This window comes from Aquimarina callyspongiae (assembly GCF_034322225.1).
Taxonomy (GTDB): domain Bacteria; phylum Bacteroidota; class Bacteroidia; order Flavobacteriales; family Flavobacteriaceae; genus Aquimarina.
Genome location: NZ_JAXLPA010000004.1, coordinates 692,058 through 749,728 on the forward strand (window position 1 = coordinate 692,058; position 57,671 = coordinate 749,728).

At 31.5% G+C, this 57,671-nt stretch carries 33 protein-coding genes (2 of these 33 cut by a window edge); 12 read left to right on the forward strand and 21 right to left on the reverse strand.

The window, feature by feature from the left end; all coding sequences use genetic code 11:
* The 5 genes from U0D62_RS19680 to U0D62_RS19700 form a co-directional block, all read right to left on the reverse strand.
* Window positions 1-1,791, reverse strand: partial view of a S8 family serine peptidase gene (locus U0D62_RS19680; protein WP_322289045.1) — the start only. The gene continues 1,896 nt to the left of window position 1, outside the view; only the first 1,791 of its 3,687 coding nucleotides appear in the window; its start codon is at window positions 1,789-1,791; its stop codon lies beyond the left edge, outside the window.
* A gap of 619 nt (window positions 1,792-2,410) precedes the next feature.
* Window positions 2,411-4,144, reverse strand: coding sequence for a helix-turn-helix domain-containing protein (locus tag U0D62_RS19685; RefSeq protein ID WP_322289046.1), 1,734 nt, complete (start codon window positions 4,142-4,144; stop codon window positions 2,411-2,413).
* 676 nt (window positions 4,145-4,820) lie between these two features.
* Window positions 4,821-9,188 (reverse strand): leucine-rich repeat domain-containing protein, encoded by a 4,368-nt coding sequence (locus tag U0D62_RS19690; RefSeq protein WP_322289047.1) that lies wholly within the window; start codon window positions 9,186-9,188, stop codon window positions 4,821-4,823.
* A gap of 460 nt (window positions 9,189-9,648) precedes the next feature.
* On the reverse strand, window positions 9,649-10,968 hold the full coding sequence (locus U0D62_RS19695; protein ID WP_322289048.1) for a hypothetical protein: 1,320 nt from the start codon (window positions 10,966-10,968) through the stop codon (window positions 9,649-9,651).
* A gap of 111 nt (window positions 10,969-11,079) precedes the next feature.
* Window positions 11,080-12,096: a hypothetical protein gene (locus U0D62_RS19700; RefSeq protein ID WP_322289049.1), complete on the reverse strand. Its 1,017-nt coding sequence runs from the start codon at window positions 12,094-12,096 to the stop codon at window positions 11,080-11,082.
* A gap of 235 nt (window positions 12,097-12,331) precedes the next feature.
* On the opposite strand from U0D62_RS19700, the gene U0D62_RS19705 reads away from it, so the two are divergent.
* Complete coding sequence (locus tag U0D62_RS19705; protein ID WP_322289050.1) at window positions 12,332-12,514, forward strand: hypothetical protein; 183 nt, start codon at window positions 12,332-12,334, stop codon at window positions 12,512-12,514.
* Window positions 12,515-12,762: 248 nt separating this feature from the next.
* On the opposite strand, the gene U0D62_RS19710 is transcribed toward U0D62_RS19705, so the two are convergent.
* The 8 genes from U0D62_RS19710 to U0D62_RS19745 all read right to left on the reverse strand — a co-directional run bounded on the left by U0D62_RS19710 (window position 12,763) and on the right by U0D62_RS19745 (window position 30,654).
* The gene (locus tag U0D62_RS19710; RefSeq protein ID WP_322289051.1) at window positions 12,763-13,515 is read right to left on the reverse strand and encodes a LytR/AlgR family response regulator transcription factor; all 753 of its coding nucleotides are present in this window, start codon (window positions 13,513-13,515) and stop codon (window positions 12,763-12,765) included.
* A gap of 29 nt (window positions 13,516-13,544) precedes the next feature.
* Entirely contained in the window at window positions 13,545-16,481 is a 2,937-nt protein-coding gene (locus U0D62_RS19715; protein WP_322289052.1) for a sensor histidine kinase, read from the reverse strand.
* A gap of 320 nt (window positions 16,482-16,801) precedes the next feature.
* Window positions 16,802-19,111, reverse strand: coding sequence for an InlB B-repeat-containing protein (locus U0D62_RS19720; RefSeq protein WP_322289053.1), 2,310 nt, complete (start codon window positions 19,109-19,111; stop codon window positions 16,802-16,804).
* A gap of 100 nt (window positions 19,112-19,211) precedes the next feature.
* Window positions 19,212-19,964 carry a LytR/AlgR family response regulator transcription factor gene (locus U0D62_RS19725; protein WP_322289054.1) on the reverse strand — a complete coding sequence of 251 codons (753 nt, stop codon included), beginning with the start codon at window positions 19,962-19,964 and terminating at the stop codon, window positions 19,212-19,214.
* A gap of 87 nt (window positions 19,965-20,051) precedes the next feature.
* Entirely contained in the window at window positions 20,052-22,955 is a 2,904-nt protein-coding gene (locus U0D62_RS19730) for a sensor histidine kinase (RefSeq protein ID WP_322289055.1), read from the reverse strand.
* A gap of 343 nt (window positions 22,956-23,298) precedes the next feature.
* The gene (locus tag U0D62_RS19735) at window positions 23,299-26,856 is read right to left on the reverse strand and encodes an InlB B-repeat-containing protein (protein ID WP_322289056.1); all 3,558 of its coding nucleotides are present in this window, start codon (window positions 26,854-26,856) and stop codon (window positions 23,299-23,301) included.
* An 87-nt stretch (window positions 26,857-26,943) separates the two neighbouring features.
* Entirely contained in the window at window positions 26,944-27,696 is a 753-nt protein-coding gene (locus tag U0D62_RS19740; RefSeq protein ID WP_322289057.1) for a LytR/AlgR family response regulator transcription factor, read from the reverse strand.
* Between the two features lie 12 nt (window positions 27,697-27,708).
* Window positions 27,709-30,654: a sensor histidine kinase gene (locus U0D62_RS19745; RefSeq protein ID WP_322289058.1), complete on the reverse strand. Its 2,946-nt coding sequence runs from the start codon at window positions 30,652-30,654 to the stop codon at window positions 27,709-27,711.
* A 184-nt stretch (window positions 30,655-30,838) separates the two neighbouring features.
* On the opposite strand from U0D62_RS19745, the gene U0D62_RS19750 reads away from it, so the two are divergent.
* Window positions 30,839-32,278, forward strand: a complete 1,440-nt coding sequence (locus U0D62_RS19750) for a sodium:solute symporter (RefSeq protein WP_322289059.1) — start codon at window positions 30,839-30,841, stop codon at window positions 32,276-32,278.
* Here the strand turns inward: U0D62_RS19750 and U0D62_RS19755 are convergent.
* The gene (locus tag U0D62_RS19755) at window positions 32,255-32,617 is read right to left on the reverse strand and encodes a CoA-binding protein (RefSeq protein WP_322289060.1); all 363 of its coding nucleotides are present in this window, start codon (window positions 32,615-32,617) and stop codon (window positions 32,255-32,257) included. The two genes, U0D62_RS19750 and U0D62_RS19755, sit on opposite strands and share 24 nt — an antisense overlap.
* A gap of 352 nt (window positions 32,618-32,969) precedes the next feature.
* Window positions 32,970-35,162 (reverse strand): ATP-binding response regulator, encoded by a 2,193-nt coding sequence (locus tag U0D62_RS19760; protein WP_322289061.1) that lies wholly within the window; start codon window positions 35,160-35,162, stop codon window positions 32,970-32,972.
* Window positions 35,163-35,626: 464 nt separating this feature from the next.
* Between U0D62_RS19760 and U0D62_RS19765 the strand changes: the two genes are divergently transcribed.
* Window positions 35,627-37,990: a TonB-dependent receptor gene (locus tag U0D62_RS19765; RefSeq protein ID WP_322289062.1), complete on the forward strand. Its 2,364-nt coding sequence runs from the start codon at window positions 35,627-35,629 to the stop codon at window positions 37,988-37,990.
* A gap of 283 nt (window positions 37,991-38,273) precedes the next feature.
* Here the strand turns inward: U0D62_RS19765 and U0D62_RS19770 are convergent, their stop codons facing one another.
* The 3 genes from U0D62_RS19770 to U0D62_RS19780 all read right to left on the reverse strand — a co-directional run bounded on the left by U0D62_RS19770 (window position 38,274) and on the right by U0D62_RS19780 (window position 41,587).
* Window positions 38,274-39,281, reverse strand: coding sequence for a 3-oxoacyl-ACP synthase III family protein (locus U0D62_RS19770; protein WP_322289063.1), 1,008 nt, complete (start codon window positions 39,279-39,281; stop codon window positions 38,274-38,276).
* 280 nt (window positions 39,282-39,561) lie between these two features.
* Complete coding sequence (locus tag U0D62_RS19775) at window positions 39,562-40,869, reverse strand: ABC1 kinase family protein (protein ID WP_322289064.1); 1,308 nt, start codon at window positions 40,867-40,869, stop codon at window positions 39,562-39,564.
* A gap of 52 nt (window positions 40,870-40,921) precedes the next feature.
* Window positions 40,922-41,587, reverse strand: a complete 666-nt coding sequence (locus U0D62_RS19780) for a TetR/AcrR family transcriptional regulator (RefSeq protein ID WP_322289065.1) — start codon at window positions 41,585-41,587, stop codon at window positions 40,922-40,924.
* A 263-nt stretch (window positions 41,588-41,850) separates the two neighbouring features.
* Between U0D62_RS19780 and htpG the strand changes: the two genes are divergently transcribed.
* From htpG to U0D62_RS19795, 3 genes are all read left to right on the forward strand, one after another.
* Complete coding sequence (gene htpG, locus U0D62_RS19785) at window positions 41,851-43,737, forward strand: molecular chaperone HtpG (protein ID WP_322289066.1); 1,887 nt, start codon at window positions 41,851-41,853, stop codon at window positions 43,735-43,737.
* 188 nt (window positions 43,738-43,925) lie between these two features.
* The gene (locus U0D62_RS19790; RefSeq protein ID WP_322289067.1) at window positions 43,926-44,906 is read left to right on the forward strand and encodes a response regulator transcription factor; all 981 of its coding nucleotides are present in this window, start codon (window positions 43,926-43,928) and stop codon (window positions 44,904-44,906) included.
* Window positions 44,907-44,996: 90 nt separating this feature from the next.
* Complete coding sequence (locus U0D62_RS19795; RefSeq protein WP_322289068.1) at window positions 44,997-48,248, forward strand: DUF2723 domain-containing protein; 3,252 nt, start codon at window positions 44,997-44,999, stop codon at window positions 48,246-48,248.
* A gap of 112 nt (window positions 48,249-48,360) precedes the next feature.
* Here U0D62_RS19795 and U0D62_RS19800 read toward each other — a convergent pair whose 3' ends face one another.
* Window positions 48,361-50,673 (reverse strand): S9 family peptidase, encoded by a 2,313-nt coding sequence (locus tag U0D62_RS19800; protein ID WP_416135550.1) that lies wholly within the window; start codon window positions 50,671-50,673, stop codon window positions 48,361-48,363.
* A 298-nt stretch (window positions 50,674-50,971) separates the two neighbouring features.
* Here U0D62_RS19800 and U0D62_RS19805 point away from each other — a divergent pair, with 298 nt between their 5' ends.
* Entirely contained in the window at window positions 50,972-52,606 is a 1,635-nt protein-coding gene (locus tag U0D62_RS19805) for a serine hydrolase (RefSeq protein WP_322289069.1), read from the forward strand.
* Window positions 52,607-52,766: 160 nt separating this feature from the next.
* Window positions 52,767-53,621, forward strand: a complete 855-nt coding sequence (locus tag U0D62_RS19810; protein ID WP_322289070.1) for a DUF6503 family protein — start codon at window positions 52,767-52,769, stop codon at window positions 53,619-53,621.
* 100 nt (window positions 53,622-53,721) lie between these two features.
* Here U0D62_RS19810 and U0D62_RS19815 read toward each other — a convergent pair whose 3' ends face one another.
* Complete coding sequence (locus tag U0D62_RS19815; RefSeq protein WP_322289071.1) at window positions 53,722-54,705, reverse strand: M12 family metallopeptidase; 984 nt, start codon at window positions 54,703-54,705, stop codon at window positions 53,722-53,724.
* A gap of 295 nt (window positions 54,706-55,000) precedes the next feature.
* On the opposite strand from U0D62_RS19815, the gene U0D62_RS19820 reads away from it, so the two are divergent.
* The 3 genes from U0D62_RS19820 to U0D62_RS19830 are packed head-to-tail and all read left to right on the forward strand — an operon-like array spanning window position 55,001 to window position 56,435.
* Window positions 55,001-55,462 carry a hypothetical protein gene (locus U0D62_RS19820; protein ID WP_322289072.1) on the forward strand — a complete coding sequence of 154 codons (462 nt, stop codon included), beginning with the start codon at window positions 55,001-55,003 and terminating at the stop codon, window positions 55,460-55,462.
* The gene (locus U0D62_RS19825) at window positions 55,462-55,809 is read left to right on the forward strand and encodes a DoxX family protein (RefSeq protein ID WP_322289073.1); all 348 of its coding nucleotides are present in this window, start codon (window positions 55,462-55,464) and stop codon (window positions 55,807-55,809) included. Before U0D62_RS19820 ends, U0D62_RS19825 begins: the two co-directional genes overlap by 1 nt.
* Window positions 55,810-55,829: 20 nt before the next feature.
* Complete coding sequence (locus U0D62_RS19830; RefSeq protein ID WP_322289074.1) at window positions 55,830-56,435, forward strand: alpha-ketoglutarate-dependent dioxygenase AlkB family protein; 606 nt, start codon at window positions 55,830-55,832, stop codon at window positions 56,433-56,435.
* Between the two features lie 92 nt (window positions 56,436-56,527).
* Here U0D62_RS19830 and U0D62_RS19835 read toward each other — a convergent pair whose 3' ends face one another.
* The gene (locus U0D62_RS19835; RefSeq protein ID WP_322289075.1) at window positions 56,528-56,941 is read right to left on the reverse strand and encodes a DoxX family membrane protein; all 414 of its coding nucleotides are present in this window, start codon (window positions 56,939-56,941) and stop codon (window positions 56,528-56,530) included.
* A 209-nt stretch (window positions 56,942-57,150) separates the two neighbouring features.
* Here U0D62_RS19835 and U0D62_RS19840 point away from each other — a divergent pair, with 209 nt between their 5' ends.
* Window positions 57,151-57,671 carry the 5' portion of a helix-turn-helix domain-containing protein gene (locus tag U0D62_RS19840; RefSeq protein ID WP_322289076.1) on the forward strand. It continues 340 nt past the right edge of the window, so the window shows 521 of its 861 coding nt (coding positions 1-521); it begins with the start codon at window positions 57,151-57,153; the stop codon falls past the right edge of the window.

A 57,671-nucleotide genomic window follows, 5' to 3' on the forward strand; every position in this document is an offset into this window, starting at 1 on the left:
AACATTACAGCCAGCAGTTTCAAACCTATACTCATATACTTTATTACAAGAAAGCGATATTTGTACTATATAATTAGAACAGCTATCCAGGTTATTTAAAACCAATTCACGATCAGTAAACTCAATAGATGGCCCATAACTGTTATCTGATTCTTTTTTTAATCTTGCTGAAAAACTCTCAGAAACACCATTAAGTAAGTACAATTTAATAGATGAAGCATCTCCATAATCGTAAACAACTTTAACCTCTGTTGGTAGCACACAGGTAGCTATTTGACAAGGTTCACAATTGGTACCTCCGCAATCGATACCTTCTTCATCACCATTTTGAATACCATCATTACAAGAAGGGATATTTTGTCCAAGGTGATTAAGTAATGCATCTGCTTTTATCAGTCCATGCCCATATTCATCATCTCTATCAGCTTCTCCTAAATCTTTAGTCGTGGCATATAATGCATCTGTAAGCTCTTGAGCAGTTAATTCTGGATGTTCAGAAAGTGCCAGTGCTAAAACTCCGCTTACCACAGGACAAGCTGCCGAAGTTCCTGAAAAAGTGTTGGTTGTAGCCCCTGAATCATATCCAAAATCTCCAAATCTATCTAAAGTTCTTACTTGAGCTGTTTCTTTCTTATCTCCCCCTGATGGAGCTACCACATCCAGCTTGGGTCCATAGTTAGAATAGAAAGATCTTTTACCTTGATGGTTTACAGCTCCTACAGAAATAACACTCTCTAAGTTTGATGGATAACCAACTGTTCCTCTACTATCGTTACCCGAAGCAAATACTACCAAAGCTCCTTTACCATTTCTACCATCTTTGCTTGCAGCATTAATCGCATCATTTAATACAGGAAAGTCAAAATCTGAACTTCTATAACCCCAGGAATTAGAAATGATGCCAGCTCCTTGGTTAATTGCATAGTAATATGCTGCTGCAATATCAGAAGCAGTTGTACCTGATGTAAAAATATTTATCGGAAGTATTTTTACATTAGGGGCTATTCCTGCAATATCTCTATTATTATGTGAAGCAGCTATAATTCCTGCACAAGATTGTCCGTGGTTTCCATTATCGTTAGGACGTCCATTACCTTCTCCTGTAGCGTTGTACCCTTGCAATACTCTTGTATTTCCGTTATTATCTTGTAAGTCTGGATGAGATTCTACTCCATCATCCATAACTGCTACAATGACATCACTTCCTTTTGTATAACTCCAAGCTTCTGGGGCATTAATATCAATATCAACTACTCCTTGAAAACCATCGATTTCTTGTCCTGTATTATGTAGTTGAAACTGCTCTGCATAAAGAGGATCAGTAGTATTATTAAGTACAATTTCGGCTTGAATATCTGGATGTGAATACTCAACTTTATTGGTTTCGTAAATCTCATTTGATGCTTCAAAAACTAAATCAGAAGGTAATTCTATTAAATAATAGCCATTTTGTAATCTTTCGTTTTTAGCATTGTATTTATTTAATACAGATCTTAATTCTTGTAAAGAAACATCTTTTTTTAATTTAAAAATTATTTTGTTTGTTGGATACAGTGTTGCACCACTAGCTGATTTGTAACCTGGTTGAATAAACTCTGGAGTAGAGCCAAGTTCGCTTTGCATCTGGTTTTTATCTTTATTTTTATGGATTTCTTTCTTCCCGGATCTCATTTGTACCAAAGAAGAATTAGTTTCTGTTAAATAAATCTTTTGTCCATTTGATCCGTAATAAAAGTTAGTTGTTGTTTTATCCTGTGCATATGTAGATACACAAAACAATAAAGCACTCATAACACATGCTTTTTTTAAAATGTTACTAAATAATAGCATTTTACAATTTGATTTTTTTGAATACATTTTTAGATTAGGTTTTAAAATAGTTTTCTTTTAGCCACTTTAAATTAAGCCGGCAAAAATAGAGTTGCTAAACTTTGAAAAAAGGAAGTATTGGCAATATTCAGGGAATATCGACCCAATATTCTGGGAATATTGACCAAATCATATTAAAAAACAGTATCTATCCTTAGTTAAATGAAGTCATTTTATTTTTTCAATTTCTGTATTAGGGATAAAAAAGTGTAAGCAGGAAAAAAGAGAAAAAATCTAACTAAACAGGAATCGGTAAGATTCAAATTAACGAGCTTAAATTGTAAAAAACATTTAGGTCGACTCAAAAGGTGAGATTGTTATGTTTGTAGTAAGTGTTTTAATAAATTAAGAAGAAAGAAAAAAGGTTTTCCTTATAACACCAAGAAAAAGAAGGATACTATAGAATTTAAGCTAGTTTCACCAAAGCTCTTTGCTTAATAATGATTAACAATAGAATGAAGAATTTATATAGTGCAACAACCTCTTTTTATAATTAATTATATCTTACTATAAGGACCATCAATTATGCTGTTTATTATCGTTAAAAAGAAGGTGTTTCTGCGGTATCTTTTTTTAGTTCCTTAATAAAGTATGATGGTCGTACACCTATTACTTTATTAAACGCTAGTGAAAATGATTCACGTTGATTATATCCAGACTCTACAGCAATAGCTTCGATTGTAAATTCTCTAAATTTCGTATCATTTCTAAGGCGGTTTACCGTGTAATTAATCCTTAGTTTTTGAATATACCCATAGAATGATTCTTCTTTATGTATCTTAATAATTCTTGAAAGATACTTTGAATTACTACTTACTTGTTTTGCTAATTCTTGTAGTGTTAGATTAGAGTTTAAAAAACCAAGTTCTTTTTCAAATCGATCTAATTTGGAAAGGGTAACAGTTACAATTTCACGAGAGATATATAATGTTTCGTCAGTTGAAGCATTTTTTAACCTAGGACTTTTCTTATTAAGATCTGGTTTGTTAAGTTCAGAAGTCTGTATTTTTACTTTTTGCCTATACTTAAATACACGATATGTCTGATATCCTAATAATATGAGAATCAAAACGCCAGCACCAAGATACCAGGATGATTTAGTTTTAAACTTCTTATTCTCTTTAGATAATTTGGCTATAAGTACTTTCTTTTCTTTAATAAGATCCGGAATATCAAATTTATAATGTACTTTATTATTTATATTACTAGCATATCCTCTATATATACTATCATATCTAAGTAGTTTATTAAGATACTGCAACCCTATTTCATAGTCATCATTTTTATGCATATTCATCAACTCATAAAAACTGTCTCGATGTTCAAAATTGATTTTCTTTGTTTTTTCGTACAAAGAATCGATTTTTTTTAAGTGATAATAAGATGCATCATAATCTCCTAAGTTCTTATAGATTTTCCCTAGATAATAATGTACCTCTGAATAATTTGCCGTACTTATTGTACCATATCTTATCTTAAGCTTTTCAAAAGCTTGTTTTGCTTTTTCATAATCACCCGAATAATAATCAATAATTGCATCATTTGCTTCAAGGTGTTCATAGGCGTTTAAATCTAAATCTTTAACAAAGCTCCTCCCTATTTTATTATAATATCTAGCAGAGTCGTAATTTTTACTCATCGTTAAGTAATACGATAAAATACTATAATTATACCCTTGATTAATACTATCATTTTTTGATATGGTGTTCTCTTTTGCTATTTCTACTTCTTCTTTATACAGGTTTAAAGCTTCTTCTACACTGCCAAAAGTTGCTTTAATATTTACTAAGCTGAACTTACAGACTTTTAATAATCTTTTATCATCTTGTAATGTCGCATATTTCTTAGCTATATCTAAATATTTGAGTGCTTTGATATACTCAAATTTATGAGTGTAATATATGTGTAGATCATAATAAGTCCAAGCTCGTATAGAGTCAAGATGTTTTCTGTTTTTTGTCAACGTTAGAATACTATCTAAATAATTTATATAGGTTTCATCTGCAGATAATATTCCTACATAGGTATAACTTGATAGTATCGCAATAGTATCTTTTTCTTTTTGAGCTTTTAATAACTTGGATTGTAAAGAATCAATCCCTTCGTTTTTCTCAGTACTCAAAAGTAAATCAGGAGATTCAGGATAAGAGTCTAGTGGTAAAGAGTCTCTATTTTGACTTAATAAGGAGTTTGATAAAATCGTTAAACACATAAAATAAAATAATCCTATTTTGAGTATTTTATTTACCATTTCTTTAGACAAAACATAGATCATTTTATCATATATTTTCTTAAAAAGTGATATATCATATTACGCTGATTACCAATAGTTTTTTTACACTTCTATAATAATCTTATTCAAATTATATATAAATTCTATTTTTTCTACATATTGTATTTAATCATAGACATTACATATGATTATTCTTCTTGTTTATTGCTAGATTACTGCTTAACACATTAGAAGATATACAATCAAAAACTTATAAAAATAATAGTTGGCAAAGGTATGTATATATATCATATAACAAACTGGAATTCTTAACAAAAGAGGGGCGAATCAGTTGTTTTTTAGGGTAATAAAGTCTTAAAGCAGATCCGTAATAAATTAACTAAATCTGCTTAATAGGTGTACTGTTTTATATTATTAAACAGTTAATTTTCTAAAAAAAAATAAATCAAAAAAAAAGGGTTATCTAATTAAGAACAGTTACTCTTTATTCAATATAATTTAGTAGTATTTATTACATTTTAGATTTTCATAACAAAGTTCTAATTCATAAAGCAGGTTAAAAAAACAACAATACCATTTTAACAATTGCTATATAAAGAATTAATAAAGTAATAGTCAATCTATATTTCTCAATAATTTTATTCATCATAATATATAATAGAAAGCAAAGCCTTAAAGATTTACTTTAAGGCTTTTTGTGTGCTTTAATTTGAAAAGATTATTTTTTGATCAGTCGTTGTGTTCCTTTTCCTTTATCTGTTTCTATGATAAGAAAATATACTCCTTTGCTTAGGAATGAAACATCGATTTTAGATTTATCCTGATTATTAACTTTTATTTCCTCTCCCAGGATAGAATACAGACGAACAGTTTGAATCTCTTCCTCTGATCGGATATATACCATATCGGTTACAGGATTAGGGTACAGTTTAAAATCAACTGTATTAAAATCATCTATGCCCAAAGCAGCACAGTTGTCACTAAACGATGTTTGACTATCCACACCCACAGTCCAAGTAGATGGTGGTGTAAAGCCGCTATCAATATTTACGCAGGTTAAATTAGGGTTAACAGTTGCGTTAAATCTATTAGGGCCCGTCATATTGCTATTATTTCCGTTAGCAACATTTAAGGAAGTCAATTGATTTTCTGCACAATTTAGTGTAACCAACACTGAGTTTGAAGACACATCTAAGCTGGCTAAATTGTTCTTATAACAACGTAAAAACTGTAACGCTGTATTATTGGAAACATCTAAACTTGTTAATTGATTGGTATGACAAACCAAATTAAACAAAGCTGTAGCTCCATTCGTATTTAATGTTGTTAGGGCATTATTTTCTGTAAACAAAGTACCTAAATTGATATTGGATGAAACATCCAGTGATGTTATTTGATTGTTCTGACACCAAAGTGTTGTAAGTGCTGTATTTGAAGAAATATCCAAAGCTGTCAATTGATTATCATTACAAATCAACTCGGTTAAAGCCGTAAATGCTTCTATACCCGTCATATTCGAAATAGATCGACTTGAGCAATTAATTCTTCCAGAAAATGCACTCGCTTCACTACATTGTATTTCTGTATCTCCATTGGTATTAATCGAATTATTACCTACCAAATATGCTTTAAAATTGGCATCCGGGATATTTACAATACAAGGAGGACAATTGGTACTAAAAGATGTTTGATTATCAATATTTGTCCAATTGGTAGTGCTATAATTTACATCATCTACAGTAATACAAGTTAGATTTGGGTTATTTGAAGCACGAAACAAAGCCGTAGCGATGTTACTATTGTTTCCATTCGCTACATTAAGGGAAAATAAGTTATTATTCTCAACCCAGATCCTATTTAATACAATATTAGAAGACAAATCTAAGCTTGTAATCTGATTATCATTAGCAATAAACTCCTGTAAATCCGGATTATTAGATACGTCTACTGTTGTCAATTGGTTATTATCTATTCTAAGAAAAAATAACTTAGTGTTTAAGGATATATCAAGATTTGTAAGTTGATTATTAAATGCTGTGAAATAAGTTAAATCTGGGTTGTTTGATACATCTATCGCTGTTAATGGATTATTTGAACATGCCAAGGAAGTCAATTTCGTATTAAAAGAAAGATCAAGGTTTGTAATTAAGTTATTATCACACCCGAAACCTTCAAGATTAATATTAGCCGACACATCAATGGAGGTAAATTGATTATTACTTACCCCTAATGACTTTAAAGCAGTGTTATTTGATAGATTTAGAGAAATATTAGGGTTACTAGAGCAATCGATAGCTTCAAGAGCACTATTGTTACTAGTATTCAATGTTGTTAATCGGTTTCTAGCTATTTGTAAATTCTCAAGTGCTGTATTTGAGGAAATATTCAAAGATGTCAATTGATTATCGAATGCAAACAACCGTTCTAAAGCTGTATTTGATGAAGTATCTAATGATGTTAATTGATTACTACCACATCTTAATTCTGTTAATGCTGTAAATGCCTCAATACCTGTTAAATCTGAAATACTTAAACCTGCGCAATCTAATGTACCAGTTACCGCACTTGCTTCACTACATTGTATCTCAGTATCGCCATTGGTATTGATCGCTGTATTACCTACTAATTCTGCCTTAAAATTAGCATCTGGGATCGTAACTACACAAGGTACATTACAATTAGTACTAAACGATGTCTGGCTATCAATATTGGTCCAGTTGGTAGTACTAAATGCTACGTCATCTACTTGGATACAAGTTAAATTAGGGTTGTTAATCGCTGCAAAATTACTAGTGGATATGTTAGAATTGTTACTATTGGCCACATTTAATGTTTGTAATTGATTATTAGAACAGAATATGCTAGTTAATCCTGTATTGGCAGAAACATCCAAAGCTGATATCGAATTACCATGAATATATAAAAGCGCTAACATCGTATTATTAGAAGTATCCAATGTAGTTAATGAGTTACTATGTCCTCTCAATTCTGTTAGAGCAGTATGATTAGAAATATTTATGGAGCTTATCGAATTATTACTAAAATCTAAATGAGTTAAACTCGTATTATTAGAAATATCTAATGATGTTATCTGATTTGATCTACATACTAAATGTGTTAAAGCAGTATTTGAGGAAATATCTATACTTGTTAACTGATTTGTACTACAATCCAATGATGTTATCGATGAAAAAGCTTCTATTCCTGTTAAATTTGAAATCGAACTATTATTAACATATATAGCTCCTGCGTATGCATTAGCCTCACTACATTGTATTTCGCCATCGTTATTGGTATCAATTACACTTGTGCCTCCAATATTAGGGCCATGGTTTAATAAGGTTGCCTTAAAATTAGCATCTGGGATGTTTACAATACAAGGTGGATTACAATTGGTACTAAAACTGGTTTGCGCATCTATATTGGTCCAATTGCTAGTGCTATAATTTACATCATCCACCTGTATACAGGTTAGATTTGGATTATTGTTTGCTGAAAAACTCTGTAAATTGGTATTATTACTATTAGCAATATTCAAAGAAGTTAATTGGTTATTCTCACAATCTAATCCAATTAAAGCCGTATTAGCCGAAACATCCAAACTGGTTAATTGATTATTTTTAACAACTAAGACAACTAAAGCTGTATTAGTCGAAACATCCAAATTTGTTAGCTGATTTCCGTCTAGAGAGAAACTATCCAAAGCTGTATTGTTAGAAACATCTAAACTGGTTAATTGATTATTTTTGACATCAAGTTTTTCTAAAGCTACATTATTAGAAATGTTTAAATTCGCCAATTGATTATCCCGAGCATCTAACCTAGTCAAAGCTACATTAGAAGAAACATCTATATTAGTAAGTCGATTATTTAAGCAAATTAATTGAGTCAAAGCTGTATTATTAGAAACATTTAAACTAGTTAATTGATTATATTGACATACTAAAGAAGTCAAAGCCGTGTTGGCAGAAGTATCTAAACTCGTTAATAGATTAGAGTTACAATCCAAATAGGTTAAAGCTGTATTAGAGGAAACATCTATACTGGTAAGCTGATTACCGAAGCAAACTAATCGAGTCAAAGCTGTATTAGAGGAAACATCTATACTGGTAAGTTGATTACTGAAGCAAAATAATTCAGTCAAAGCTGTAAATGCTTCTATTCCTGTTAAATCGGTAATATTCGCACCACTAACATGAAGAGTCCCTGTGAACGCACTTGCTTCACTACATTGTATTTCGGTATCGCCATTAGTATTTATTGCTGTATTACCTACTAATCTATTTTTAAAATTAGCATCTGGGATGTTTACAACACATAATTCTTGAGCTAAACTGGTTATTTCTGCAGGAGTCAGGGCTCTAGTATACTCTCTTATATTATCCATACTATCTGAGTATGGAGAAGCCGATCCAATGGTTAAATCTGGATTTCCTGCAAATAAATTGGTAGGAACTGTTGCAGAACCAACCTGGCGAGTTCCAGAGTCAGCATTTGTCACCTCAGCACCATCTAAGTATAACTTATAATTATATTTAAGCGTAAGGTTTGAAAATATTTTAGTGCCTGTTACTGCAATGTGATGCCAGCTCCCATCAGCTATAACACCTGTATCCATTGATGGATTATAGGCTTGAAAAGTATTTGAATTTATTACAAAATTCCCTCTAAAATATACCCTTCCTGTATGTATGTAAAAAGCATATCCTGCAGATTGAGAACCACTATGTCCAACCTGGCTCAAAATATCAGAATATGAAATAACTCCATTAGAAGTAAAGGTATGAGGCGCTGTATCTGTTGTTTTTATCCAAAAGCTAACAGAAAAATTTCCTGATGGATCAGCGTGTTGCCCAGCGTTAAAAGTATCTCCATTTAAATTTATGGCATTATTGCTTTGTCCGATTGCATCTGCTTCAAAAGCTGCTGCTGTTCCTGTTTGTACCAGGTCATAAGTACCAGGATTAATCGTATTCTGCAGTGTACCTCCGGCAAAAGTATATTCTTTTACCAAAGCTGTTGTTGGTATTTGTCCATACGAAAGTACCCCTAACAATATAGTTACCAGTAGTAATCTTGTTCTCATAATCTCTTCTTTTTAAGTTTATAGAACAAAATTGTGCAATAATGCTAAGGGATATATCAATGAACTTCTAAAACCGGAGTTTGAGCTTCTAAGGGAAAAAATGTTTTTTTATTGAACATAAAGACTGTACAAAAATGTCTTCAATCACAGAAATATCATCTCAAAATACTACAAAACCATCTCAAAGGGTTGTAATGTCATTTCGGAGGGCCTTTTGTGAAAACTGAATAATCAAATATATCAACATCTCCTCAAGTAATTTTATCATTAGTGATAACCATAGATAAAATTGCCCAGAGTTATCGAGATATTTTTATGATAGTTACTGTTATTGAATCGCGATACATTTTTTCTCCATTAACATTCCGAAAAAACACTCGATCAGACGGTTTTCTCCCGAGTAAGTTTATATCAGGCATCTGGGTTAGATAAAAAATCAGAAGAGAATTAAACGTACTTTCTATTTTGTGTATTCACATTCTAATTTTATTTGACCAGAAGCAACTCCAAGTGTATATACTTTAGTATAGGATGTTCCATCGTATTGCTGTGCGAATACTGCATATTGAAAACTACACAAACCATCTGGTCTCTTCATTACGATAACACCTCCTATTTCTCGTCCTGTAATAATCCCAGATAACACATGTCTAGTAATCGACCAATCTGCTCCATAGAAATAGGTTTTGGTGATGGTTTCTTTCCACCCATAATTAGTCGCCCAATTTTTTGCAGCGTTTAATGCCTGATCTTCTAGCGTTTTATTTGTCAGTCCTTTTTTAGGTAATCGTTGGTTATTTATCCTACTCTGTGCAGCTTCCTCTCGTTTTTTATCTTCCACCTCTTTTATAGTTTTGGACCAGCTTGCAATTTTATCATCAAATGCTTTTTGTTGCTGTTTACTATTAATCAAACCTCTTACTACTTGCTTATCTACTGCAAATAAATTGTAGTAATCAAGTTCTCCAAACAGCTGCTGCCCTAAACCACTACCTTTATAATTAGCCCAAAGTAACACTCCTGGTTTCTCTACAAAAATATATTCTTCCAGATGATTTCTTCTATTGGTATACATAGGTACTCCTATGAGTTTACTATATACCTCCATATACAAATAGGTTTCTTCTCCATTACAATCTTCACAAAAACTGGTTTTTATTTTTTTTATAGCACCGTCTTCAAAAACAATGTCCATTTCATTATAGTAGTTACCTGCAAATCTAACCGGGGATGCAATGGAATACTTTCCATTACCTCCTTTTGATGATGCAGAAGTAGATGATTTTAAAATTTTTTGAGATACTTCTCTAGCATACGCTTCTACTTTGGCTTTTGTCATTGTTTTTACTTTTGCCGCATCCTTGCTGTAAAAATTACTAAATACAAAGACATCAAATGGTTGTTTCCCTAACTCTTTAGTAGGCATTACGGATATAAAACTATTGTCATCGTATTGGATTACATAGAGCCCGGCGCTATTAAAATATACTTTTATCCCTAATGTAGTACTTGGTTCTTCCTGATAGGTATAGACCGCTGGTGTACAACCATTTTTACACGCTCTAATGACTAAAACTTTGGTTCCATTATGTTCTCCTTCATTTATGAGCAGAGTTTTGGTAGTTCCTCCTGCTGGTGATCGTTCTGCGGTGAAAATATGATATTCGTTTTCTAAAACTGATATTTCCTTTACGGACACTCTTTCTGTATATATACTGGATGCTGCATAAGAACCATTTGTTATTAATAGTATGCATATCGTTATCAATACTCTTTTCATAATGTAGTTCTTTAGAAGAAAAAACCTCTAATTGATTTTTCAAAAAGAGGTTTGTTTCATTGATTTTATTTTTACTTCTTTATTCAGATTACAATTAGCTTAAGGATTTGTTTAATTGGCTGTAACTGTTTGTCCACAACTTTGGTTGGCATTAGTAATTTGCGTTCCTTTAGAAGCCGAAGAATTACCACTAAAGCTATAGTATAGATTCTTTTTACAGTTAAATCTACTTTGTCCATTTGCCGAAACCCGCGATCCATTACTAGAGCCCTCTTCATAAACATAAATGTCTTTTCCTGTTTTATTTACAATCGTAACCACACTTTGAAGGTCACTTTGTGCGGCACTTTGATTACGTTCTTTAATACGTCTGTACTCATCAGAGTTTCTCCAATCATCTCTTTGTTTATTGATGACATCGATAATTAATTTTCTTTTCAATTCTGTGTTTTCAACAATGGCAGCGTTTTCTGGGTTTTTCATCCATTGTGTATATACTTCTTGTTGCTTCTTGAAAGCTGCATCTAAATAGTTTTGAAGTATTTTATGCGGCTGCATTGCTTTCATTTTTTTAGGAGATTTCATGACTTCTTTCATCTTTTTTAACCCACCCATCTTTTTGGTTTGATGTTCCATAACAGATAGCAACTCATAATTATCTTTATCTACCCATTTTTCTAACACAAAGATTTTTCCGTCTAAAAAGACTAGGCGATATTCATAAGGATTTTTGTCTGTTCTAGGAGCAAAACCTATGTCATCCTGCATTTTTTTACTACCCTCATATACTCTTTCTATATAAGTGATAGGAAAGGCTTCATTATCTGGTAAAAACATTTTTTCATTATCTTTAAATTGATCTGGACGGTCCGGATCTCCTCTAAATAACATCATAACTTCTTTATGAGCACCAGATTGGACTCTATAGTCATTAAGTTCTTTAACTTTATAAACCAATACATCTAATCCTCCTTCATAATTCTCTGATCCATCTTGCTGTGTTAAATACCCAGTATAATTGCCAATTTTAATTGACTTTAACTGCTCCGTTTGATGTTGCAGATCATTTTGAGCGGTTGCTTTTAATCCAAAAAACACTATAAATAGTAGTAATACTCTTCGTCTCATAATCTCTTCTTTTTAAGTTTATAGGACAAAATTGTAGAATAATAGTAGTAAACATGATAGTCAACTTCTAAAACCTAGTTTTGGGTTTCTAAAATATTTAACAGAGATTTCATACAACCGTAAAAAAGTTACGTTTGTATTTACCAGGCTGTTGTTGGGCGAAATTCTGAAGTTTACCTTATTGATACAAGGCATTTTACCTACCTTCAAAGCATTAATCAATAAATATATTCACATGAAAAAAAAGTTTTCTTTCGGAAAAATTTTAACCAAAACAGAACAACAACAAATCACGGCATCTGGGTCTTCAAATTGTCAAAATCAATGCGGAGTTGATTGGTTACAATGTCTTTGGCAAGGAACATCGCATAGTCAATGTTTAGCAGCCAGAAACGCATGTTTAAACAGTTGTGGTTAAACAGATAGTTTTATAGAGGTCGTTTAAAAGCTGTTTAAACGACCTTTAATTTTTGAATTTGATATATCAAAGTACAGATTCTACGGGAAGTCCAAAATGGTTATTCATAATAGAACAAATTATTTCAATCTAATAACCTGAATTTGATGTAACAATATTTACGTCTGCCAGAGTTATTTTGGATACAAAATTATATCGAAGACAAGTGAATTCTTCATCAATTCATCAAATTCACGTTAAGCAAAATATCAACCTATGTTTTGTACAATAGTCAAAAACTCTTCTTTCTTGTCATTAGAGATTGATACACTTTTTTGATTGTCCATCACAATATATCCTCCGTCTTTCTTTATGTATTCTTTGATATATTTCAGGTTGATCAAATACGATCTGTGAGGTCTATAAAATGTAGTTACTTTTTGCAACACATCTACAAAGTGTTTTAATGGTTTACTTACTAATATTTCTGGTTCATCAATAGTAGCGATTTTGGTATACATACTATCTGCTTCCATCATAATGATATCGTCAAAATTGACAAACTTAATCCCATCATTAAAAGGTAATCCGATTTTATTAAAATTAGAGGATGCCAGACTCTTTCTAAGTTCTTCGAGCTTTACATCTATTTGATGTTTTCCTATCTGACTTATCGCTTTATCTACCGCCTCTTTAATTTGAGTTGGTCTAATAGGTTTCAGTAAATAATCTATTGCTGATAATTGGAATGCTTGTATAGCATACTCACTATAGGCTGTTGTAAAAATGATTTCAAAATTAAAATCATCTTTAGCAATGAAATCAACAATTTCTAATCCCGAATGATGTGGCATTTCGATATCCAAAAATACGATCTGCGGTTGTTCTTTTTTGATCAATTCTACGCCAGCTAATAAATTGTCTGCTTCGTAAATCTCAGTGATTTTAGAGCAATTTTCTTCTATCAAAACCCGTAAGAGATTTCTTGCTTTACGCTCATCATCAATAACTATTGCCTTCATATAATTTTATTTTTTTGATCAATATATTTCTAGATTTCTACATATGGGATAAAAAGAGTAACTCGTGTTCCTGAAGGATTATTCTGATCATCAAAAAGATCCTCTATAGAAACTCTAATTTGTTCTTTTTTATCATAGTTATATAAATCCAGTCTGTCTTGTGTAGCTTTTGTAGCGAATGAGGTATGTAACTTTGTTTTAAGATGATTTATTTCTCTTGATTTTTCTCTTCCGACACCATTATCTTCTATAGTGCAGATAATAACACCATCATCTGTCGCATACTTAAAATTAATTGATAGTATTCCGTTTCCTTCTCTGGGTAGTAATCCATGTTTTAATGCATTTTCTGCATAAGGTTGGACTAGCATCGTTGGGATCTCGATATGGTTAGGTTGTATTTCTTCTGCCAGGGTAATATGATAACTTAATTTATCTTCAAATCGTAATTCTTCTAACTCCAAATACATTTCGAGACAATCTATTTCTTCTTGCAAAGTAATCTTACCCTGATTACTATGGTTTAAATACGTACGTATCAAATCAGAAAATTTACCCAAATAATCACTAGCCAGGTTTTTCTGATTTAAAATAATGTATTCTTGTATAGAATTGAGTGCATTAAAAATAAAATGAGGGTTCATCTGCGAGCGTAAATTCTCCAGTTTTAATGAAACCATTTTTTTACTTAGTTCCATTTTTTCTAACTCAATATTCTTTGCTTTCTCCTTCTTTTTTAATTGTAGCTTATAGATAAAAATAACAATCCCTCCCACTATGATTGCACACAGCAGGACAAACCACCATTTTTTCCAAAAAGGATCTTGGATAACAAAACGTATTTCTTCAACTACAGATGTATCTTCCTTATCTGTATTAGCCGATTTGACCTGAAATGTATATTCCCCAGCATCCAAACTATTATACTTAACCGAATTGATTTGAGGATCTGTGGTTACCCAATGATTATTCTCTCCCAACAATCGGTAGGTGTATCTGTTGTTTTCTTTGGACCTGAAACCATTACTATTAAAACTAAACTTAATAGCATTCTGATCATGTGATAAATTATAGGTAGAATTTACAATGGTATCTTTTTCATTAATTTGAATATTAGTGAAATACACTTTAGGAATTACAGTATTTTTAAAAACATTGTCCTTGTCTATACTAAACAAACCTTTGTCTGAAGAAAAAAACACTTTGTTTTTTAACACTTCTATACCGCTAATCTTATAAGATGGGATTCCATCGTTTTTGGTTAGTGTTCGAAAAGTTTTATTTTCTGTATTAAACCACTGTATTCCTTGATCTGTACTAATCCAAAGCGAATTTTTATCTGATTTTATGATGCTTGTTTGGTTAGAAATTAGTCCATTTTTTGTTGTATAGTTTGCTATAACAGTGTCTTTTTTTATGCCAAGTATTCCATTCTTGGGTGTAGATACCCAAATAATGCCATCAGTGGTTTCTGTAATCGATTTTGTAAATATTGAAGCTTCTCTGTTTATTATATATTTTTTATTATATGAATCATCAAAAACTACCAATGCATCTACAAACCCTATATAAGAAAGGTTCTGAAGTTTACTGTAATGAGTTGCATACGCTCTCTTGCCAACCAGCTCACTATTCTTTTTATTAAATTTTTGATCAATTTCTCCGTTTCTATTAAATCTTGCCCCATAAAAAGATACGCTTATATGCGAATCTTCATCTATCAAGGCTGCGCTTTTTACATTAAAAAAGTGTTGCTTATTAGTCAACCTAAAGTTATGATGATTCAATTCGTATCCTTTATCATCTTTACTGATATATGATGTATGCGTATATGAGTTATATATGATCTCTGATACTTGGATTGTAGAGTTGGTTTTTAAACTAATCTTCTCCTTGGTCTTAGTATCAAATTGTACAATCCCACCTTTATTGGTACCAAATAAAAGAATACTATCATTTATTTTTTCAAGGCTGCTTATGTTTTCAAGTATTGGTTCTATCTCATACTTCTGAACATAAATATTAGTAGATACAAAAATTCCTTCTCCCTTTGTAGTAAACCAATAATTAGCATTGCTATCTTTTATGATTTTGGTTATAAACTTATTTTTCAGTAATATTTTTTTAAAATTAAATACACCTTTGGTATACTCGAATACATAAACTCCCTGATGTGTAGCAAACCAAACCTGATTTCCTTCAGAATAAATATCGATTACCCATTTATCTTCAAGTTTTTTTAATTTCTGAATTCTTTCAACATTATCCTGAGTAAAATCAAAACTAAAAAATAGGCTCTTTCCTTCTGCAGAACTCTTCCAGAAATAATGATTATTCACCTTGAATATTAAAGAGTTTCCTAAATTAAAAGTTACCTCATCAAGTTTTGGCAATAAAAGACTATCTATAAGGGTTAGCTCCTTGTTTCTTACAACAATCTGTTGTTTGGTTTTATAAAGCACCCTATTTTTTTCTTCAAAAGGTTGCCCAAGTTCTGCATTATTTTCTATGAGATATTTTTTTTCTTTCGTTTCGAGATTTATCCTAAAAGCTTTATGCGAACCAAACACCACTAAATCTGTTGGTGTTACTATAAAATTAAGAAGCTCTCCTTTGAATTCTTTTCCTATATCTATGAATGTTATGAGCTTATTATCTTCTATATAAAAAAATTGCCCGGAAATATTATTGCACCAAATACGACCTTTATCATCTTCTTTTGGGCTAAAAACAGACAATCCTTTCTTTTCTGGGTTCGTATAATTTTTAAAATCCCTGCCATCGTAACGATATAGTCCTTTATCTGCTGCTAACCATATAAATCCCTTGCTGTCCTCTATAATATTATAAAACTCAATATCGGGTAATGCATCTTTTTCTGATAAATGAACGTATGTAGGATGCTGGGCATATGCAACACATGCCTTTATAAAAATAAGTAGATATAGTAGTTTATGACAATACACTCAATATTAAAATGATATTATTCAAAACTACGATTTCGTGTAGAATTTCTTCTATTTTATCTGCTGAAAGACTTATGTGAGTTTCTAAAGTATCTTAAAATATTATAAAATTATTAGTTCTTATCTAAATCATTATATAAATAATACTATCGTTTTTATAAGTAGAGTATAAAGAATTACTAAAGTAATTTCTAAACGGTATTTTTGAACTATTTTATTCATTCTAAACGATTAACAACACAATTTTTGACTTAAAAAATATTAGAAAACAAAGCCTTAAAGATTTACTTTAAGGCTTTATATGTTTTAGTTTAGAAAGATTACCTTTTAATGAATCGCTGGGTTCCTTTTCCTTTATCTGTTTCGATAATTAAGAAATAAACACCTTTGCTTAGAGATGAAACATCTATTTGAGCATTATTAGTATCTAATACTTTAATTTCATTGCCTAATATAGAATACAAGCGAATAGAACTAATCACCTCATCGGTTTTGATATACATCTTATCTACCACTGGATTTGGATACACTGTAAAGGCCACAGGAAATTCCTGATCATTTATTCCTAAGGTAGGATCACTAAAAGTGGCCATTATAGTTGTATTACCTGTTATAGTAACTTGTAATGGATTTGTGCTTCCTGAAGCATCACCACTCCATCCGTCAAATTGCCAATTTTGATTAGCAGTTGCGGTTATCGTTACTACCTGACCATTAGTGTATGTTCCTCCTGCTGGAGACAAGGTTACATTTCCGCTCCCAGTTGTGTTAACCACTAATGTATATTGAATCTGACTAAACGTAGCGGTTACTGTTTTATCAGCATCCATAGTAAGGCTTAAAGGATTTGTAGTACCAGTAGCATCACCACTCCATCCATCAAACTGATATCCAATTGCTGGAGTTGCCGTTAATGTAGCTGTAGTCCCATCATTATATGTTGATCCACTTGCTGGAGTTACATTACCATTTCCTGTTGCATTGATTGTCAACGTACGCTGAATCTGGCTAAATGTAGCTGTTACAGTTTTATCAGCATCCATCGTTACCTGTAATGGATTGGTTGTACCTGTAGCATCACCACTCCATCCATCAAATTGCCATCCCGCGGCTGGTGTTGCTGTTAACGTAGCTGTAGCCCCATCATTATATGTTGATCCACTTGCTGGAGTTACACTACCACTTCCTGTAGTATTAATTGTTAATGTGCGCTGAATTTGACTAAATGTAGCTGTAATCGTTTTATCAGCATCCATTGTTACCTGTAATGGATTGGTGGTACCAGTAGCATCACCACTCCATCCATCAAATTGCCATCCAGCGGTAGGAGTTGCTGTTAACGTAGCTGTAGCCCCATCATTATATGTTGATCCACTTGCTGGAGTTACACTACCACTTCCTGAAGTATTAATGGTTAGTGTTCTTAAAACTGGAGGTGTATATGAATACACACTAACATTTCCCGCATTAATATTATTGTTTGTACTGCCATTGTCATTAAACGGTGCACCAATGGCTATAGTTTCTCCATTTGCAGATAATTGAACTGCGTAGCCAAAATTATCATTTGAGGCTGCACCATAAATAGTTGCCCCCACCTGTGACCATGAACTACCTGCATATTTATAAACACTAGTACTACCTGATCTTACAGAAGTTGAATTATTATCATAAGGTTTACCTACAGCTAATACAGTTCCATCGTCAGAAAGGCTTATGCTTGTATTATTGTTTGTCACTAAAACCGGTCCACCGATTATCGTAGTTCCTAACTGAACCCAGCTATTTCCTGATGTGTTTTGATACACATTGGCATAACCATTTTGATTAGTTGCCGATGCCGCTCCGGCAATAATAGTTCCATCTGCTGAGATTTGTACAGAAGAACCGAACTTGTCATCTTGACCTAAACCAAAAATATCATTACCAACTTTATTCCAAACAAAAGAAGATGTTTCCTTGTAGACATGAATCGCGCCAGAATTAGAGCCATTTGTACTATCATCCAATGGGCTACCAATTACGAGAGTAGTACCATCTTTTGATAACGCAACCGCTTGCCCAAAAAGCGTACCTGTTGAACCACCGATTCTTCTAACCTCATTCCAAACTCCTGTTGTAGTATTATAATAATATACTTTTACATAATTCTGAGAGGTAGACGATCCTGGAGATCCAATAGCAATTCTGGATCCGTCTCCAGATAGAGATAGCCTTCCAAAAAAATTACCAGCAAATTCACCTAAAATGTTGCCCCCTTTTTGAGTCCAATTACCATTATTATAAGTGTACACCCGGACCAAGCCCGTTGTATTATTATGACCAGGACTACCTATTGCCAAGGTGTTTCCATCGGCAGAAAGACTTATCGTATTGCTTAGATGAATATCATCAGGGGTGCTAATGACGTCTCTTTCTATCCAGGTATTACCTGTCTTAACATAAACACGTACATCATCATCATTGTTGAAAATGTTTCCAACAGCCATTGTTGTTCCATCGGCTGACATTGTCATTACAGCGCCCAATCGAAGGCCTGTACGTCCAAAAAAGCTTCCATCTTGTGTCCATTGACTAAATCCTATTAAAGGTAGAAATAGGAATGCATAAAAGAATAATTTTTTAACCATAACATTAAATTTAATTTTCGATCGCAAATAAATGTTATAGCTAATAAAGGATGAGAATATTACTTCCGAATGGAGTTATATTATTTCCTAGTTGACTTTGCTAAGAAATAAAAATGGTCTCAAAAGATTGCTTATACCCTTTGCTTACTGGAATACTTTTATTGTCGTTGAGAAGAATCAGACGATCCTTTTTTGAATAGGATAGTATTTGATCTGTATTGATAATCCAGGAACGGTGTACTCTAATGAAGGTATTTTCTTCTGAAAATAACTCTTCATAATAATGTAGTTTTTTGGAGACTACATATTTTTTGGAATCCGAAGTATAAATTAATGAATACATGCGATCTGCCTGAATACAGATAATATCATCTACTTTAATAATCGCATAATCACTTTTATATGGAACTGCAATTTTAGATATCTTAGGTTTATTTTCTTTTAATAATTGTAACCTAACATCTTTTGTATTATTCGAAAAATATGTTTTTACTTTTTTGATTGCATTTTGTAATAGTGAAATATCCACTGGTTTAAGTAAATAATCTATCGCAGCTACCTGAAATGCTTTTATAGCATAACTATCGTAGGCAGTAATAAAGACAACTTGAAAGCTTATTTCTGTAAATGCTTCAAATAACTGAAACCCGTTTTTTTGCGGCATTTCGATATCCAAAAAAACAACCTGAGGGTTATGTTCTTTTATTAATTCTATAGCATCATCTACTGTTGAAGCTTCATCCAATATTTTTACATCTTTACAGGTTGATTCTAAAATATAACGAAGATTTTCTCTTGCATTTATTTCATCATCTACTATAATAGATGTAAGTATTTGTTTAGCCTCTGCCATTTTTATAATTATTAAAACTGATAAATAATGTACAACATTACTTTTTAAGAGTAGTATGTATGCTTCCTAATCTTATAAAAAAATTTCCTAACCAAAATTATTTTCTGATAGTGTAGGTATTTTGATCATTACACTGGTTCCTTCATCTACAGGTAAGTAATAAAAACCGATATCTGCTTTATAATACTTCTTAAAAAGAGCTAGTTTTTCTTTTATAGCTCTCGTAGAAAACGAATTTGAAGGTACTTTTTGAGAAAGGTCGATTTCTTTTGACTTCTCAATTCCCACACCATTATCAGTAATAACGCAACATAAAACTTCTTTTTCGAGACTAAAATGAATATGCATTTTTTTTACCCCTTCCTTTTTATGAAGCAATCCATGCTTTAAGGCATTTTCTGCAAAAGGTTGAATTATTGTTGAAGGAATTTTGATATCATCTATGGTTTCTTCTCCTTCAATCTCATACATAAAATCATCTCTAAAACGCAGCTTCTCTAATTCGAGATATTTTTTCAAATGAGATACTTCCTGATCAAAATACACAAAGCTTTTTTCGCTCATATGTAAATTATCTCTCATCAATGAGGCAAATTTTGTCAAGTAGGTGTACGCTGCTTGTTTGTCATTTTTTAATACCAAATTCTGAATCGAATTCATAGCATTAAACACAAAATGTGGATTCATCTGTGATTGTAGACTTTTTAACTTAGAAGAAACCATTTCCTGCTGCAATCTTTCCTTTTCAATAAGCACTTGTTGCTTTTCCTGAAGTTTCCTAATTCGATTCGTAAAATAATACCAAAATACAAAGCCCAAACAAAGGATAACACTTAGTACAAACCACCAACGTTTATAAAAAGGTGTGTTAATTTTAATTTTAACAATTTTTGGTAAGGTTTCTTCAATTCCGTTATCCATTTTAGCTTTTAATCGAAATTCATATTGATTCGGAGACAGGTTGTTAAATACTACTTCATTCACTCCTTTTGATACTGGATACCATTTATCCTCATCTTGAGATAAAGTATAAAAATAACTTACATCCTTATCAGAAAGATATCCATTTGCATGAAAACTGATCTTAATTCTATTTTCATCAGATGAAAATTCATAAGAATCACTAATAGGAACTGAAAGATCATTTACCTCTATATCGGTAAGATAAACATCTGGCAGTCTGTTTTCCTTAAAAACTTTGTTTTTATTAAACTTAAAAAGTCCTTTGTTAGATCCCAGATAAACCTCATTATCAATTACCACAATATCAGACACATTGAATGATAGAATACCATCTTTTTGAGTTAGATTCTCAAATTCTTCAGTTTGAGTATTTAATCGTTGAATCCCTTTGTCAGTAACTATCCATAAAAAAGATCCATCAGATTTGATCACACCTGTTTGATTAGACAATAACCCATCTTTTACGGTATAATTACGTATAGCTTTTCCATCTTTCACTTTAATAATCCCATCTTTGAATGTCGATATCCAGATAGTATTATCCTGAGTATTGTCTATATCCAATGCAAAAATAGGTGCATTATTAAATGTTATGACTTGAGGTTTTAAGGATTGATCATAGGACTCAACTCCATCTACATATCCCGCGTAAATCTCTTTTGTATTCTTATTATAATGTGTGGTATAGGATCTTCTAAATCCAATACGTGTATTAATCTTTTTTTTAAAATCTAATATTTCTACAGAAGCATACCCTCCAAACATTAATTTACCTTCTTCTATAAAAGATAAATCTTTGGCTCCATTATAACTTATTTTAAAATTATTCGTATAATCTCTTTTTAAAGATTTCTTATTCAAAATGAAGCCTTTTCTGTTAAGACTAATCAGCAAGTGTTTATCATCAATTGGTGCAATTTTATTTACCTTATTATTTTTAGAAACAGCAAACTTTTTTATATGTTCAGAATTCTTATCTACTAAAAACAAATTTCCTTTGGTAGTCCCTGCGATCAATGTTGAATCATTAAGTTTTTCGAATGTAGTGATATTAGAATCTTCTTTTTTAAACGGATACCTCAGTACTTCGATATTCGGTACTACAAAAACTCCGCTCCTTAACGAGGTAAACCAATAATTTTGATTCTGGTCTTTTATTATTTCTGTGATTTCTTCACCTTTAAAATAAGTAGTAATATAGGTAAATTTCTTATTTTGATAATGATATAATTCAACCCCCTGTTTTGTACAAAACCATAGCTTATCATCTTCTACAAAACATTTAACCGCTCTTGATTTTAGAGGAAATTTTTCTTTAGTTAATTGAAAAAATTGATCCCCCTTTCTTAAATAATAATCGCGTATTCCGTGTTCAATATGTATACTTTGTAATAAAAGATCATCATCAGAAATTTTAAAAATAACTACGTTACCATGTTTTCCTCTTTCAAAAGATGCTATGGTATCGATTTTTATATTATGCAATCTCCTAGCCATTAAAGTCCCTTGACTTTCGAAAAAAGTAGTATCCCCCTTTATCTGTGTTTCTGACAAATATCTTTCATTTGAAAAAAAAACTTTTTGAGTTTTATCTTCTACATCAATTTCTAATAGTGAATATCCTGTTCTAACTATTATTTTTTCATTAAAAAAATGGTATGAAAGAAGCTGACCGTTACTTTGTTTTTTTAGATCCGTAAATAATCGTAATGAATCATTTTCTACATAAAAAAACTGACCTGATATATTATTACACCATAAACGACCTTTATGGTCAAATTTTAAACCAAAAACTGATAAACCTCTTTTCTTAGAATTTGAGTAATTCTTAAAGGATTTACCATCATATCTATAGAGTCCTTTATTAGCTGCTAGCCAGATAAACCCCTCTGAATCTTCTATGATATCATAAAACTCTACATCTGGCAAACCATCTTTTTCTGTAAGATGATTATAGGACGGATGCTGACCAAATAGTATAACGGTCTTAAAAAAGAAAAAAAGAATGAATATTTTATTATAAAACACTTTGCTATAAAGTAATACTAATCAAAACTACAATTTAACTATTGTAATTCAATACTTTTTTTTCCTAATCGTAAGAATTCTCTTCCTAATCAGAATGGTTTTGAAACCTATATGTAGATGTGATTTAATTTAATAGGTTTCTCTTTATTTAAATTTCACATAAGTAATATTAACATCTTAATTATCAATACATACAAAACAATTAGCACAAAGCTTAATCGATATTTTTGAACTATTTTATTCATTCTAAACGATTAACAACACAATTTTTGACTTAAAAAATATTAGAAAACAAAGCCTTAAAGATTTACTTTAAGGCTTTATATGTTTTAGTTTAGAAAGATTACCTTTTAATGAATCGCTGGGTTCCTTTTCCTTTATCTGTTTCGATAATTAAGAAATAAACACCTTTGCTTAGAGATGAAACATCTATTTGAGCATTATTAGTATCTAATACTTTAATTTCATTGCCTAATATAGAATACAAGCGAATAGAACTAATCACCTCATCGGTTTTGATATACATCTTATCTACCACTGGATTTGGATACACTGTAAAGGCCACAGGAAATTCCTGATCATTTATTCCTAAGGTAGGATCACTAAAAGTGGCCATTATAGTTGTATTACCATTTATAGTAACTTGTAATGGGTTTGTGCTTCCTGAAGCATCACCACTCCATCCGTCAAATTGCCAATTTTGATTAGCAGTTGCAGTTATCGTTACTACCTGACCATTAGTGTAGGTTCCTCCTGCTGGAGACAAGGTAACATTTCCACTTCCAGTTGTGTTAACTACTAAGGTATATTGAATCTGACTAAACGTAGCAGTTACTGTTTTATCTGCATCCATAGTAAGACTTAAAGGATTTGTAGTACCTGTAGCATCACCACTCCATCCATCAAACTGATATCCAATTGCTGGAGTTGCCGTTAATGTAGCTGTAGTCCCATCATTATATGTTGATCCACTTGCTGGAGTTACATTACCATTTCCTGTTGCATTGATTGTCAACGTACGCTGAATCTGGCTAAATGTAGCTGTTACAGTTTTATCAGCATCCATCGTTACCTGTAATGGATTGGTTGTACCTGTAGCATCACCGCTCCATCCATCAAATTGCCATCCAGCTGCAGGAGTTGCTGTTAACGTAGCTGTAGCTCCATCATTATAAGTACTTCCACTTGCTGGAGTCACACTACCACTTCCTGTAGTATTAATTGTTAATGTGCGCTGAATTTGACTAAATGTAGCTGTAATTGTTTTATCAGCATCCATAGTTACTTGTAATGGATTGGTTGTACCAGTAGCATCACCACTCCATCCATCAAATTGCCATCCCGCTGCAGGTGTTGCTGTTAACGTAGCTGTAGCCCCATCATTATATGTTGATCCACTTGCTGGAGTTACACTACCACTTCCTGTAGTATTGATGATTAATGTACGTTGAATCTGACTGAAAGTAGCGGTTATTGTTTTATCAGCATCCATCGTTACCGGCAATGGATTCGTGGCACCAGTAGCATCACCACTCCATCCATCAAATTGATAACCCGCTGCTGGAGTTGCTGTTAGGGTAGCTGTAGCTCCATCAGAATATACTCCGGTTGAAGGGGTTACTGTTCCGCTACCAGATGTATTAACGGTTAAATCCCATACTGTTCCATTGGATCCGTATTCATAAGCTCCCATATCCACAGTTCCATCAATAATTCGGATTCCTCCGGATAGATCTTCTGATATTCCTGCGGGAACATTTGTATTATTTCCTGCATTAACTGCCGGAGAAGTGTTTTGTAATGTATAATCGTTATTTGGAGCATCTGTAAATAGTGGGTCACTATTCGTTCCTCCTAATTGCCCTCCTTCAATAATACTATTATTAACAGTTACACCAGGAGGTGTTCCATTAATTAGTTCGAGAGGAGTGACACTTCCATTTCCATAAATAATGGTATTATCGATTGTTCCTACTGTTCCATTTGCAAATATTGAGATTACATTTCCGTTAGCCCCTGTATTATTTGCAAAGGTTGAGTTTACAATCTCAAAATCATCTGAAAACACATATAAACAAGAAGCTCTACTCTGAGAAGTATTGTTGTAAAAAATACTATTTGCTATGGATCCTGTTGCATTACCATTACCTACACTTACTAAAAATGTATTTTGGTCTCTAGAAAAATTATCTCTTACTACACAACTTATAAAATCTACATCTGCCGATACGGTAGCAATATTTGGCATATTAGACCAATATCCTGCAACAGACGATCCTGAGTTTTTTTCGATAATACAATCTGTAAATGTAGCAGTAATTTCATCCCCTGCTGATTGTGGATTTGCAAAAACAGCCCCTCTGTTTGAAGTAACAGAATTGGATCCTGTAATTGTAAAACCATCTACAATGATATCTTTTGCATTTCCTTCTATTACAATTACATTATAGGTATTATCCTGACGTGTTGGTTCTGTATCCAAAATAGTAGCATTATCATCTCCATTAATATCTCCACTTAATATCGCAATGTTAGTTTTAGGATCTCTTTGATTCAACTGAGTTTCGGTAGCGTTAAATCCTCCATATAATTTTACTCCGTCAGGAAGTGTAAATCTTGCTAATCTGGTATTCGCATTTGAAGTACTTGGAACATAGGTTCCATCTGCCACCCATATCTCTGTACCAGACGCAGCATACTGTAATGCTGATTCTACAGCGACAAATGCATTTGTCCAGGAACTACCATCATTTGTCCCGGTAGCGTCTTTATCTACGTACATTCTTGAGGTTACTAAAAATGTCTTAGCAGCTGTATACGCTGTTGTAGCTCCTAACCCAGAACAATTTGTTCTTACATAAACATCATATAACTGTCCTGATACTAATCCTGTAATTACCTGAGAATTTGTTGAAATATTGGAGATCGTGGTTCCATTACCGATAGGCTGACCACTTTCTACATAAACAAGATCATACGTGGTTGCAGTTGCAGTACCTTGCCAACTTACCGTAGCATTCGTTCCATTAATCCCTGAAACAGTAACATTTGTAGGTATGCTACAAACAGGTATAGTAGTATCTGTATATCTATATATTCTTCCTCCATTAGCCCATCCTGCCACATAAATATCCTGGCCGATAATTTCGATACCTGCCAGCGCTCCCAAATTACCATTGATCAAAGTTGTTAATGGAGGGTTGGTAACAGTTACATCATTAATTCGATATAATCTTCCTGCTTCGGTGGTAATATATAGCATATTTCCTACAGCGTCAAGATCATAAGCCATATCTATTCCTGTTTTAAACACCACAGGAGTTGGGTTCGCCTGAGATAAATCAACTCGATATATTCTATCTTGACTTCTTTGAGTAACGTATAAATGATTTCCTATAACAGCCATTCCTCTTACATCTGTTCCAAATGCTCCAGTTATGGTAGTAATTAAAGTAGCAGAAGAAGCGCTGTTTATTTTATAAATTCTTGTACTGTTTCCTTGATAAGCAGTTCCAACATATAGCCCATGAGTAGTATTATAAGTAATCGCTCTTGCTCCTACTCCTCCTGGAGTGTTATGATATGTATTTGTCGTTGTAGGAATTCCTGCCAGTACATTTAAGGTTCCTATTGCTCCTGTCCTATTTGTTATTCTTAAGTTTGTTCCTGCTAAAGCAAGCCCTTCAGGAGAACTGATATTTGATACTACTTGTAAAGAAGGAGATCCAGTAGTGATGTCAATTTTCACAATCCTGCTTGATTGTGTTTCTGCTATATATAGTTCATTTCCATAAGATTCGAGGCCAACAGGTGTATTTAATCCGGTATACACGACGGTTTGTGAAAAAATTACCGGAAGACTACAAATATAGATCAGGGTAAAAAGTAATCTTGTTTTCATATCTTTCTTTTTAAGTTTATGAAAACAAATTTGTGGATTAAATGTTCTGACTACTTTCTGTTTTTTCTGAAAGTCCTGTTTTTCTTTCTAAAACACTTCCTGAACAATTTTTATAAACTCTTCTTTCTTGTCTTTTGCAATCGGAATCGTTTTTTTATTCTCCATAATCAGAAAATATCCGTCTTTTTTTGATAATTCTTTGATGTGTTTAAGGTTGATCAAATAGGATCTATGAGGTTTATAGAAAATTGGTTTGGATTCTAATTGCTCTACAAAATGTTTTAATGGTTTACAAATAAGTTCAGTTTTACCATCTTTTAGATATACTTTGGTATACATCCCATCCGCTTCAAATAAAAGTACATCATCATGAGAAACAAAAATGATTCCTTTAGGAATTTCTAACGCTATTTTATTTAACGCCAATTGTTTAAAAGCTTTTTTAAGATCATCAAATTTATTAGTAATGCTTTTATCTTGTATTACTTTTATCGTCTTTTCTACTGCTATCTTTAGTTCTTCGACATCAATAGGTTTTAACAAATAATCAATCGCAGAAAGTTTAAAGGCTTCTACAGCATAATGATTATAACCGGTTGTAAAAATGATTTGAAAGTTAACTTCTTTATTTTCAAAAAATTCTAATATCTGTAACCCAGAGTATTTTGGCATTTCGATATCCAAAAACACGATATCTGGTTGTTGCTCTTTTATCGTTTCAATTCCAGATTCTAAATCACTAGCTTGAAAAATACTTGTAATTTCCTGACATTCCCGAACAATTAATGCTTCTAATAATCTTCTGGCTTTATTTTCATCATCTATAATTAATGCCTTCATTTCTTTATTATTTTAAATTGGTATTATAATAGAAACTCTTGTCCCTTGAGCAACATTAATACCATCATGTAAATCTTCTATGTTTACTTTTATCTTTTTTTCTCTTGCACTATTAAGCAGGTCAACTCTTTTTTGATTTGCTCCTGTTGCAAATGAGGTGTGATATTTCTCTCTATTTTTATTAATTTCTTTTGAAGCCTCTCTCCCTATACCATTATCCAAAATACTACACTCTAATTCATCTTTTTTATCAGACACAGAAAAAGTTACCTCTAACTTTCGATCTTTCTTCTTGTGTAGCAATCCATGCTTTAAAGCATTTTCTATATATGGCTGGATAAACAATGGAGGGATTTTAATTTGATCCACAGCTACATTTTCTTTAACATCAACAGTATAATCCAAAATGTCTTCAAAACGATCTTTTTCAAGTTCTAAATAAATTTTTAATGCTTGTAATTCTTCTCTCAAACTTACCTCATCTTTTCTACTATGCTCCAGGTACATTCGTATCAATCTTGAAAATTTAACCAAAAAAACACTGGCAAGATCTTTTTCGTTTAACACAATGTATTCTTGAATAGAGTTTAGTGCATTGAATATAAAATGAGGGTTCATCTGAGATCTCAAATTCTCTAATTGAGATAACACCAATTTTTTATTGATTCTTTCTTTTTCTAAAGACGCTTCCTGTTTAATACGAAGTTTCTTAATCTTAATTACAAAATATTGCCAAATTCCTAAAATCAGTACTGAAATAATAGCTCCATAAAACCACCATTCTTTCCAGAAAGGCAATTGAATTGAAAAATGTATTTCGTCTATTTCAGATTCTTGCCTGGATGAAATCAAAGATGATTTTACCTGAAAAGTATATTTTCCGGGAGGTAAACTATTGTATTTCACAGAACCTATTCCGATATCCGTTGTTAACCAGCTATCATTATACCCCAATAACCTATATCGATACCTAATATTTTCTTTTGATTGAAAATCATTGGTATGAAAACTTAGTTTTATTGCGTTTTGATCATAAGGTAATGTATATTCATTTAGGATTAATGTATCTTTTTCTTGTATTTGCACTTGAGTAAAATACACTTTAGGAGTAAACTGATTTTTAAAAGCCTTTGCTTTTTCTACACTAACAAATCCCTGATTTGTTGCTAAAATCAATTTATCACCTAATATTTCAACATCAGATATGGTATAAGGAATAATACCATCTCTTCCTGTTAGTGTTTGAAACGTTCCATTGGAAGTATCTAGTAATTGGATTCCTTTATCTGTAGTAATCCAGAGTTTATTTTCATCTTCTTTAATTTTACCGGTTTGATTTGAGATCAACCCTTCTTTTATTGTATAATTGACTAAAACGGTATCATTTTTAATTCCGAAAATTCCATCCTTAAAAGTAGAAACCCATATGGTTCCATCTTTAGTTTCTGCCAGATCAAGCGCAAAAATAGGTTGTTCATTATTGGTTATGTTTTTAAATCTCAAAATTGAATCATGAACGACCAAATTATCCACATAAGCGATATAGCTTTTTTTATCTCTCTTGCTATAATGTGATGTATAGGTTCTTTTTGGTAATAATTCCTTAGAACTAAATTGTGTTTTTTTAGATACATTTTTTAGAATTCGTGCTCCGCTATAATAGGTATATATAAATGTATTATCATCTACTATGGATAGGTTTTTTGCACTAATAAAATCAATACCAGACATTAATGTTTTAGAAGAATAATCTAAAATACTTGATTGATCTCCCTGACTAATATATATTTCATTTTTTCCAGAATTATATAAAAGTGAAGTTACTCTTCTCTCTGAAGGTAAATCAATATATTCAATGTTTTTGTTAGCTATATCATAAAAGCCTGCTTTTCCTTTAGTCGTTCCAAAAAACAGTATGTTTTCATTGATTTTTTCAAGACAACTTAAATTTTCTACTCCTTTAAAAATATCATGTTGATTGATATAAATATTAGGCACCACATATACTCCATTTCTTAAAGTAATAAACCAATAATTCTCATTTTGATCAATGATCATCTTACCTGTATAGTTCTCTTCAAACAATCTTTCTTTAAAGATGAACTCATCATTTTGGTAATCGTAAATGATAACTCCCTGTCGTGTTGCAAACCAGATTGAGTCATCTTTTTCTAAATAATTATCAATTTTATTAGTTGCAAGTTCAGAAGGAAGCTTAATTTTATTCGCTTCTCCGGTTTTCATATCTACTCGATATAAAAAGTTTGAACCAAACCCATGTTGTAAGAAAAAACAGGTATCTTTTACCTTAAAGAAAGAACTTTTCCAAGCTACCCTTGTACCCTTCTCTTGTATATCTTCATATATTTCTTTTATGCTAAACTGTTTTTCAGGGGTATTGTTTGGAGAGAGCCTATAAATGCTTGTCCCCGATTGAAAATATATGAGATTTTTATAATAAAAAGGAACTCCTATTTCCTGACTTCCATTCGCTTTATGTATTTCTTTTATCTGCTTAGAAATCAGCGAAACACTATAAATTGCACGGGATCCAAATATCAACAGATACTTATCTGTAACCAGATAATCGAATAACTCTCCTTTTGCTTTTTGTTTATTTCCCAGATCAATAAACGTAATTAACTGACCATTCTCGACATAAAAAAACTGCCCGGAAATGTTCACGCACCATATTCTGCCTTTATGATCCTCAAACAATTCAAAGACAGACAAACCTCTTTTTTCTTTATTTGTAAAATTTTTGAAATGTTCTCCATCATATCGAAACAATCCTTTATCTGCAGCCAACCAGATAAATCCTTTACTATCTTCAATAATATCATAGAATTCAATATCAGGCAACCCATCTTTCTCAGACAGATGTATTGTAACCGGATGTTGAGCATATAAAGGATATAGCTGCAACAAAATAGCCAGATATAGTAATATTCTCTTCAATTGGTTAGCCTTTGTAATATTTCAAATCTACAATTTAGTTTAAAAAACTCATCTTTTTTCTTCTAAAAGCCTTGTATTACTTTCTAAACAGATATTGTAGTCATTATTCACTGCTAACTTTAAGGAACTTATTGGTTAAAAGCTTTTAATTTGTATTTTGGTAATTCATTTTTAAATACAATTCATGCAACCCATTCATATCCTGCTATTAATTGCTGCTTATTTTGGAGTTCTTTTATTAATATCATATTTCACCGGAAAAAACTCAGGGAATGAGGCTTTTTTTAAAGCGAATCGGCAATCTCCTTGGTATATAGTTGCATTTGGGATGATCGGTGCCTCTTTAAGTGGAGTTACTTTTATTTCTGTTCCTGGTTGGATAGAGGCCTCACAGTTTAGCTATATGCAGGTAGTCTTGGGATATATTGTGGGATATGCTGTGATTGGTACTGTATTATTGCCATTGTATTATAAACTTAACCTTACATCAATTTATACCTACCTTGAAGAACGTTTCGGAAATTATTCATATAAAACAGGCGCTTCTTTTTTCTTGATATCGAGAGTAGTTGGTGCTAGTTTCAGATTATTCCTTGTAGCAAATGTATTGCAAGTAATTATGTTTGACGCAATGGGAGTTCCTTTTTGGGTTACCGTTATCATTACTATACTACTTATCTGGTTATACACTTTTAAATCAGGAATTAAAACCATTGTCTGGACTGACACTTTACAAACGTTATTTATGCTTATTGCTGTAGGTGTGGCTGTTTATTACGTATCTGATGATCTAGGGATAAAAGGATCCAATCTATTAGGATATGTATTAGATAGTGATCTTTCTAAGATATTCTTTTTTGACGATTTTAAAAGTGGAGATCATTTTATAAAACAATTTATATCTGGAGCTTTTATTGCTATTGTTATGACTGGATTGGACCAGGATATGATGCAAAAAAACTTAACTTGTAGAAGTCTTAAAGATGCCCAGAAAAATATGTTTTGGTTTACGATCGTTCTTACTATTGTAAATTTTATATTTCTTGGTTTAGGTCTATTACTTACTCAATACGCATCACAACATGGTATTGATGCTCATAAAGATCAGCTCTTTCCGGTAATAGCTACTCAAAGCGGATTAGGTATCGGTATTGCCATTTTCTTTGTTTTAGGGCTTATTGCTGCCGCCTACAGTAGTGCTGATAGTGCTTTAACTTCTCTTACTACTTCGTTTAGTATTGATATTATGGATATTGAGAAAAAACATTCAGAGAAAGATCAGGTAAAAGCACGTAAACAGTACCACATTTTGTTTTCTGTTATCCTGGTATTGGTCATTATAGCTTTTAAATATATTATTAAAAATGAAAGTGTAATTGAAAAACTATTTGTCTTTGCGGGATATACCTATGGCCCTTTATTAGGTTTATATGCTTTTGGGTTATTTACTAAAATTAATGTAAAAGATCACCTTGTACCTATAGTAGCAATATTATCTCCTATATTATCTTATATTATTAGTGCTAATAGTGCTATATGGTTTGGTTTCGAATTCGGATTTTTTATTCTAATTCTCAATGGGTTTTTGACTTTTCTAGGATTAATATTGATCCGTAGAAAGTAATACTAATGTGCAAGCCACCTCAACCTCTATATTTTCTTTTTTGAGAATATCATAGAGTTCTGGATTTTCAGTTCCTGGATTAAAAAGTACTCTCTTAGGAGTTAGGCTTAGGATGTAATCATAATACTGTTTTTGCCTAGAAGGGTTAAGATATAACGTTATTGTATCTATAGATACAAATGGTTCAAGATTCGTTTTTATTTCTACTCCCGCAACTTCTCCTTCTTTTAATCCAATTGCCACTACTTCATGATCATTAGCAATCAATTTATGAATTGCATAATTAGAATATCTGTTTGTTTTTAGGGAAGCTCCTAATACTAATGTTTTTTTCTTCATAGTTTAATAACATCATAAAGGTAGGTAAAAAGTATACTTTATTTGAACTACTTTTTAAACTTCGTCCATAATACTTAGAACACCTAACACAAACGGCAAAAATCAGGTATTAAACGTTAAAAAAGGCCGAGAAAATGTTAAAAACAAAGGATGGCTGTAACACAAATAAAAGCAGTACGTCTTACTATTAAAGATATGATTTTTCATAAATTTAGTTAGTTAGTTACTTATAATAATCAAATTTTATTCATAGTTGATGGTTAGTGTTACTATTTGGTTATTATAGAAAACCGCCTCCTTATCCGAGGCGGTTTTTACATTTTATATTTATTTGAAAAAACATATATCTCTATTAGGCCAAAAACTCATTTAGTTTTATATAAAAGTGTTCCATTTCAAAAGGTTTAGATATAAAACCATTCATTCCTGCATTTGATATCTTCTTTTTATTATCTCCTATATCTATTGCTGTCAAGGCAATAATCGGGATCTTCTTATTAAAAATTCTTATTTTTTTTGTTGTTTCATAACCATTCATTTTTGGCATATGAATATCCATTAATACAATATCAAAATCCTGATTTTTAACCATCTCAATAGCATCAAAACCATTATCTATTACGACTACATTAGCATTTCCTGTTTTTAAAATACGTTTGGTAATCATTTGGTTGATTTTATTATCATCTACCACTAAAACTGTTTTGTTGTTTAAATTCTTGTTTTTGTTGTGAGCATTCTTTTTCTGTTTTTCAATGAGCTCTTTTTTACACTTAAATTTTAGAATAATAGAAAAACAAGATCCTTCATTAGGTTTACTTTCTACTTGAATCTCTCCATTCATAGCAAATAATAAACGTTTTACAATTGCTAATCCTAAACCTACACCTTCATAATTACGGTTAAGTTTTACAGATTCTTGATAAAAATCTTCGAATATACGAGTCTGCATTTGCTTAGAAATGCCAATTCCATCATCTTTAACACATATTTTTAGTGTAACTTTTTCTTTGCTTTCTAAATCACATTCAACCCGATTAACATATAACCATATATTTCCATTTTTAGTAAACTTTAGAGCATTGCTTAAAAGGTTGATTATTATTTGAGATAATTTAATTGAATCTCCTTTAAGTCGTTTTGGAATAGAATCATCTATCTCAACATGAATAACATTATTGTTTTCCTTTTTTAAATAACTCAATCCATGTATAATATTATTTATAACCTCTTCAACATTAAACTCAATGACATTTAGTTCTATTTTATTTGTATCGTATTTATTAATTTGAAGTATATTATTTATTAAGGATAACAGGTGTTCTCCTGAAGATTTCATTGCGTTAAGGTAATGTACCTGTTCTTTTTTAGGTCGTTCGCTAATTAAAATATCTGTAATACCTGTGACTGCATAAAGAGGAGTACGAAGTTCATGACTAACGGTAGAAAAGAAATTGTTCTTTAACTGTGACGCGTATTCTATCCTTTCATTAGCTTCAAGAAGCTCTTTGTTTTTAAATTGTAAACGGTTATTTAACTTTAAACGATTTTTGTTGGATTTATAGAGGAGTATTATAACAATTACTGTAATGAAAAATAAGATAAGTAGTGCCGAGCTAAAATATTTTATTTTTTGCAGGGATTGGTTTTGGCTTTTATTCAACTCTTTGGTTAAGTTTAAACTACTTTCTTTTTCAAATAGTTCCTTTTCTAATTGGTTTTTCTCTTTTAGTAAATCTTGTTGCTTTTGAAAATTCTTTTCTAAATAGGCTATTTGGTTTTCTAAAGATCTTTTTGCTTCTTCTGGTTGTTTTAATTCATCATATACAATCATCCTAGCCTTTTCTATCCTAACCAATTCTGGATAATCATCATTCTTCAAAGCTAATGAATCAGCAATTTTAAAATTTTGGAGAGCTTTGTTATAACTTTTCTTAGTTGTATAGATACTTCCCAGATATCTATGCGCTTTTATAATAATATCGGATTGCTGTCCTGTATTTGGTTGATATAACTTTATGGCCTCCATCAGGTAAAAAGTTGCACTATCAAAATCCTTTAATTTGTATTTTATTTCTCCAATATTAAATGTAGGCCATAATGCTTTATAAGTATCTTTTAATTCTAATGCCAGATCTCTTGATTTTGTATAGCTTTTTTCTGCTTTTTTAAAATCTTCTCTATCAAAATGCACTATCGCCATATTGTTATAATAATAAACAAGATATGATCTGTAATTAGCTCTTAATAAAGCTTCTTTTGATAATTTATAGTATTCTTCAGCCTTATCTAGATCCTTCATTTCATAAAACAAAACTCCCATACAATTATAAGCATCGCCTATAATTGAATCATTATTTGTCTTTTTACCATACTCAAGAGCATAACTAAGCTGTTCATAAGCTTTATTATACTCACCCTTAAGGGTTATGTTAAAGGATGCGCCGATAAGTTTGGTTATACTATCCTTACTTATTTCTGACGATTGCGCATTGATATGTGTTAAGCTAATAATCCCTATAAAGAAAAAAACTACTTTTTTCATGAACCTCTATCTACTTCATTATTGATCAAATACATAATACTATATGCCAAAAAAATGGTATACAGCAACGTATTAAAACATGGTTACAAGCCCGCTAAATTCTTCTGTCTTTGTCTTTTTGTATTAAAGAAGATAATCCCTCGTACTAAAAATAATGAATAAAGTTCTATTTCTACCATAATTTGTTAAAGAAATGTGAATTTTATGAATACAAGAATTTATTTACCCCAAAATCATCGAATTACACTTGTAATTTAGGTTATAAAACATTTTGAATCGCACAATTTTCCTGCTTGTTATAATATAATGTTAAAATTAAAGCAAAGTGTAACAGAATTTATGAATGGTCGTCATGTCGTTATATACACGCTTGATCAACGTGTTAATTTTGGGAAAAACTTACGCATTTGTATTATGTATTACAAAGTACAATGCAATACATTAATTAGTCAAAAAACGTTCAGATGAAAACAATCAATCAAAAAGCAATTTTGGCATTATTCTTTTTATGTTGCCTGTTTGTAACAGCTCAACCAAGTAATAATGTCGTAGTAGGTACAATAAAGGGAAAAGTCATAGATAAAAACCTACAACAAGCTATTCCATATGCCACCATTGTTATAAATGATGGTGCCAATAAAATTATAAGTGGTGGAATTACTACAGAAAATGGAGATTTTCTAATTACAGACATCCCCAAAGGAGCTTATACATTAAAGGTTCAGTTTATTGGGTACACTACCTATAGTCAACCTATAGAAATATCACGCAAAAGTAAGGACATAGATGTAGGTACCATTAGTTTAGAAGAAGCTGCAGAGGCTCTGGATGATGTTACCATTGTAGCTGAACGTACCACAATCGAACAGAAAATTGATCGTAAAGTTATTAATGTAGGGAAAGATTTAACCACAACAGGGGGAACGGCAGCAGAAATCATGCAGAACCTTCCATCTGTAAATGTTGACCAAGATGGAAACATAGCACTGAGAGGAAACCCGAATGTACAAATACTTATCGACGGTAAACCAACTAATATCTCTGCTGCGCAACTTTTAAAACAGATTCCATCTACATCAATTAAATCTGTAGAGTTAATTACTAACCCTTCTGCCAAATATAATCCAGAAGGAATGAGCGGAATTATCAACATTGTATTACACAAAAATGCTAATATAGGATTTAACGGTAATATTAATCTTGGTGTAAACTGGGATAAAAATGCTCGTTTTAATAGCTCTATTGATTTAAACTATCGTAACGGAAAAGTTAACGTATATGGTAACTACGGAGCAAATATTACCAAAAGAAGACAAGCAGGATTTGTTTTCAGAGAAGATCAAAATTACAGAACAGATTTTGGTTTTTTGGATAATAATAAATCTCATCTATTTAAGGTAGGTATTGACTACTACCTAAATGATAGAAATACTGTTTCTTTTTATACAAACCAAAATCTTTTTGATGGGTTAACTACAGGAACCACAGATATTATCTTTTTTGAAAACAATGGAACAGATGTAACCCAAAGCTTAGCAAGTGATAGTGATAATCTAGGGTCTACTTATAATTTTGATTACAAGCACGATTTCAAAAAAGAAGGTCATAATATAGAATTAGAAGTAGACTATAATGTATTTGAAAGTGATAATGACGATAACTTTGCATTTGTAGGAGGAAATACACCAAATTATGTTGACATAATTGATAATGAAAGAGCAAATACCACAATTAACCTGGATTACGTAAATCCACTTTCAGAAAGCACCAAATTAGAGCTAGGTTATGAAGGAAGGTTAAGAAGAACGGATAATGAATATGTTTCTACATTATTTGATGACTCAGCTTATAAATATGATAGAGATATCCACGCATTATATGCTACTTACGGAAAGAACTATGAAAAGTGGTCTTATCAAATGGGAGCCCGATTTGAAAGTTATCAGGTGGAGGCAATCTTTAATGGCGAAAAAGTTTTTGAAGATGATATTTTCACAGTATACCCATCGGCATATCTTACCTACAGACCAGGAGAAAAAAATAGTTATCAATTAAGTTATAGTCGTCGTGTTGATCGTCCTGGGTTAAATCAGGTAAATCCTATACGAGAATGGGCAACACCAAGAATTACATCTCGTGGTAATCCAGAATTAGATCCTCAGTTTACTAATTCTATTGAGTTTAATTATACTCGAAGATTAAAAGGTGGATCTGTTACTGGGGGAGTATTCTATCGTATCATAAATGATGAGATCAATCAGACATTGCTGGAAGACCCAACAGTTGAAGAAGGTCAAATCTTAACTTTTTCAAATTTTGATAACAACTCTGCATATGGTTTAGAGTTATCTAGTAACTATAGACCTGCAAAATGGTGGAATTTTAATGCAAGTTTTGACCTTTACGGTCAGACTCAGAAAGGTATTGTAGAAGGTGTAACAAGAGAAGTAGATGCTGTTATTTATAACTTTAGAATGAATAACAACTTTAAAGCTACCAAAAACCTTACTTTCCAGGTATTTGGATTTTACAGAGGAGAACAAGAAGGTGTTCAATTTAAAACCAAACCATTTTATTTTGTAAACACAGGAGCACGATATAATTTCTTGCAAGGAAAAGGTACTGCCAGCATTAATTTCAATGATATTTTTAACACTATGCGATTTAGATTTTCCGGAGATACTCCATTTCCACAAAACGGAAGATTCCAAGGGGAAACCCAAACAATCTTCCTAGGATTATCATATCGTTTCGGAAGTGGCAAAAACAGAAAAGTTTCTAGAAAAAGAAGAGATAAAAATGAGAAATCCGGTGGAGGAATACTTTAATATATTCAAACAAAATGTTAATATTAAAGAATATTTGTATATTATTTGTTAATTTTAAGAAAATACCCTCAGAAAAAGGTCAAAAGTTAAAAAAATGATAAAACTAACCTTTTTTTGTAACGCAACTTAATTTACAACGTCTATTCTAATACAGTCGGTTATAATTTATTTGAATTAGCCTTTAAAGAAAAGATAACCTGTGATTTCAAAAAACGCAAAGTTGATGGCTTTGCGTTTTTACTTTTTATAATAAACTTATTAATATCTTATTTACATAAATTATCTACCATCTTATAATGGCGCTTCCCCAAGTAAAACCACTTCCAAAAGCCGCTAGAACTACCAAATCTCCTTCTTTGATTTTTCCTTCTTCCCAAGCTTCGGTTAATGCAATAGGTATTGAGGCTGCTGTAGTATTACCATATTTCTGGATATTATTATACACCTGATCATTTGATAATCTAAATTGCTTTTGCACAAATTGCGAAATTCTAAGATTTGCCTGATGAGGAATCAGCATATTAATGTCTGTAGCAGCCAAATTATTATTCTGTAATCCTTCATTGATTACTTCAGAAAAACGTACAACTGCATTTTTAAACACAAATTGTCCATTCATATATGGATAATAAGGTATGTTTTCCTGAGGGTTTTCTTCTATGATTTCAGGAACCCAATGTTCTGTACTAGGTCCTTCTAATGATAATTCTTTTGCGTGCGCTCCTTCACTATGTAAATGCGTTGATAAGATCCCTCTACCTTCTTCTTCACTTCTTGATAAAACTGCTGCTCCTGCTCCATCTCCAAAAATTACAGAAACTCCTCTTCCTCTCGTAGTCATATCCAAACCTCCACTATGGTTTTCACTACCGATGATCAAGACATTTTTATACATTCCGGTTTTTATAAACTGGTCGCCTACCGATAAAGCATAAACAAACCCGCTACATTGGTTACGAACATCTAACGCAGGAATCGTTTTCATATTCATCATTTCCTGTACTCGAACTCCTCCTCCTGGAAAATACATATCTGGACTTAGTGTTGCAAAAATGATCAAATCTATATCATCATTGGTCAATCCTGCTCTTTCTATGGCTATTTTTGCCGCTTTTACTCCCATTACAGAAGTACTGTTGCCATCTCCTTTCTTAATGTGACGCCTTTCTTTTATCCCTGTTCGTTCTTGAATCCAGGCATCATTAGTGTCCATCAACTTAGAAAGATCATCATTGGTTACAACATTTTCAGGAACATAGTGTCCTAATCCTGATATTTTTGACGTATACATATATTTTTAAGTATTGAGTGTGTATTGTGATCAGTTTACTATTTATCTGATTCTGCAAAAAAACTGCCGCCTAATATATGTATTCTTATGATTTTGATAAAAGAAACTTTAACAATATTATATGCATGCATAACAAATAAAAACTTAAAAACCGATCACTTTAAATCTATTTAATTTTAAACAATCTATTATTAAAAAATGCGAAAGGTACGCCAACCACAGCGTACCTTTCTAACAACCTAACCAATAAATAAACAAACCAAGTCAGTCGGGTGACTGACTATAGGTACTTTTCAAAATTTCTTACCCGAACGGTCGCTCCCAAATCGTGTAACAAATTATATAAGCCAAAAAATGTTCTATTGATATATAAAAAGTGTTTACTTCCTCTATTACCATTCATTTTTTTTAGCTCTGCATCTTTAGCATATTTCTCACTTAATGCTGTTATTTTGTTCCAAAATTCTTTATCAGAAAAATCAAAAGTTTCTTTTTGAAATGGTCTTGTAAAAAAGCTTAGCATCTCATGGAACAATTCCGAGAAGAACTCTTGCTCTTGGGGGGAATCATCTTCTCGGAGTATTTCCAATTGAAACATTTTTTCTTTAAAGAAAATGGGATTGTCAATATTTTTTTTCTCAGATAACTCAAAATAGGGTACATAAAATTCTAAAGGAATTTTTTTAACACACCCAAAATCTATTGCTATCAGGTTATTATCGTTATCAACCATAAAGTTTCCAGGATGTGGATCGGCATGTACTGCTTTAAGATGATGTATCTGGTACATATAAAAATCCCAAAGCGCCTGCCCTATCTTATCAGAAACATTCTGATCCTTATTTTTCCTGGCATAATCACTAAGATGAAGCCCATCCATCCAGTCCATTGTTATGATTCGTTCACTGGATAACTCTTCATAATAGGTTGGAAATTTAAGGTTAGATATCTGTGAACAAGATTCTGTAATTTCCTTACTCTGTTCTACTTCTAACAAATAATCAGTTTCTTCCAACAATTTGCCTTCTAACTCTTTAAAATATTTATCAGAACCTTTCCCTTTTAGATTAAACATTCTGATGGCGATGGGTTTAACCATCGCCAGATCAGAACTTATACTGTCTGCAACTCCAGGGTATTGAATTTTCACAGCAAGTTTTTTCCCATCTTTAACTGCTTTGTGTACCTGTCCGATACTCGCGGCATTTACAGATTGAGTTGCAAACGTATCATATAACTCTTCAGGGTATTTACCATGATATTTTTTAAAAGTTTTTCTAACCAATGGTGCTGATAGTGGGGGAACACTAAATTGTGCCAGAGAAAATTTTTCTACATAAGCATTAGGAAGTAAATTTTTCTCCATTGATAGCATTTGAGCTACTTTAAGAGCGCTTCCTTTCAAGTTTTTTAATCCATCATATATATCAGCAGCATTATCTTCATTGAGTTGATCTTTGGTTAAATCAGGCTGAATTGCCTTTTTACCATAATACTTTAGATAATTACCTCCAACTTTTACCCCAGTCTTCACCAGTTCAGCTGTTCTTCCTATTTTACTAGTCGGTATTTTATCTATCGTTTTCATTAATCAATGATTCTTCTGTAGTACAAGTCAGAAATTATTTTAATTCCTTACTTTAATTCCACATAAATTTTTCTTTCCAAAGAAATTTTCCAAAATCTAAAACATTATTTAAAGGCGTATTATCGAGAAGATCAAAGATGGTATTAACCGATTTCTCTATGGCAACATCTGTTTTTTCAAAACTTGGAGAACTATCATCAACCCAAAACTTTAAAATGAATAAAAACTGCATCCAGGCTCCTTCTGTATAAACAGATACTGGATTTTTGGTAATATTATATAGTTTAGTATCATTATCTTCTTTTATAAGTTCTCCTGCAAAATCTTTAATGTGATTTCGCAAATCTTTTAGTTGTTCCAGGTTTTTAAAAGGTACATTTTGGGGTTTTAAAACAAAAAGAACATAACTTCTGTTTAAAGTAAGTAGCTCAAAAAAAGTGTAGAAAAAAGTGAGCACTTTATCTCTACTAGAAAAACGTGGATACTCAGAATTTTTACTTATAACATCCACGGTTGTTTTATAAAAAGCGTTCCAAACACCTGCCGTAAGGTTTTCTATACTTCCAAAAAATCGATAAAAATCTTCTTCAGAGATTTTTATCTCTTTACAAAATTTATATACAGATACCGGATAACCATCGTTTTCTAATACATACTCCATGTACTTTGATATAATTGATTGAGCATCAATTGCCTTTTTTCTGTTTGAAGAAGCCATGTTTTTAGTTTTTTATGCTAGTACCGTAAATATAATAATTGTTTAACTTTTTATAGAACAAGTTAAACAAAAAATACGTTAAAGTTACTCTAGTTGACAATGAATAACTTACAATTATAGTCTTAGTCATAAAATATGTCTGAAAATTACATTCTTGACCTTAAAAAATCTTGACTTAAATGTCAGTTTGTCAGATACTCTTTATTGGTATTTTTTTTGACAATTACCTTTTCAAATAGACAACAAAATTAAAACCGTATAAAATGGCAACAGGAAATATTAATGTATCTGTAGAAAACATTTTTCCTTTAATCAAAAAATTCTTGTATTCAGATCATGAGATCTTTTTAAGAGAATTAATTTCTAATGCTACTGATGCAACATTAAAGCTTAAACATTTAACAAGCATTGGTGAAGCCAAAGTAGAATATGGCAATCCTCTTATCGAGGTTAAAATAGATAAAGATAAAAAGCAACTACATATTATCGACCAAGGAATCGGTATGACAGCAGAAGAAGTTGAAAAATATATCAACGAAGTTGCTTTTTCTGGAGCTGAGGAATTTCTAGAAAAATATAAGGATAGTGCAAAAGATTCTGGGATCATAGGTCACTTTGGACTTGGATTCTATTCTGCTTTTATGGTAGCAGAAAAAGTAGAAATTATCACTAAGTCTTATAAGGATGAGCCAGCTGCACATTGGATTTGTGATGGTTCACCTACTTATACTATTGAAGAGCATAATAAAACGGAAAGAGGTACAGAAATCATTCTTCACATAGGAGAAGATGATACAGAGTTTCTTGAAGAAAGCAGAATCAATGAGCTATTGGTAAAATATAATAAGTTTATGCCGGTTTCTATCAAATTTGGAACCAAAACAGAAACTTTACCTAAACCAGAAGATGCTAAAGAAGAAGATCCTGCTCCTACTCAAGAAGTAGATAATATCATAAACAATCCTAATCCAGCCTGGACAAAACAACCTACAGAGCTTAAGGATGAAGATTACAAAGGTTTTTATAGAGAGTTGTATCCAATGCAATTTGAGGAACCTCTTTTTAACATTCACCTTAATGTTGATTATCCTTTTAACCTAACAGGGATTTTATATTTCCCAAAACTAGGTCAGGATATGAATATGCAGAAAGATAGAATTCAATTATATCAAAACCAGGTTTTTGTTACAGATAATGTAGAAGGGATCGTTCCTGAGTTTCTTACTATGCTAAGAGGTGTAATTGACTCTCCAGACATTCCATTAAATGTTTCTCGTTCGTATCTGCAAGCCGATGGAAATGTAAAAAAGATATCTAGTTATATCACACGTAAAGTAGCTGATAAACTTAATTCTATGTTCAAAAATAACCGTGAGGATTTTGAGCAAAAATGGAACGATATTAAGATTGTTATTGAATACGGAATGCTTTCTGAAGAGAAATTCTTTGAAAAAGCTGACAAATTTGCTTTGTACCCTACTGTAGATAATACTTTCTTTACTTTTGAGGAGTTACAAGAAAAAATAAAAGATCAGCAAACTGATAAAGATGATAAGTTAGTAGTTCTTTATGCTTCTAATAAAGATGAACAACATGCATATATCACTGCAGCAAAAGATAAAGGATATGAAGTATTATTATTAGATTCTCCTATCGTTTCTCATCTAATCCAGAAGTTAGAGACTAGTAAAGAAAATATCACTTTTGTAAGAGTGGATGCAGATCACGTTGACAATTTGATCAAAAAAGATGAAGAAACTATTTCTAAGTTATCAGATGAAGAAAAAGATGCTTTGAAAGTTGATTTAGAAAAAGTGATTCCGGCAGAGAAATATACTGTACAGTTAGAGGCTATGGATAGTAATGCTTCTCCATTTATGATTACACAACCAGAATTTATGCGCCGTATGAAAGAGATGCAGCAAACCGGTGGTGGAGGAATGTTTGGAATGGGTAATATGCCAGAAATGTACAACCTTGTGGTGAACACCAATCATGAATTGATCGGTCAAATTGCTAGTACAAAAACTGACAAGAAAAAAGAACGTTTGATCAAACAATCTCTTGACTTGGCAAAATTATCTCAAAATTTATTAAAAGGAGAAGAATTAACTGCTTTTATCCAACGTAGCTTTGAGATGATAAAATAAATATCAGTTATATATATATTTATACTACACGATATGAATAATAACTTATTTAGACAGATGTAGTTCTGTTATAACTTGTGATTATAAAAAGCGCTTCGATATCGAAGCGCTTTTTTTGGTCTCTACTTTTTTTATTATGAATTCAAAAACGGTTATCTTAATTTTGTTTAAAGCCAGAAAATGATTTTATGATGAAGATAAAACTTATATTACTGACTCTTTTTATTTCTTGTATTTCTATACATGCTCAAAACTGTGTTTCGGGTTATGTAAATATAGATCATCCAGATTCTTGGGAAAAACAAATATATTTAAGCCAATTATCAGTTGATGAACATACTAACAGTCATAATAGTCAGATAATTGCATCAGTACCGATACAAGAAGATGGTTTCTTTGCTTTTGATAAAAATCTTTTTACTGCTAACAGCAATATTTATAAACTCTATCTCAATCCAAAAAGAAAAAACAAACTTGTTCACAAAATAAAAAACTTTAAACTCTTTATTCTTTCTAAAAAAGATACCATATTTTTTAAAAAAGGAACATCTATATTTTCTGATTATACTACTAGTAACAAAGCAGATCTTGAATGGCAAAAACTAAAGAAATTCGAATCCTTGTACGAATCTTCATTTGCCCAATTAGATACAGCTCAATACTTAATGGAAACTAAAGGTTATGTAAAAGATTCTTTACAAATTCTTTTAGTAAAACTAATTAGTATCAAAAAATTAGATGACAAAAATCTTCTTGAAAAAGATATTAAAGCAAACCCTCGGTATTATCAAGATTTATTAAATGAATTAAAATCCAGTGAGCTAAACCCTATGCAATATGCGTATCTAGAGAATAAATTAATTTTACTAAGTAAAAACGTTGTTCAACAAAAATACTCGATCAGCTTATTACTAAATGGTATTGGTTTACTGATCATTATCACACTACTTATTTTCTACCTAAGATCAAGAAAAAAATCCAAAAGCAACCCTTCTTTTTCTTTAAGTAAACAGGAAAATACTATTAAAAATTTAATCATTGAAGGAAAGAGCAACAAGGAGATCGCTAATGAACTATTTATTAGCCTGAGTACAGTAAAAACACATATTACTAACATTTACAGCAAGTTAAACATCTCCAACAGAAAAGAATTATTACTGAGAAAATAAAAATAGTACTGGTACTAGCACCTTTTTCAGCTCCTTAAAACTACTTTTTTTATAGTCTCTTGTGATTACTTTGTTTTAAAAAGTAATTTCATGAGTTCTGATAAAAATCCATTCATAAGATTTCAAAAATGGAATAAGATACTTGGTTGGTTGGTTTTCACCATAGCTTTATCGGTATATATACTTACAGTAGAACCCACGACTAGTTTTTGGGACGTAGGTGAATATATTGCGACCTCATCCAAACTACAAATTGGACATCCTCCTGGCGCTCCTTTATTTCAAATGATTGGTGCAGTCGCTTCTAATTTTACATCAAATCCAAAACAAATTGCGCTTACCCTCAATATCAGCTCTGCTCTAGCTAGTGCTCTTACTGTTTTATTTATGTTTTGGTCAATTACTATGCTTCTCTTAAAAACATTTAAAGAACGAGAAAAAATTAAAAAAAATGATGCAATTATCATTTTAAGCAGCTCCCTTATTGGTAGTTTATCTTTCGCTTTTACTGATAGTTTTTGGTTTAATGCTGTAGAAGCCGAAGTATATGCATTAGCGACTTGTGTTTTATCTGTTCTCTTTTATTTAGGGTTATTATGGGACAGAGATATGCACAAATCACGAGGAAATAAATGGCTTATCTTAATATCTTTTATTACCGGTTTATCTTTTGGAATTCATTTTATGGGGTTATTATCAATTCCTGCAATTGGATTAATTTATTATTTTAAGAATTACAAAAAAATAACGGTCAAAAACTTTATACTAGCTAATATATCTGCAGTAATTGTATTATTATTTATATTCAAGTTATTATTACCTTCTATATTGAAGTTTTTTGGGGCTTCAGAAATTTTCTTTATTAATACTTTTGGACTTCCTTTTAACTCTGGAAGTATTATTGCCGGATTAATTATTATACTATTTTTCTACCTAGTATTAACACATACCAGAAAAAAAGGATTTGTTCTTCTTCATACTTCTTTGTTATGCATTCTTTTCATATTAATTGGTTTTTCTTCTTGGATTATGATTCCTATTCGTGCCAATGCAGGAACCGTAATCAATGAGAACAACCCTAATAATGCAAGAGAACTCTTAGCATATTATAATCTGGAACAATACCCTGAAAACCCTTTGTTATATGGACCACAATTTACTGAGGTTTATTCTCATCTTGATAAAAACAATCCTTATAAAGATGGCGTACCTAAATATGAAAAAGATGAGAAAACAGGCACTTATATAATAGTAAATAATTGGAAAAACTCAAGGCAAAACTTAGATGACTATCATAAAGTATTTTTACCAAGAATGTGGAGTGCAGAACATATTAAAAACTATATGATCTTTACAGGTCCGATTAAATTTACTATTAAACCTCAACATAAAGATAAAAAACAATTACTGGACGCCGTTACAAAGTTTAGAAAGGACTATGCTCTTGGAAAACTAAACAATAATGATTACCACAAGTTTTTGCAATCCTTTGGTAACTACCTCGATGTACAGAAACCTTCATTATTAGATAATCTTAAATATTTATTCAAATATCAGATAGGTTATATGTATTGGCGTTATTTTATGTGGAATTTTGTTGGTAGACAAAATGATATCCAGGGAAAAATGACCAAGCTAGAAGGCAATTGGTTGAGTGGTATCACATTCATTGATGAAATACATCTAGGCTCTCAGAACAACCTGCCAATAGATGTGTTAAAAAATAAAGGACGAAACACATATTTCTTCTTTCCCCTATTGTTAGGGTTATTTGGTTTCGTATTTCATCTTAAAAAGGAAAGAAAAAGCTTCTGGGTGCTACTGGTTTTCTTTGCATTTACAGGTATCGCTCTTAAAATATACCTTAATGAAAAACCTTTTGAAGTAAGAGAACGGGACTATGCATTAGTAGGATCATTCTATGTATTTGCCATCTGGATTGGTTATGGCGTATATGCTTTATATGAATCATTAAAAAATGTATTTAAACCCAGATTACTAATTATAAGTACTATTACTATTAGCCTCTTATTGGTTCCATTACGTTTGTTAAGTCAAAATTGGGATGATCATGATCGATCAAATAGATTTACAGCACAATCTATGGCCAAAAATTATTTATCATCTTGTCAAAAAGATGCAATTTTATTTACTATTGGAGATAATGATACTTTTCCATTATGGTATCTGCAAGAGATCGAAGGTTTCAGAACAGATGTACGTACTATCATCGGCACATATTTATCTACCGATTGGTATACAGATCAAATGAAAAGAGCTGCTTATGATAGTAAACCTATCCCTTCTCAATTAACTCATGATTTTTATAAATACGGAAATAATGATATTATTCATTTTCAAGAAATCACTAAAGATACCCTATCCATAAAAAAATGGATGCAATGGGTTGAATCTGATGACCCAAGAACTCAAGGTAATTTATTAAGTGGTGAAAAAGTAAATACTTTTCCTAGCAAACACATAAGAATTCCTGTCGACAAAGAAACTGTATTAAAAAATGGAATCGTTGCTCAAAAAGATGCTGATAAAATAGTGCCCTATATAGACATACATATTAAAAAGGACTATTTGATCAAAAATCAATTAATAATGCTAGATATCATTGCAAATAATAATTGGGAACGACCTATCTATTTTTCTGGCGGTAGTTTTAGTGATGAAGATTATGCCTGGACGAAAGATTATCTACAACTAGATGGATTAATCTATAAACTAGTGCCTATTCTAACTAAAATAGATCCTAAAAACCCGTATGAAATGGGTCGTATTAATACGGATATTACGTTTCCAATTGTAAAAGATTGGGACTGGGGAAATGGTGAAGATCCTGATATCTATCGAGATCCTGAAACTCGTAGGAACTCTATTTCATATCGAAATAACCTAGGTAGATTGGCAACCGCTCTAATCGATGAAGGAAAAATGCATAAAGCCGAAGAGATTTTGGATTTAGGAATGCAAAAAATGCCTGTCGAATATTATGAATTCTATTCTACGCTCTCTTCTTTTATTGATGGATATTATCGAATAGGAAAACCCGAAAAAGCTCATAATCTTTGGAAAAAAGTTACACGAAAATATCAGGAGCAATTAATTTACTACGGAAATCTAAACCTAGGAGAACAATATGAACATATCGAAGAAATTATTATCAATATAGAATATTATAAAAATCTGGTTGATCTTCTGGTAATTCATGAAGATGAAGCTCTTTTGGATAAAAAAATTGAAGAATTTAATAATCATTTAAAATTATTCACTAGTCTTTATAGCGAAGAAGAGCAATACGATAAAGAAGAACTAACCCCTCTTAAAGATTAGTTATACAAACTTTTATCTAAAAATTAGATCATAAAAAACCTCCTGGCTCAAGTTTCCAGGAGGTTCTTAAGAAATACATCTTCAAGGCTCCCATACCTTGAAGGTTTTTAATTTATCCCTTTACTGGTTTTGTTTCCGTCTTTTTATTTAAATGTTTAGCATAGAACCCCATCATAGCTTTATACATAGCAATCGAATTCTCTTCTTTTGCAAAACCATGACCTTCATCATATCGTACCATATAAGGTACATCATATCCTTTATCACGAAGCGCCTTAACAATCTGATCTGATTCATCTATATTAACTCTTGGATCGTTTGCTCCTTGAACGACAAACAATGGTTTTTTGATTTTATCAATCTGATAAACAGGAGATACTTCTTCCATAATTGCTTTTTCTTCGGCAACATCCTCATCATACCAGATTTCTTTGATAATCTTTAAATATGGTTTCCAGTAAGGAGGAATCGTTTTCATAAAAGTAAACAAGTTAGAAACTCCTACATAATCTACACCACAGGCATAAAGATCTGGAGTTTTAGTTAATCCTCTTAACACAGCATATCCTCCATGACTTCCTCCATAGATTGCTACCTTATCCTTATCAACCCATCCTTGCTTAATTACATATTCTAACCCATCTTCAACATCATCCATTGCTTTTCTTCCGATTTGTTTAAATCCGGACTCTAAAAATTTCTTACCATAACCTCCAGAGATTCTAAAATTAACTTGCAATGTCGCATACCCTCTACTCGCAAACAACTGAGATTCAGGATTGAATCCCCAAGAATCACGAATCCCTTGCGGTCCTCCGTGTGGGTTTACTATTAACGGTACTTTTTTACCTTGCAATGCCTCTTTAGGAAGTGTTATATATCCATGTATTGTTAAACCATCACGACTCTTAAAAGTGATAGGACGCATTTCTGCCATATCATTCTCTTTGAGTTGAGGCATTAGATTATATAATAGTTTAAATTCATCTGCTTTTGAATCATAAGAATAATAAACTCCGTATAATTTATCACTTTGTAAAAAGATCAAATATTTATCTTCTTCATCGGTTTGATCGGCTATAGAGTATTGATGATCTGGAAATTTACTTGTAATCTTTTTATGTAATTTTTTATAATAATCACTTACAGGCTCTACCACTCTTTTCTCTCCTTGGTATGAAAAGTAATCCAATTCATATCCTCTTTTTCTTGATAATGATAGGTTAGATACATCATACTTATCATTAGCATATAATTTCTTGATTACTTTATCTGCTTTTAAGTCGTATAAATATATCTGTGATTTATCAGTATCTAAATTAGATACTACATAAGCATCGTGAGGGTTATCTGTCGAGTAATCAAAAGAAATTACAGAGAAAGTATCTTTCCAGTTCAATTTTTTTATTACTTCATAATTACCCTCTTCTTTAGCATAATAGAAATCAAAATTTACTCCGTCACGTATTTTAGAATACCCTCTAAGTACTCCATCTTTATCAAAATTATATCCTGCAATAGGATTTGCCGCATCCTCATTTTTAAATAACTGTTTGATCTCCCCAGTAATAATATTAATCTTATAAGGTTCAAAGATTTGTTTATTATTTTTATTCATTGAGATAATCAAATGATCTTTATCCTCTTTTAATCCCTCGATAATGTTAACCTGAACACCTTCATAAGGAGTTAATTCTTTTTGATCAGTTCCATCAATATTAGCGGCAAAAAGATGATAATCTTCATTTCCACCTTTATCCATTACATAAACTAAACGTTCATTATTTGCCCAGCCATATCCACGTATTAGCTCTTCTTTTTCTTCTATAACACGAGTAACCTTATCTGTAGCTATTTCTTTTACATATACGTGGTTTTTGTTGTTCTTATCCTTTTCTCTATATGACAAATATTTTCCATCTGGAGAAAAACGAAAAGTTCTTGCCTTTGGTTTTGCAAAATAATCTTCAACTGAATATTTATAGTTTCCTTTATCCAGATTTGCCAATTTTTCTAATGACATATCTGATGTTACTAATTCTGGATTTCCTGGTATTGTTTTTTCTGATTTCTCTAATTCTAAGGGTAATTCCATTCCGCCTTGATAAAAAGTTCCTTTAAGTTTATCTGATTCCAGAGACCCTACATATTTGATCCCTGCTTTTTTAAATGTCAAAGTTAATTGATTCTTTTCAAAAAGCACCTGATCCATAGGTAATCCTGTTGCTCCTTGAGATGGACTATCCATTGTTGCCGTTAGTGCTCCATCTTTATTTTCGATATTAAACACTAGTGGTACCTCTGTTCCTTGAACTGATAATGCCCCTTTCCAGTTACCGGTAACTTCTTGTCCAAAAGTTTGAACAAATGACATACATAACAATGCTATGAATGTGCTTCGGATGATTAATGAGATTGTTTTCATTTTTTCAATTTTTAATTAAATGATAAAATTATATAGTCAGAGATAGAACTTACGTTTAGTATAGTTATCTAGTGTTAATCAATGTTAACATTGATAACCATAATCATCTTATTAGTAGCCTACTAAAAACATCTATCTTTAAGATCAAAAAAGTAAATGTATATGATGTTAGTAATCGTTATTTATATTTTGTTACAGTATTTTTCAATTATTTAATATCATTTTTTTGACTTTGCTATGTAACCAGAATATGATTTAATCGTCATACAGATAAACATCAATCAAAAAACCAACAATTATGAAAAAACAATTTACACCCTTATATATTTTAGTTTTTTTCTTATTTACTGCTTCTACTTTTGCTCAAAGCCTTGAGCAAAAATTTGACGATGTATTACAAGAAAAATATAAATCTGATACTCCTGGAGCAACTGTTATCATTACCAAAAAAGGAGAGACCATATATCATAAAGCTTTTGGGTTAGCAAATATGGAGCTTTCAGTTCCTATGAAAACTAATAATGTTTTTGAGATAGGATCTATTACCAAGCAATTTACAGCTGTTTCTATTTTAATGCTTTTAGAACAAGGTAAATTAACCATAGAAGATGAAATCACCAAATACATCCCTGATTATCCTACCCATGGAAAAAAAATCACCATACACCATTTATTAAATCATACTTCTGGCATTAAGAGTTACACCTCAATGAATTTATCAGAAATTGCTGCTAAAGATATGACTCCTACAGAGTTAATTGATTATTTTAAAAATGAACCTATGGATTTTGATCCAGGTGAAGAGTGGCGATATAACAATTCTGGATATATTATTTTAGGGTTTATAATTGAGAAAGTATCTGGTCAAACGTATGAAGATTTTGTAGAACAAAATATTTTTAAACCTCTACAGATGCAAGATTCTTTTTATGGTAGTAAAAGTGAGATAATTAAAAATCGTGCTTCTGGATATCAAACTCATGGAAACTATATCAACGCAGATTATTTGAGTATGACTCTTCCATATGCTGCGGGTTCATTAATGAGTACGGTTAAAGATTTAAATACATGGCAAAAAGCACTTAATACCAATAAACTATTAAAAGCAACCACATTACAAAAAGCATTTCAAAACACAACATTAAACAATGGAAAACCAACTTATTATGGTTACGGATGGAGTGTGAATAAAATTGGAGATTCTCCTTCTATTGAGCATGGAGGCGGGATTTTTGGATATACTTCTTACCAGATTTATATTCCAAAAGAAGATCTACATGTAGCTATACTCACTAATTGTAATTGTAATAGTCCTACAGATGTTGCGATACAAATTGCTTCTATTGCTATTAATAAACCATATAATGCTCAAAAAGCCACAGAAATCTCTGCAGGTGAACTGGAAAAACTAGTTGGAGTCTATGAATTTGAAGATGGTGCCAAACGAATCATTACTTTAAAAGATGCTCAACTTTATAGCCAAAGAGATGGTGGCCAAAAGTTTGAAATTTTTCATAAAGGAGATAATGTCTTTTTCTTTAAGGATAGCTTTTCTGAAATAGAGTTTAAAACAAACGATACCAAAGTGACCGCTTCATTTAAAAACAGAATAAAGAAAACAACTGGAAAAAAAACCAATAAACCTATCCCTTCTGAGAAAGAAACGATCAAAGTATCTAATGATATTTTAGAACAATATGTTGGCGTATATGAGATTCGACCTGGGTTCGACCTTACCATACAATTAGAAGATGGAAAACTAATATCGCAGGCTACAGGTCAAGGTTCTTTTCAGATACATCCAGAAACAGAAACTAAATTTTTTGTCAAAGAATTTGCTGCTGCTCTTGAGTTCATTAAAGAAAATGGAAAAGTCACAAAAGCGATTCTACATCAAGGAGGTCGCCAAACACCTGCAAAACGAAAAGATTAAAATTGTAAATAAAGGAGTGCTAAAAAGCTATGTTTTCTCTTTGTAAAGCATAGCTTTTTTTATTACCGCTTTTAAAATAGCTGTTACAGTTTTCCTAAAACTTCCTTTTCTCTTTTGTGTTTTAGTAATTTTGGATTCATAATACAAATCAACTATGCTAATGAAAAATTTATGGATTTTGATTTTGGTGATAGCCTTAATTGGTTGCAATCAAAATACTAAAGAAGAAAATAAAACTACTGAATCAACTGATAACAAGCTTGAAAAGATTCCTGTAGAACCAGATAATGGTATTGGAGATGGTGCCTTATCTATAGAAAAACATTATATAAAAAGTATTGAAAAAGCTCATAAAAAAGAAGCGTTTCTAAATCATAAAGCTGTGAGTTTTGATGTAAAAATATTTTTTGGTGGCAATGAGCATTTAGATGGAAAAATTACAATGCTTACCAATTCTTCCAAAATCAGGATTGACAAGAAAGACAACAGCTCATTAATTTATAATGGCAAACAAGTGTTTTTGCAACCTGCAGATGCAAATGATAAAAGAGCTCGTTTTGATATGTTTACCTGGACCTATTTTTTTGGATTTCCGTATAAGTTAAGTGATCCAGGCACCAAATGGGAAATGCAAGAAGATAGATCTTTGGACAACAAAACCCATAGTACCGCAAAACTGTCTTTTGACGCTGGTATTGGCGATGCTCCTGATGACTGGTATGTTATCTATACCGACCCAAAAGAAAATTCATTACAAGCAGCAGCCTACATTGTTACCTATGGTAGTGAGGGAGATACCTCTAAAGCAGAAGCTGATCCACATGCAATACGTTACAGAGATTTTGTGGTGGTTGATGGTATCCCATTTGCAACTAAATGGGATTTTTATGGATGGACTCAAGAAAAAGGTATGTCTGATACCAAAATTGGAGAAGCTATGGTTTCAAACATAAGATTTCTGGAGGATGTAGAAACATTATTCAATACTTCTGAAGACTTAAAAGTTATTGAATAAATTAATTGATAATTTTTAAAATAAAAACCCCTTTGTAGTATTATAACAAAGGGGTTTGTTTTTAACTATAATTTTGATTTTAGGATCAAGTCATAGATCTTTATCCAGAAGTTCCGCATCGCCCAATTCTTCTCCAACCAGTATTAGTACGTTCATATAGATATCCTTGATAAGTTACCAGATCTCCCGGTTGATAGTTCTGTGAACTTGACCACGGAGATACTCCATCACAGATATCTCCACCGTCTCCAGGATACATGATTCTAATTCCTGCAATATCTCCTGATGAAAGGCCATTTCTTTGAGCATTATACGTTGATCCGTTTTTCCTTACTATCGTTGGTTGACCATTTGCAGAAAAAGCATATGAGCCATATAACATAATAGAATTAAAATCTAGTGTATTCGTATACTCATCACCATCATTACCTCGTTGTACATACGTTTGAAAATTAAACGATCTACCCGATTGAATATTTTGAAAATTGATTGTTACATACTGATCTCTATCTTTTCTACTCTGCTCATGCCATAATCCAACTGCATGTCCTATTTCATGAATTGTATTACCAGTAGAGCAACCATTAGCCAAGTTAATATTCTGTCTTCCGCCAGAACGACCAACAGCCGAAGAGCAACCACTTCCTGTTCTGAAATAGATATAATCTGACTGATTTGTTCTTTCTATAAAAGTAAGATCTGTATTTGCTTCCCAATGTGCTATCGCATCGGTAACTCTTCGTTTATTAGGCAAACTACTTTGTACAGAATAATATACAGTATTATTAGGCCAACGTCTACTTGTTCGACCTGTACTCCTTGTACCTTCTTGATTATCTGGAGTAACAATCATATCTCCATCAAGAATATACTGCCCATCGATTTCTTCTACAGTCGTAGATTGACCATTAAGTTCTATGGTAACTTGTTTTCCTGTAGTTTCAGGAAAAGCTAGTTCTTGTTCGAAACCTTTATTTAATTGTTCCGAAACGTTCTCTGATTGTTCATTTTCACAAGAAATGAACAACGTACAAAAGGTGATAGTTAAAACACCAATTGTACAGTTTTTAAAAGTTTTTTTCATAAAAATATATTTAAGTTGATACATAATTAACTTGAAGAACTTGTGTTTATTATCAGGAAATCAAGCGTTTATCATTAAGAAAAATGTATCTATATTGTAAAACATTGAATAACCTCAATGGATATCACCTTTTTAATAAATTAGTAAAAAACACTTTTAATATTTTTTTAAGATAATGAGTTGAAAAGCTAAAAAATTAACATTTGGCCTATTAAACAGACTATCTTAAATACAGGAAGATTATAGTTTTTTTTGTATCTTTAAGAAACACAAATCCTATTAAAAATCTGTTCTCATGACACCGCTTTTTAAAAAATTACAACTCCCTCCAACATTGGATGAGATATTGATTCTTAATGAACCTGATGGTTTTTGTGAAGAATTAGATTGTCTAAAAGATGTACTAATAAAAGAATCATTAATTCAGGTATCTGAAGTTGATTTTGCTTTGGTTTTTGTAACTCAAAAAAAGCAAATAGAAAACCGTATTGAAACCGTTTATCCTAAAATGGTAGGTGATGCAATTCTTTGGTTTGCATATCCTAAACAAAGTTCTAAAAAATATACATCACAAATCACTACAGATTATGGTTGGGGCGTTCTTGGTGATTATAATCTTAGACCTATAAGACAGGTATCTATTGATGATGATTGGACAGCTATTCGTTTCAGAAAAATCAGTTTTATCCAAAAAACTTCTAAGAATAAAACTTTTACATTTAGTCAAGCAAATAAAGAAAATACTACTAGAATTTAATGAGTTGGCATTTATATATTTTATCGGCAATCTTCTGTATTGCAGGAGTTTTTCATTTTATCCGTCCAAAAGCATTTATGAGAATTATGCCTCTTTACCTTCCTAACCATAAATTATTAGTTTATCTAAGTGGATTAGTTGAAATAATAGTAGGTATCGGAGTATTATTTAATTATACCAGGGCTTTTTCTATCTGGGCTATAATCATTATGCTATTTTTATTTTTCCCGGTGCATGTCCATATGCTAGTAAATAAAAAAGCTAGTCTTAATCTTCATAAGTCGATCCTCATTTTTAGATTACTTTTTCAATTTGTTTTGATTTATTGGGCGTATCAATATCTCTAAAGTCTTAAAAAATATTTCTGATGGATTTATTTGATTTACAAAATCAACCTGTTCAACTATCGATGCCCGATGCAGACGTTACTTATTATCCCGGTTTTTTTGACTTTAATATCGCAAATAGATTATTTGATAACTTATCAAAATCTATAGAATGGCAACAGGATACAATTACCATTTATGGTAAAAAAATAGCTCAACCACGTTTAACTGCATTATATGCAAATAATAACAAAACGTATAGTTATTCTAATATTAAGATGGTTCCACATCCATTTACTGATGATCTGTTAGCGATAAAGCAAACAATCGAAAAACATATACAAGCTACTTTCACAACCTGTTTGCTAAATTTATATAGAGATGGGCAAGATAGTAATGGTTGGCACGCTGATGATGAGAAAGAATTGGGTAATACTCCTACAATTGCTTCTGTTAGTTTTGGAGAAGAACGATGGTTTCATTTTAAGCATAAAAATCAAAAAAATCTTAAAAAAAAGATTTTGTTACAACATGGTAGTTTACTTGTAATGAAAGGTGATACTCAACAAAAATGGCTTCATCAAATCCCTAAGACAAAGAAAGTACTTAAACCACGAATCAACCTCACTTTTAGGATTATTAAATAAAAGACCCTCATCAATTAAGATAAGGGTATTCTATCATCAAACAAAATCAACTTATGAAAAAAACCCTCACACAAAAGGGTAAAAATCTTATTCTACAATAACATATATGAATCTCTGGAATAATCAACAGAATTCAGATTGTAATTATCCTTGGCCAATAGTATTACGGATATTATTAAAAAGAGAAAATGTACTAGTGCTAACTGATCTGCATTGGCATCTAATAAAAATACCGTCAGAAAAGCAAAGAGGCATATAGACGCTATTAAAATTTTTCTGGTAAAAATCCCCATAGCTATAAATAAACCTATGATAAACGTTTCAAATGGAACGAGAGGCGCTAATAGTTCTACAATTCCTAAATCAAATACAGAGGTATAAGTAAAATATTTTTCTAATCTATCTAGAAAAACAGGATATCTAAATACATTATATGCACCATATGCAACTAAATAGGTTCCAAAAAGTACTCTAATCATTGTGTAAAAATAAATTCTGAACTTCATACCTATTTCTGCTTAAATTTAGTGGTGCAAATTTAACTTTCAAATCAAGAAATATCCTTGTAAAAATCAATTTATAACTTGTAAAAAAAACAACTAAACACTTAAATATCAACAACATCTAATCTTTTTTAACGTAAAGTACTAGTACAAAACAAGTGTGATTTTATTGATTTTATTTTTGTAACTTTAAAATGTTAAAAAATTGTTATATGAACCGTTATACATTACATGAAACCTTTGTAGTGCATCAATATTCCTTTGATGAATGGGAAGCGGAGCCTCATAATCACAATTATTTCGAAATCATTTTTGTGGAAAGTGGTCATGGATATCACACCATTAATGATGTTAGATTTCCCTATGAAGAAAATAATATTTTTTTATTAGCTCCAGAGGATACTCATCACTTCGAAATAGAGGGGCATTCCAAATTCACATACTTTAAGTTTACCGAGCTTTTATTTTCGAGCAAGGTCAACTTACCTGATAGGAAATATTGGTTGCAACGCATTGAACAGTTACTTCATCATCCTAATATCATCCCAGGAGATGTTATTTGCCATGAAGAAGACAGAAGCATTATTTGGGATATTCATAACGTTGTTATGGAGGAATTCAAAAATGAAAAGATTTATTATCAGGAAATTATTTCAAACGCGATTAGTACTATTCTAAGTATTATTGTTCGTAATATTTCTGATAAATACAATTCTAATCAAAAAGAAATTCC

Bases quoted from the DNA above. Each gene is read 5' to 3' on its own strand.
- U0D62_RS19685 (WP_322289046.1), bottom strand. From the start codon at position 4,144: ATGATCTATGTTTTGTCTAAAGAAATGGTAAATAAAATACTCAAAATA.
- U0D62_RS19690 (WP_322289047.1), bottom strand. From the start codon at position 9,188: ATGAGAACAAGATTACTACTGGTAACTATATTGTTAGGGGTACTTTCG.
- U0D62_RS19695 (WP_322289048.1), bottom strand. From the start codon at position 10,968: ATGAAAAGAGTATTGATAACGATATGCATACTATTAATAACAAATGGT.
- U0D62_RS19700 (WP_322289049.1), bottom strand. From the start codon at position 12,096: ATGAGACGAAGAGTATTACTACTATTTATAGTGTTTTTTGGATTAAAA.
- U0D62_RS19705 (WP_322289050.1), top strand. From the start codon at position 12,332: ATGAAAAAAAAGTTTTCTTTCGGAAAAATTTTAACCAAAACAGAACAA.
- U0D62_RS19710 (WP_322289051.1), bottom strand. From the start codon at position 13,515: ATGAAGGCAATAGTTATTGATGATGAGCGTAAAGCAAGAAATCTCTTA.
- U0D62_RS19720 (WP_322289053.1), bottom strand. From the start codon at position 19,111: ATGGTTAAAAAATTATTCTTTTATGCATTCCTATTTCTACCTTTAATA.
- U0D62_RS19725 (WP_322289054.1), bottom strand. From the start codon at position 19,964: ATGGCAGAGGCTAAACAAATACTTACATCTATTATAGTAGATGATGAA.
- U0D62_RS19735 (WP_322289056.1), bottom strand. From the start codon at position 26,856: ATGAAAACAAGATTACTTTTTACCCTGATCTATATTTGTAGTCTTCCG.
- U0D62_RS19740 (WP_322289057.1), bottom strand. From the start codon at position 27,696: ATGAAGGCATTAATTATAGATGATGAAAATAAAGCCAGAAGATTATTA.
- U0D62_RS19750 (WP_322289059.1), top strand. From the start codon at position 30,839: ATGCAACCCATTCATATCCTGCTATTAATTGCTGCTTATTTTGGAGTT.
- U0D62_RS19755 (WP_322289060.1), bottom strand. From the start codon at position 32,617: ATGAAGAAAAAAACATTAGTATTAGGAGCTTCCCTAAAAACAAACAGA.
- U0D62_RS19760 (WP_322289061.1), bottom strand. From the start codon at position 35,162: ATGAAAAAAGTAGTTTTTTTCTTTATAGGGATTATTAGCTTAACACAT.
- U0D62_RS19765 (WP_322289062.1), top strand. From the start codon at position 35,627: ATGAAAACAATCAATCAAAAAGCAATTTTGGCATTATTCTTTTTATGT.
- U0D62_RS19770 (WP_322289063.1), bottom strand. From the start codon at position 39,281: ATGTATACGTCAAAAATATCAGGATTAGGACACTATGTTCCTGAAAAT.
- U0D62_RS19775 (WP_322289064.1), bottom strand. From the start codon at position 40,869: ATGAAAACGATAGATAAAATACCGACTAGTAAAATAGGAAGAACAGCT.
- U0D62_RS19780 (WP_322289065.1), bottom strand. From the start codon at position 41,587: ATGGCTTCTTCAAACAGAAAAAAGGCAATTGATGCTCAATCAATTATA.
- htpG (WP_322289066.1), top strand. From the start codon at position 41,851: ATGGCAACAGGAAATATTAATGTATCTGTAGAAAACATTTTTCCTTTA.
- U0D62_RS19790 (WP_322289067.1), top strand. From the start codon at position 43,926: ATGATGAAGATAAAACTTATATTACTGACTCTTTTTATTTCTTGTATT.
- U0D62_RS19795 (WP_322289068.1), top strand. From the start codon at position 44,997: ATGAGTTCTGATAAAAATCCATTCATAAGATTTCAAAAATGGAATAAG.
- U0D62_RS19800 (WP_416135550.1), bottom strand. From the start codon at position 50,673: ATGAAAACAATCTCATTAATCATCCGAAGCACATTCATAGCATTGTTA.
- U0D62_RS19805 (WP_322289069.1), top strand. From the start codon at position 50,972: ATGAAAAAACAATTTACACCCTTATATATTTTAGTTTTTTTCTTATTT.
- U0D62_RS19810 (WP_322289070.1), top strand. From the start codon at position 52,767: ATGAAAAATTTATGGATTTTGATTTTGGTGATAGCCTTAATTGGTTGC.
- U0D62_RS19815 (WP_322289071.1), bottom strand. From the start codon at position 54,705: ATGAAAAAAACTTTTAAAAACTGTACAATTGGTGTTTTAACTATCACC.
- U0D62_RS19820 (WP_322289072.1), top strand. From the start codon at position 55,001: ATGACACCGCTTTTTAAAAAATTACAACTCCCTCCAACATTGGATGAG.
- U0D62_RS19825 (WP_322289073.1), top strand. From the start codon at position 55,462: ATGAGTTGGCATTTATATATTTTATCGGCAATCTTCTGTATTGCAGGA.
- U0D62_RS19830 (WP_322289074.1), top strand. From the start codon at position 55,830: ATGGATTTATTTGATTTACAAAATCAACCTGTTCAACTATCGATGCCC.
- U0D62_RS19835 (WP_322289075.1), bottom strand. From the start codon at position 56,941: ATGAAGTTCAGAATTTATTTTTACACAATGATTAGAGTACTTTTTGGA.